This is a genomic window from Thiorhodococcus drewsii AZ1 (assembly GCF_000224065.1).
GTDB classification, from domain to species: domain Bacteria; phylum Pseudomonadota; class Gammaproteobacteria; order Chromatiales; family Chromatiaceae; genus Imhoffiella; species Imhoffiella drewsii.
The window spans coordinates 56,042-112,763 of record NZ_AFWT01000016.1 but is presented as its reverse complement, the minus strand read 5'-3'; the positions used below and the strand labels follow the sequence as shown (position 1 = coordinate 112,763).

The window sequence follows — 56,722 nt, the reverse complement described above, 5'->3', positions numbered from 1 at the left end:
TGCCTTTCGGCATGCGCGCGACCTCGATGCCATCCTCGACCTGCTTGCCGATCACGCTGACGGTTGTGGGTTCGACTACCTCGAATCCGACCCGGACGTCACCGATCTGGGGGCTCTGGGGCGTACCTCGGTAATAGCCGTTCCCGTAGGGCTCGAACCCCGTGGGCAGGTCGGATGCGTCGGTCGGGCGGTAGGTGCTGTAAGGGCCGATTTGCGCGACGAAGGACGGACCCAGTCGGAAATCTCCGAGCCTGACATTGGATGCCTGGTAGCTCTCCGAATTGAAGGGCATCTGTGCTGGGTTTTGGTGGCCGGCGGCGTATTGGAAGTGCCCCGAATCGATCCAGTGGTCAGACCAGCCCATGTCATATCGGTAGGTGGTCTCGGTCGTCTCGCTGCCGCCGGATCCGCGACTGGTGGAGCTGTGTTTCTCCTCTTTCCACTGATACATCTCGACCCTGCGCTGCAACCGGAGCGCATTGACGGAGACGCCGAAGGTTGGATCCCTGAGCATCTCATCGGTCGTCGCCAGTCCGCCGGTATGGACCAACTGCCCGTCGTTGGCTGGATCCCGGTGATCGGCGTCGATGGACACTACGGCGCGTTGCCCGGCCTCCAGCGTATGGGTGCGATCGATCGCCCGTCCCTCGTTCCACCACAGCAGCGGAACGGATGCGACGACCAGGATGATGCCGAACAGAATGCCCTTGAATGCGCCTCCCAGGCGTCCGAACCAGGAGGTCGTTGTCGTTTGTGTGTAGACGTCGCTCATCGTGTTGTCCTTGATTGAATGGCCGTTTTGACTGATTGAGTGTTTTCGACAGTGCGGCGGCTCGGGATGGCCTGCCGGGGGCCGCCGGTACGTCAGCGGTTGCGCTCGCTATACTGGGGCGCACACGGGGTCCGGGGGGGCGGATGGCATGGTAAAGCAAGAGTTGGGGTGCTTCGATGAGTGATAAGGGCGCGGGTTCAGGGTCGAGCGAGCGGAGTTCCGAGGGGTTTGGTCTGGATGAGTTGCAGCGACTGGACCGGGGTTCGCTGGAGGCCCAGTTCGATGCATTGGTGTCCGCACTGGGCGCCGCGCGCGAGGCCCATGACGCCCAACGCTGCATGATGCTGGATCTGCAGAGCCATCAGATCGAACTCGAAATCCAGGGTCGGGAATTGCGCGAGACCCAGAAGGCGCTCGAGCTTTCGCGCAATCACTATGCGCGTCTGTTCGAAGAGGCCCCGGTCGGTTATGTGGTCTTCGATCGGGAGGGGCGGATCCGTGCCGTCAATCTTGCGGCATCCTGTCTGATCGGCCGCCCTGCGTCCGAGCTGGAAGGTGCCTCGTTGCTGGATTTCGTCGTCGATTCGGAACCGCTCGATCTTCTCGCGCATCTCGGAGAGGTCTTCGATGCGTCGGATGGTTTGGGTGAATCCTGCGATCTGACCCTGCATTTCGCCGATTCGGATGGCGTTCGCGTGGTGCGGCTGTGCTCGGTGAGACGCGAGGCCGTATCTGGACCCGAATGCATGGCCGTCCTGCTCGACATTACCGCAGAGCATCGGGTCGAGGCCGAGCGCCAAGCGAACGAGCGATTGCGTCAGGCGGTCTTGGATGCCTTGCCGTCTCAGATCGCGGTGCTGGATCGTGCCGGAAACATCATCGCGGCGAATCGCGCCTGGCGCGAGTTTGCGGAGGAAAGCGGTGTTTCGGAGGATCTGCGCAACGCGGTTCGCTCCGACCACTTGATCGCCTGTTGTTCGGGGGAGGCCGATCGGATTCGGGGCGAGGGCGAATCCTCCAGCGGGATTCTTCAGGTGCTCAATCGCGAGCGTACTGCCTTCAGTGCCGAATACCCCTGCCATACCGCTCAATGCAAGCGTTGGTTCGTGATGCGGGCCGTTGCGCTCGAAGGCGAGCAGGAGGGCGCGGTGGTGTCCTATGTCGACGTCACCGAGCGTCGTCTGGCCGAGGAGGACGCGCGTCGCGCCCGCGATGCGCTGGCTCAGGTCGCCCGGCTCAACGCGGTCGGAATCCTGGCTTCATCCTTGATTCACGAACTGCTCCAACCGCTGAGTTCGGCGAGTTTCTTCTGCAGCGCGGCCTCGCAGTTGGCCGAGGGACCGGCGGCCGACCCGGCGCGTCTGGTCGATGTCATCGGGCGCGTCAGCGGGCAGATCCAGCGGGCGGGAGATATCATGGAGCGTCTGCGGGTGTTTCTGCGCGGTCGCAAGATGCACAAGGTGACTGCCTCTCTGGATCAGGTAGTGCGGGGCGCTTTCGCCCTCGTGCAATGGTTCGCCTCGGACCGCAAGGTGTTGCTCCGACTGGCGGTCCCGGATGAACTCCCGGAACTCTTGATCGATCCGGTCCAGATCGAGCAGATTTTGGTGAATCTCATCTGCAACGCGGTCCAGGCGATCGATGCGATCGATCCGCCGCGACGTGAGGTGAGCATCGAGGTTGTGCCGGGGGACACGGAGATCCTCATGGTGGTGCGTGATAGCGGGCCGGGTCTGCCGAACGGTCGGCACGAAACGGTGTTCGATATCTTCGAGTCCACCAACGACTCCAGCCTCGGGCTGGGGCTGGCGATCAGCCGTTCGATCGCCGAGGCGCACGGAGGTCGTCTCTGGGCCGACCCCGGAAATGCCGAGGGCGCGGTGTTTTGTCTGACGCTGCCGCTGCCCGAGGCCGACCCGACGGCTGTCGGTCAGGAGCGGTTAGATCAAGGGGTTGGCGGATTGGACGCATGACAGCCCTTCCATTGGCCAGCGCGCCTTAGGCCTGAAGTTGAGCGGCTCATGCTGACCGGCCTGCAGTCGATGCCAGCCGGCGTAGGCGATCATGGCGCCGTTGTCGGTGCAGAAATTGGGGCGCGGGTAATAGGTCTCTCCGCCCTCGGCCGCGATGGCCGCGTTCATCCGCTCGCGTAGTCGACGGTTGGCGCTGACGCCACCCGCGAGTACGAGTCGGCGTCTGCCGGCGGTTTTCAGTGCACGGCGACATTTGATGACCAGCGTGTCGACGACGGCCTCCTCGAAGGCGCGGGCGATGTCGGCGCGCGTCTGTTCGGGGTCTTCCGCTTTCGGCAGTTCGGTGCGCAGACAGTTGAGCGCGAACGTCTTGAGTCCGCTGAAGCTGAACTCGAGTCCCGGACGATCGGTCATGGGTCGCGGGAAGCGGAATCGCGCCGGATCGCCGTGCTCGGCAAGTTTGGCCAATTCGGGGCCGCCAGGGTAGGGGAGTCCGAGGATCTTGGCGGTCTTGTCGAAGGCCTCGCCAGCGGCATCGTCGAGCGATTCGCCGAGGACGCGGTACTCGCCGATCCCGGCCACGTCGACCAGTTGGGTGTGCCCGCCCGAGACCAACAGCGCGACGAATGGGAATTCCGGTGCCGGCGTCTCGATGAGCGGTGCGAGCAGATGCCCCTCCATGTGATGCACGCCGATGGCCGGACGTCCCCAGGCCCAGGCCAGGCTGCGACCGAGCGCCGAGCCTACCAGCAGGGCGCCGATCAGTCCGGGGCCAGCGGTATAGGCGACGCCATCGATGGAGGAGGGCGCGGTCTCGGATTCCTCCAGCACCTGATGGATCAGCGGCAAGGCCTTGCGCACATGGTCGCGGGACGCGAGTTCGGGCACCACGCCGCCATACTGGGCGTGGATCTCTATCTGGCTGTAGATCGCATGTGCGATCAACCCCCGATCTCCGTCATAGATGGCGACACCCGTTTCGTCACAGGATGTCTCGATACCCAATACACGCATGCGTTCAAACTCCGCCCAGCCGGCTCTCGTACGATCTAGCTCGGCATCATATTCTTTTTTGCATTCAAGGTTAATTGGTCGTTATACTTGGCGATCTTTTTACCGTTGATCCATCAATCATCGATCCTAACAACCCGGAGAAGCGAAGGACTCCTATGCCCAGCGTTCGCGTCAAAGAAAACGAGCCATTCGAAGTCGCTATGCGGCGTTTTAAGCGTTCCTGCGAGAAGGCAGGTGTGCTTGCAGAAGTTCGCCGTCGTGAGTTCTACGAGAAGCCCACTTCCGAGCGGAAGCGCAAGAAGGCAGCGGCCGTCAAGCGTCACCAGAAGAAGCTGCAGCGCGAATCCCGTCGCTGGGAACGTCCGTACTGATCGGGCGCCCGAGGCGCGTCCTCGGGGTCATGGAGGACAGCCGCCGCCAGACGGCTGCCCATGTGGGCCTCATCGGTGGGTGCGCGATCCAGCCAGCCACATCGCGCGTTCGTCGAGGTCGAGCCTGAGTTCTTCGGGCCTGTCGACGATCCATCATCCAGTCCACGCGTTGATTTACCAGCTCAAGGCTTCAGTTGTCACTCATGCTCAAGCAGCAAATCCAGGATGCCATGAAGGCCGCCATGAAGGCGGGCGAGAAAGATAAGCTCGGCGTGATTCGCCTCATCATGGCTGCGATCAAGCAGCGCGAGGTCGACGAGCGTATCGAGCTCGATGACGCTCAGGTGCTCGCCGTGCTCGATAAGATGGTCAAGCAGCGCCGCGACTCCATCTCGCAATACGAATCCGCTGGCCGTGAAGACCTGGCCGAGGTCGAGCGCTTCGAGGTCGGCATCATCCAGGCCTATCTGCCAACGCCTCTGACCGAGGCCGAGATCGCCCAGATGGTCGAGTCCGCCGTCTCCGAGACGGGTGCCGCCGCCATGAGCGACATGGGTAAGGTCATGGGTGTTCTGCGTCCCCAGATTCAGGGGCGCGCGGACATGGGTGCTGTCAGTGCACTCGTGAAACAGCGACTCGGGAGCTGATTCCCGCTGTCCGGCGATCATGGCTGGCAGGATTCCATCAGAATTCATTGACGATCTCCTGGCGCGGACAGACATCGTCGACCTTATCGGGTCGCGCGTCCAGCTCCGCAAGGCGGGTAAGGACTACCAAGCCCGCTGCCCCTTCCACGACGAGAAGACGCCGTCCTTCACCGTCAGTCCGGACAAGCAGTTCTATCACTGCTTCGGTTGTGGAGCCCATGGCTCTGCGATCGGCTTCCTCATGGAATACGACCGCCTCCCGTTCCGCGAGGCGGTCGAGGAACTGGCTCAGCGCGCCGGAGTTCCTATTCCCGACGCTGGCGATACCTTGCCTGCCGGGCCGGATCACGGGCCGCTCTATGCACTGCTCGAGCAGGCGGCAACGCTCTATCGAGAGCAATTGCGTGATGTCCAGCACGCAGGTCGCGCCGTTGAGTATCTCAAGTCCCGTGGGTTGAGCGGCGAGATCGCCGGTGCTTTCAATCTGGGGTACGCGCCGCCGGGGCACGACTTTCTCCTGTCGCGATTAGGGGCGACCGCCGAGCAGCGCGAGCGGTTGATGTCGGTTGGCCTGCTCGCTGAGTCGGATGGGCGGCGCTACGACCGCTTCCGCGACCGTGTCATGTTTCCGATCCGGGATCGGCGTGGGCGTGTCATCGGCTTCGGTGGACGCCTGCTGGGTGACGGCAAGCCCAAATATCTGAATTCGCCGGAGACCCCGCTGTTCCACAAAGGGCGGGAACTCTATGGCCTGTTCGAGGCTCAAAAGGCAGATCGCAAGCTCGGTTCGCTCTTGATCGTCGAGGGATATCTGGATGTCATTGCGCTGGCCCAGTTCGGGATCACCAACGCGGTGGCGACTCTGGGTACGGCGACGACGGCCGATCATTTGCAGCAGTTGCTGCGTACCGTGCCCGAAGTCGTCTTCTGCTTCGACGGAGATCGCGCTGGACGCTCTGCCGCCTGGAAGGCTCTGGAAACGGCGCTGCCGCTGGTGACTGGGCATCAATCGATCCGTTTCCTGTTTCTGCCCGAGGGTGAGGATCCCGATACCCTGGTGCGCGCTCAGGGCGCCGAGGGCATGAGTCGCTTGGTGAATGGCGCCACTCCGCTGTCCGAATTCCTGTTCGATCATCTGACCGATCAGGTCGACATGACCAGCATCGATGGGCGCGCCAGGCTTGGCAATCTCGCCAAGCCTTTGCTCGATCGGATGCCGGTCGGGCTCTATCGGGATCTGGTCTCGAATCGCATCGCCAATCTGACGGGGCTCACGACGACGCCGAAGTCGCGTTCGGCTGGCCGTCGTGGTCCGGTTGTCTCTCAGCGACCGATGCGGTTGAGTCTGGTCGCCCAGGCGATCGCGCTACTGCTCGATCATCCCGAGCTGGTGACGCGGGTCGTCGAGCAGGCCGACGATCGCTGGAGGCGCTCCAGCAATCCTGGCATCGATGTGCTTGCGGAGCTGCTGGATATGCTCGCGGCCGCGCCAGGGCTGAGCAAGGCCGCCCTCTTGGAGCGTTGGCGCGAGCATCGGCATTTCGCGTATCTGCAGCGTTTGAGTGTCGACTCTTTCCTGCGGGATATCGCCGAGGAAGACGTTGGCGCCGAGCTGATCGGTGCTCTGGAGCGATTGAGCGAGGAGGCCGTCAAGGCAGAGCACAGTCGACGCTTCAATCTGCGCAGTACGACCGATTGGTCCCCCGAGGAGCGCGCCCGGCTGGTATGTGAGGCACGGAGCGCGCGGCGTCGAAGTGATGATCCCGATGAGTGAGTTGGTGTCTGTCAACTGGTTTTTTCATCGGTTTCTACTATCTATTGTTTGGCCGATAAAGGATTGGGTTGCCCCAATAATCGGCGCTTGACTTGCAATCTGACAATCCAGCCTTTATTTCGTTGGCTGGATAATCAAAAACTATGCTAGACTGCGGAGTTCGCTTTTCGAGCCGCCTTCCGCCGCCGCACCGAGTCTAAGGTATCCCATGGATCAAGAACAGCAACAGTCTCAGCTGAAGCAACTGATCGCCAAGGGCAAAGAGCAGGGTTATCTGACCTATACCGAGGTCAACGACCATTTGCCACCTGGTATCGTCGAGACTGATCAAATCGAAGATATCGTTCGTATGATCAATGACATGGGGATTATGGTCCAGGAGACCGCCCCCGATGTCGTCGATCAAACCCTGAGCGATTCAGCGGTGTCCGACGATGAGGCCGCCGAGGCTGCGGCCGCTGCGCTGGCCACCGTCGACAGCGAGTTTGGTCGGACGACCGACCCCGTACGCATGTATATGCGCGAGATGGGCACCGTCGAACTGCTGACCCGCGAAGGCGAGTTGACGATCGCCAAACGGATCGAAGACGGCCTTACCCAGGTTCTGACCGCGCTTTCCGTCTATCCGCGTTCCATCGAGAAGCTGATCGAGATCTTCGATCGCGTCGAACGCGAAGAGACGCGTCTTACCGACGTCATCTCCGGTTTCAACGACCTCGAAGAAGAGCCCGAAACGCCTGTTCCGTCCTCGCCCGCCGCTGCAAGTGTCCACTCCGACAAATCGGACGAGGATACCGACGGCGATGAGGACTCCGACGACGATGATGACGATGATGCAGCCGTCGTGGATACGGGGCCAGACCCGGAGGAAGCCGCGCGTCGTGCGGCCCTGCTGCGCGATGGCTTCGAGGTTCTGCGGGTCTCCTTGGAGCAGCACGGTCGCGACGACGAGCGCTCCCGCGCGGCCATGGCTGCCGTCTCCGAGATCTTCCTGCAGTTCAAGCTGGTAGCGCCCGTCTTCCAGGAACTCGCCGAAATCCTGCGTGGCACGATCGAGCGTATCCGCAGTCAGGAACGTCTCATCATGAGTATGTGCGTCGACCAGGCCGGAATGCCGCGCAAGCAGTTCATCGAGACCTTCCCGCGCAACGAGACCAACTCCGAATGGTTGGATCAGCTGCTGGCTAGCGGGCATTCCTACGCCACCCGTCTCGAGGAAAACGCCTCCGAGATCCGGCGCGCCCAGCGCAAGCTGCAAGAGGTCGAACGCGAGAACTACCTCACCATCGGCGAGATCAAGGAAGTCAACCGCAAGATGTCGATCGGCGAGGCCAAGGCTCGTCGCGCCAAGAAAGAGATGGTCGAGGCCAACCTGCGCCTGGTCATCTCGATCGCCAAGAAATACACCAATCGCGGCCTGCAATTCCTGGATCTCATCCAGGAGGGCAACATCGGTCTCATGAAAGCGGTCGATAAATTCGAATATCGCCGTGGCTACAAGTTCTCGACCTACGCGACCTGGTGGATCCGTCAAGCCATCACGCGCTCGATCGCCGACCAGGCGCGCACCATCCGTATCCCGGTGCACATGATCGAGACCATCAACAAGCTCAACCGCATCTCCCGCCAGATGATCCAGGAAATGGGTCGCGAGGCCACGCCGGAAGAGCTTGCCGAGCGCATGGAAATGCCGGAAGACAAGGTCCGCAAGGTCCTCAAGATCGCCAAAGAGCCAATCTCCATGGAGACGCCGATCGGTGACGACGAAGACTCGCATCTTGGCGATTTCATTGAGGACAGCGGTGTCATCTCGCCGGTCGATTCAGCCACGGCTGAAGGTCTGCGTGAAGCCACACAGAACATGCTCTCCAGCCTGACATCGCGCGAGGCCAAGGTGCTGCGCATGCGTTTCGGCATCGACATGAACACCGACCACACCCTCGAAGAGGTCGGCAAGCAGTTCGACGTTACCCGTGAGCGCATCCGTCAGATCGAAGCCAAAGCGCTGCGCAAGCTGCGCCATCCGACCCGATCGGATAAACTTCGCAGTTTCCTCGACACGGACTGACCCCTCGGCGCCAGGGACGGCGTCAAACCCCACCTCTACGGGCCGTTAGCACAGCGGTTAGTGCAGGGGACTCATAATCCCTTGGTCGTAGGTTCGAATCCTACACGGCCCACCATTTAATCAAGCACTTACAATCCGTGCGATACCTGATCTGACCGGATTTGGTAAAATCTCCTGAAAATTATCGGGTCGCGGGAGCCTTTGACGGCAGCACATCGTAGACCTTGAGCATGGCTGCGGAGCGGTGTCCGGAGGCGGCTAGCTTGTCTCCCTCGGCATCGCTAACGCCCTTGCGCTTGAGGTCGTGAATCGAATAGCGCTCATGACCTTGCTTCGCCCACTCGACCATGGCGCGTTGCCAGGCGGTCTGTACCGTGGTTTCGGACAGTCGCCCCCGAGCGGGTCCCGGTATCAGATACAGGCTGGCGATGTTGCCGTGCAGGTTCAACGCAATGTCGACGGCCGCGCGTAAGCGCGGGGTCCATCCGGTCAGCGCATCCTTGCTTCCTTTGCGGCGGGCGGCGAAGAGTCCGTCCTCGCGCACATTCTCACGGCGCAGATCCAGTACCTCAGAGAGCCTCAAACGACTGAGATAGGCCAGCTCGGACACCGGGACCAAGTAGGCATAGCGTGCGCCCGCGAAGGTGAGAAAGGCGGCATATTCCTCATCCGAGACATAACGCTGACGTGGTGGCTCCTTGAGTGCCTTGACCCCGCGTGCGGGATTGCTGGGCATCAGATCGCGCTCAACCGCCCAGCTGAAGAGACGTCGCAGATAACGCAGCTCGTGGTTGGCACGGCTACGCGCCTCCTCGCCACGCTTGTCGACGTAAGCGCGCACCGCGCCCGGCGTCCAGTCGGTTAAGCGGCTCTCTGCTACCTGCAGACCGGATTTGGTCTTGGCCGCCTGAATCATCTCAGCGCAGCGGTGGTAATCGTGCTGTGTGGCCGGAGCTAGATCCTTCCAGGCTGGGGATGCCTCGAAGAGCTCCACCAACGCCTTCAGCGTTTGTGTCGGCGGCTCTCGACTCAGACGCTCATAGGCATCCCAGATCTCGCGCAGGGTTGCTGCGGGGCCAGCCAAGCGAATGGCCTTGCACTTCTTCGTTGAGGCGTCGTAAGGCTTCCAGATCCAGCGACCGTGTCCGGTCGGATCCCAGTAGACATAGGTCGGTAGTGCGTCCGGTTTGATCCCGTTTGGGAGAACCCGGCGTTGGCGTGGGCGTGGTGACATGGTCAGAAGTCTAAGCGCTGGCGTTGGGGTGTGTCGGCCTCTGGGTGTAATCCCATGGCTGCCTCCACAGCCGAGACGGTTGTGCAAAGCCCTTTCTTGACACGAAGATAGCGCACGCCATTGCGTTGGCACCACGCCTCGATGGCGGCGACCTGCTTCAGCCCCGTCAGGTCTTCGAGGTCTTCTTGCGTAAGGGTTGCCGGGTGTTTCATTGTGACCGCTCAAAGCTATGGTGCGCCCCCGAATCAGTGCTGGCGCTCTTGGCGGGGCGATACATGCCAACGAGGTGGATCCTGTCCTTGCGCTGCTGTCATGTGATGTGTCTGTGTCATCGTCATCCCCGTCGAGAAGCCTTGCAGAGCGAGTGAGGTGTCAGATCCAGGGGCGTGCTCCGTGCGTAGTCTCCGATCCTCTCCAACTGGTCATGGGCTGATGTTGATGCTGGGCCATGTCGGTTGGCAGCGGGGTGTCGGCGTCCCTATGTTGCGATCGTCATCGCTCCGCGATGAGTGAGGCTGAACAAAGGTCGTTGAGACGCGCTGCAGAACTTGGATCGATAAAAGTAAAGTTAGCTTCACTCTTGATGTCAAGTTCCATTGCGTTGCGGTGGTGCGGAGGCGGCTCCTCATCGTATGAGGTGCTTAGCTTCGCTGCCCGGTCAGGAGTGGGCGCGCCGTTTTCTAACGGTTCTCTGGCAGGATGGTTGACTCAGAAGCGTCTCAGAGTGGCGTCGGTGGATCCTCATCCTGCCCGAGGAGGAGTTCGATCGCCTTGGCGATCCGCGCCCCCGCCGGTGGGTTCTCCAGATAGCGCAGGACCAGGCGGGTCACATCTTCACGCACGCCCGGATCCGCTGTCGCCAAGCGGCGCGACAGATCATCGAGCAGCTCGGCGAGGGGGCGTTTCTCCGAAGTAAGGGCGTGGATGGATTCCTCTGCTGCTGCAGCAGTGGTCGGAGGGGGGTCTAAGTCAAGCATGGGCTCTGTGCCATGCAGCAGCCAGTCCGGATTCACCCCGCGCGAGCGCTTCAGCGCATTCAGCGCCTCCCACTGCGGCTCCGTGATCCCTCGCTCCCATTGTGAGACCGCCTGCTTGGAGATCCCGCCGGCACAGTGGCCGAGTGCCGACTGGGTCAGCTTGAGTTGTTTGCGGAGGGTTTTGACGCGATCGGCGACAGTGCTCATGGGGGCAAGTTTACTTGACCTGACCGCCAGGTCAATTGACTTATCGGGTCGATTGAACTTTACTTTTTGCCATGATCACCTCATCCGATCGGATCACCGCCCTGGGAACGCTGTCCGCTGTGGATCACGCGGGCGGCGAGTGCATCAGGCCCAGGGGGCCGCTGGGGGTGGTGCGCGCGCGGTTGATCGGCCTGGATCGCGGGTGATTGCAGGCCGTGGCCATCCGACTCGAAGACGCGGAACTGGCCGCGCTCAGCGGACAACGCCCTGAGCTCTGGCAACTCTACATCGTGCTGAGAACCCTCATGGACTATCACAGCGGTTTTGTCGGCCATACCCGTCGCATCTCCTGGCGCGCCTTGCAGGAGGCACTCTACATCGAGCCCGGGCAGGGGCTCGAAGGCACCGGCACTCCCACCAAGGCCAAGGTCCGGCGCCTCGCCGAAGGGCTTGAGCGCGCCGGTTTGGTGCGCAATCGCAGCGCCTTGAAACAGCTTATTTTTTTCCTTCCTTTAGCCATCACGGATCAGTCTGCGCCAAATAAACCCGGCACAAACCCGGCACAAACCCGGCATACCCATCCCGGCACCTCAGACTCCAGCAACGATGCGGTCTGCGGGCCAGATCCACCCATAACCCGGCAGGTTCCGATTTCGAAAGGGACCGTCAAAGCCGGCACACCTCCGGTATCCGGTATCCGGAAAGAAAAGACGGTGCTTACGCACATGTCGCGTGACGGGCCGTTTTCGGCTTCCGATGGCGGCGTTGGACCAACCCCTGCGCCGAGCGCCCCCGACGCCCGACCTGACGGCCCTGTGGCCGTCCGCGCCGATGTCGTGCAGCCGATCTTCGCCTACTGGCAGCAGGTCATGGCCAAGCCCAAGGCCAAGCTGGACGCCAAGCGCCGATCCGCCATCGCCGCTCGGCTCAAGGACGGCTACACGCCAGCCGAACTGCAGCGCGCCATCGACGGCTGTCGCGCCTCCGCCTGGCACCAGGGCCGCAACGACCGTGGGCGCGCCTTCGACGACATCGCGCTCATCTGCCGCGACGCGGTCCATGTCGAGCAGTTCCTCGCACTCGCCGCTGACCAGCACGCCGAGCAAGCCGCGCTGGAGGCCTTTCTCAACCCAGACCCCGGTCCGCTGGAGGGGGAGTTCCATGTTGTGCGATCACGACCGTAAAGCCTTCTCGGACCTGCTCGACGCGCTCGGCGAGACCTACGGGCAGAGCGTGTCGGTCGGGCTCAAGCAGACCTGGTGGCGCCTGCTCGCCGACCGCCTGGATCTTGCGACCCTGCGCCAGGTCCTGGATTGCCACCTGCTGGACGCCGAGCGCGGGCGCTACTTCCCGCGCCCGAGCGACGTCATCGCCGTGCTGGAGCGCGCCGGCGGTGGACGCCCGAGTTCGGACGAGGCCTGGGCCTTGGCGGTGGACACCTTCGACGAGGCGGCGAGTGTGTGCGTCACCGAGGAGATCCTACGCGCCGCGACGGCCGCCGCATCGGTGTGGGAGTGCGGTGACCACGTTGGCGCACGCATGGCCTTCAAAGGCGCCTACGAGCGCCTGGTGGCCGAACGGCGTCGGCAAGGGCAATCGCCCCAGTGGCGGCTCTCGCTTGGCTGGGATCCCGCACGGCGGGTGGAGGCGGCGCAGCAGGCGGTGGCCGCCGGCAGGTTACCGGCCGAGGCGGTGCGGCACCTGCTGCCGGCGCCGGACGATGCGAGCACCCCGAAGCGATTGACCGCGACCGTGGTGGCCCTGCCGCAGACCGAGGAGGCCGTCACCCGCCAGCAGCTGAGGACACTCCGCGAGCTGATCCTGCGGGCGGTCCCACCCACGCCGGCACCACCCGCCGAGCGTGCGCAGGCCCGGCGTGAGCACATCGCGCAACGCAAGCGGACCGCTGCCAGGGACGTCGATCGCCTTCGTACCAGCCGAGGCGCCCCATGAGCCTTGTGGAAGACGCTTCCTCAAGCCGAGCGCTCGCCCAAGTGGGCATAGGGCGGCTCGGTACGCAGTCGAGGATCTTCGATGGGGCCACCGACGGTGAAGTGATAGAGCGACTGCCAGCGTCTGTCTTGGATGCCGAGCAGGTCGTGAACGGCGTCGTCGAAAAAGCAGCCGATCCCGGTCCCGCGCAGCCCGGCCGCCTCGGCCTCAAGATAGAGGATTTGGCCGAGGAGTCCGCACTCCCAGAACAATTCCCGGTAGCACCAGGGGCCGTGCTCAAGCGCCGCATCGAAGTCGGCCAGCATGGCGACCGCAAAGCTGCCGTCACTGGCGATGTCCTGATGACAGGAGAGGGCGCGAGCGGCGTTGCGCGCATCGCCCTCGACCAGGCGATAGAGCCCGAGGTGCGCGGGTGCGCCGTCCAGCGGCACCCAGGTCCACTCGGACCGGAGACCCCGGTGGAGCCGATCGCGATGCGCGGGCGCTCTCACCAGCACATAAAGCCCAGGTGTCACCCCCGCGACGCGATGCACGAAGAGGAGGAGGCTCACGCACGGCGCGCGTCGCCAGGCGTCGAAGGGAGGCGTCCCTGGCCTGGGTAAGAGCGCATCGAGCATGGAGATCCAGGCCTCGCGGGGCATCTGCGTCTGCCCATCGAAGTCGACGGCACTGCGGCGCTGACGAATCAGTGCCCCGGCCCCCAGGTCGCCGTCCAGTTGCGTGAGCGGTGACAGCGGCGCTGGGTCTGCGGGCGCTGTCTGCTGTGCCTTGTCACGCCAGCAGGCCCGATGCACCTGCTCGATCCCGCTCCAGCTCACATGGCCCGCGCTCAGGCGGTTCGCCTTGCCCAAGTAGGATCGGGGGCGGTCCAGCCAGGCGTCGATCATCTCGGCGTGCGCCGGCTCCGGCCCCACCCAGACCGCGAGATCGGGCGCCTCCGGCTCATCCGGGTCGAAGTCCGTCTCGCGGTCGATGCCGAGCAGGGCTGCGAGTCTCTGGTCGGACCATCCGAGCGGCTCGACGCGCCAGCCGAGTGTCGCGGCCGCATAGGCGATGGCGGCCAGCGCGTGCCCGACATCGTGCTGACAATAGCGATAGGCACGCAGCCCGTACTTCCAGGCTTCACGCCAATGAACGCTGGTCATGGCGAGGATGACGCCGCGCGGGTCGCCTGTGTCGCCGGATCCTTCGACGTCGATGCCGCGCCGTTCCAGACAATGATCGTGGCTGTGGTAGTGGTAGATTCCACCAGCCAGTCCCGGACAGCCCGCTGTGATGAGATAGCCTTCGGTCGGATGCAGATTGCCGCTGGAGGGATTGCAACGCAACGCCCAACGGGCATCGCCATAAACCTTCCAGGCAGAGAGTCCAAAAGAGCACCCGAGGAGGGTACCTAGGTGCTGGAGATCGACACTCGCCGGTGCCGGCCGTTCACCCGCTCGGATGGCTGCGAACGCAGGTCCGCCGTTGCTGGCGAGCGGCAACGGAATGCGTGGCGCGCCCTCAAAAGAGCGAAAGGGATGAGGTTGAGTCGCCCAGTCCAGGCCTCCGGGTCCGGGCGCATAGCGCTCGGGGCGGTGCTTGCTGTCGAAATGATAGGCATAGACCTGTCTCAGCCGTGCGTCTGTCATCGCGTTCTACCTGCCTGGCGTGCCAATTCGAGGGTGTAAGCATCAGATCTCGGGCCGAGACACTCAGATATCGACCTGCTCGCGCTGTCGCGCGGCTCGGTGCATCCTGAGGGGAGAAATCGCACGCCCGGTGTGAGCGAAGGGAATCGCGTTGCGACGGTACGCCAGGTTGTCAGCATGACCGATAGGATCGCCAAGTCAGGCAAGTCGATTGCTGGCTTCTAAAGCGGCCACCGGTCGATTGCAGGTCGGTGACTTTTCGATCCTGGAAGCGGAAAATCGGCCTGCTCGGCTCAGAGGTCGTTCTGTCCCATGAGCGGTCATCAACCCCCTAGCCAAGAGTGGCTGCTCCGAGCTGAGCTGCAGTCCCTCCGCATAAGGAGACATCTTCTAGCGAGCGGCCATACGCCAAACGGTCGTTTAGCTTCTTTAGATTTGTTCGATCACAGGGTGCGCCCGATCGTCATCGGATCACCCGATCAGTTCTGCCGAGGGGAGATGCTCCTAACCGTCTCTCGAATCTTGACTGAGAAACCGAATCTAGAAGTTCTTAGAGCCGAACAATCAATGGTCTATCGATAATCCGGATAGGCCGCCAAGGTATACATTGTCGGCACCGTCCCTGCGCCGAAAGCCTGACCCTGAGACGTAGCGACCCCTATCGCTTCATGTTAGAGTGTTAGCAGGGTCTATAGTCAGAATTTGTGCCATGTCATCGTGGTACGTGAAAGCCAATGTGCGGGGCTATGCTGGCACCGCCGTCCTTGTTGCTGAGGCATGATGCTAAGCTCCTTGTTTACGCAAAAGAGTGTCTATAGACCCTCCCCTTTCTCCACGTAGTCTGCGACTGTTCTTTTCTTCATCTCTAAAGCATTGCCCGCGACTACAGCTTACGAACACTCACTGTCGCGGGCATATTTTCAAGGACTGCGATCCAGTGTCCAAACTTTCGAGATTACGAGCCTGCAAGGATCTACGTGACCTAGCCAAACTACTTGGCTTTAGGCCTTCTGCCGTCTCTTACATTCTGTATATGGAATCAGACTCTGCCAAATATAGGGAGTTTGAGATTCCTAAAACAACAGGGGGCACACGCCAAATCTCAGCGCCACACCCAAAGCTCAAGCTGCTTCAGACCCGCCTATCTAACTTGCTTCAGGATTGCCTCGGTGAATTAGATAAGCTGAATGCAGACGCTCATCGGCTAGACTCGCTGGCGCACGGATTCAAGCGCGGCCGGTCAATCGTCACTAACGCCCAGAGACATCGGAATCGTCGCTGGGTTTTCAATCTTGATTTGGACGGATTCTTTAACGACATCAATTTTGGACGCGTACGAGGGTATTTCATCAAAGATAGGAACTTCTTACTTCAGCCAAAGGTGGCCACAGTGATCGCTCAAATAGCCTGCCACAAAGGCAGCCTACCTCAGGGGAGCCCATCGTCGCCGGTTATTTCCAACATGGTGGGCCGCATCATCGATCTACGGCTTTGTCGATTAGCTGCGCGGGCAGGCTGTAGATACACTCGGTACGCCGATGATCTCACATTCTCAACCAATAAGCGTAGCTTCCCTGAAGCCATTGCCGCCCGAGATTCGCAAAATGACAGCAGCTGGAGTCCTGGAGACGAATTAATAAAAATCATCAAAGAGTCCGGCTTTTCAATTAATTCGAAAAAAACACGCATGCAGTATCGCGAGTCTCGGCAGGAAGTTACAGGCTTGGTTGTTAACGATCGGGTAAATGTTCCTGCGACTTATAGACACACTGTCCGAGCGATGGTGCATCGACTATGCATGACAGGAACATTCGATATACAGAAAGCAACAATCTCAAGCACTAAACAATCAAATCAATCCGATCCAGGCAACCTGAGACAACTTCACGGGATGCTGGGTTTCATTGATGCGGTCGATAGATTCCACCAAAAAAACAAACCCAATGACGCTCATGATAAGCAGAAGCCGAGAGCCTCTGAACTTATATATCGAAGATTCTTGATTTATCAAAATTTCTACGCCGCAGAAAAACCTGTACTTATTTGCGAAGGGAAAACGGACAATATCTATATAACCTGTGCCATTAGAAGTCTAGCGCAACAATTTCCTGACCTAGCAAGAATAGATAAATCAGGAAAGATTTCCTTAGAAATTAGAAGATTCCGATACGCAAAGACGAGCACCGGGCGTATACTAGGGCTCAATGACGGAGGTGCCCCGGTGCTCAAAAATTTCATATGGGAATATAAAAAGGAGATTTCAAAATTTCGAGCGACTATTTCGAAACACCCGATTATTATTCTTATCGATAATGACAGTGCCTCAAAGCAGATTTTTGCCTCTCTCGGAAAGATCACAACAAGCAAAGTCTGCGGTAATGAACCTTTTATTCATGCCTTCGCAAACTTATACGTCGTGGCAACACCTATCCCAGAGGGAAAAGATTCTTCTGATATTGAGGATCTCTTTGATCAAGAAACACTGGGCGCGACTATTGACGGCAAGCGTTTCAGTCGCATAGTGGAGGATGAATCCCGTCACTATGGGAAGGCAGTGTTCGCCTACAAGGTCGTCAAGCCACGCGCGGACAAGATAGACTTTTCTGGATTTAGGGAACTTTTAGCTCGGTTCGTCCGAGCGATAGAGGACTACCAAGCGAAAATCCATTAGCAGCGCCCCATCCAGCCTCTCCTCGATATATCTCTCGAGGCATCGCATTCCAAATTAGCTTGTAATCGACGGTGAACGACTGCTTCCCGGCTTTCTCCAGACACCATCGGCAGGAGCTGGTCTGGCCGCAATCCGCGTGCAGAAGTCACTCGCACCAATGAGACGAGCGTCAACTTCTGGGGCAACAGCGTCGCTGAGCCGACTCGGCTTGGTGACTGCTCTACGGGCACGCGGTCCATCACGTCGAGCGCTATTTCCCAGTTCAGGTGGCTCGGTCAAAGGCCAGGGGCGGTGGTGCGGATCGGGCGCATTGGCGGCGGGCGGCTAACCTGTTGATAAATAGCGGTCTGCTCGCGCGGATCGAGCCGTCTGCGCCGATTGTCTCAAGAGGGTTCTTCGGTCTCTGCAGGCCAGCGCTCGCGGAGGCTTTCAATGGTGTCCTGGTGGGCGATCAGGATGACCTCGTCTCCGGGCTTCAATTTGGACGTTTTCTCGGGCAGCAGAAAGGTTTCGTCTCGATAGAGACAGATGATGCGGCAACGGTCCGGCAACTCCAGCTCGTCGATGGGGCCGGAACCGTCGTCGCCGACGATGAAATCGAACACCGCCGCGTCGCCTCGGATCAGCGAGGACAGCTCCAGCGATTTCTCGCCGCTCAGCAGTCCCATCAGATGCGAGGCCACCGCGCGGTTGGGCATCACGCTGTCCTCAAGGCCCAGTTCGTGACAGATGCGCTGGAACTGGGGGTTGTTGACACGCGTCACGACGCGTTTGAAACCCAGCGAGCGTCCGATCAGGCTCGCCAGGATGTTGGTCTGGTCGCTTTCGTCCAGACAGAAGAGCACCTCGGTGTTCTCGGGTTCGGCATCGCTCAGTACATCCGGCGAGGTGCCGTCGCCATGGACGAAACCGGCGTCGAGCTGATCCGAGAGGGTCTCGATACGAGCGCGGTCGCGCTCGATGATGATGACCTCGTGTCCGGCCTCGAGCAGCGTCTCGGCGGTCGACAGGGTCAGTGAGCTGGTGCCGATGAATGCCGTTCTCATGGGGATGTGCGCCTCCTTCCGATCCAGGTGGGGAGATAGAACACGACCAGCAGGGCCAGGATCTCGACGCGTCCGAACAGCATGTCGACCGTCAGCACGAGTTTCAGCAATGGGGCCATGTCAGGTCCGGTGAGTCCGGCCGAGAGACCGGCGTTGGATGTGGCCGAGACCACCTCGAAGAGGCTGGCCATGGGTGGCTGACCCTGCACCAGGAAGACCAACCAGGACAGGAGCAGCACCAGCGCCCAGAGACCGAGCAACTGCAGTGCGCTGGCGATCATGTCGGGCTCGACCCGGTCGCCGCCGACACGCACCTCCAGGACCGCCCGCTCCGAGGTGGCGGTGCGTTGCAGCGCGACCTGGATCAGCCGGAGCAGGATCAGCAGCCGGATCAGCTTGATGCCGCCTGCGGTCGAGCCGGTGCAGCCACCGATCGCCATCGAGACCATCAGCACCAACTGTGCCGCTGGGGGTAGGGCGGCCACGTCGGTGGTGCTGAATCCGGTATCGGTCTGTGCCGAGACGCCGAGCACCAGGCCATCGGCGACGGCGGACCGCCAGGCGAGATCGCCATGCGTCGCGTTGATCGCCGCGAGCAGGGCGGAGGTGGTCAGGATCGCGATGAAGAGTGCGCGCACCTCGGGCTCGCCGAGCAGGGCGCGCGGGCCATGTCGCGGCAACCGGGCATAGAGCGGCAGACTGATGGCGGCGACGACGCAGACGAGACTGAGCACCGCGACCGCTGCAGGGGGCAGCGGTGCGATGTTCTGGTCGGAGGTCGCGAATCCCCCCGTTCCCACGGCCGCGAGACCATGGGTCAGCGCGGAGAAGGGCGCGAGACCGCTTGCCCAGGCTGCGGCGACCGCGATCAGCGTGATCACCGCATAGACCACGAAGACGCTTCGTGCATGCGCGCGGGCCCCCGCTTCGGTGAGCGATTCGCCGGTGGTCTCCAGCAGACGCCGCGCGCCGGCGTGGTGGCGCATGATCAGCGCCACCGTGAATGCGGCAATGCCGAGACCGCCATACCATTGCATCCAGGCCCGCAGGAACAGGAAATCGGTCGGTCGTTCCGCCATGTCCCGCAGGGTGGTGAGACCGGTCGTGGTTACGCCCGACACGCTCTCGAACCAGGCGTCGACCGGTGCGATGGCGATGCCGATGAGCGGCCAGACCATGACCAGCGGCGCCAGGACGAAGGCCAGCCCGGTGATGGTGAGTGCCTCGTTCCATTGAATGTCTGCCCCTCGGTGCAGCCTGGCGAGCGGCCAACCCACTCCACCTAAGAGAGCGCTCGTCGCGGCCAGACGCCACATCAATGGGGAATGGTCGGTGACGAGCGACACCAGCACCGGAACGACCCCGAGCGCCGCCAGTGTCATCAGCAGACGCCCGATCAGGCCGAGCAGGATTCGCGGGCGCACGGCGCGCATGAGATAGGCTGCGGCCTGTTTCATTCAGCGTGTCTCGTTTGGCCTCGGGCGTGGCGATGTGATTGGTCGGCTGCTGACAGCCTTTTGCGATCCAAATTCAACGATTCCAGATGCAAATAGCCTGTCCAAATGCAAATAGCCTGCCGTCGCCTGAAGCCCGTGCACTCCACTCGTCATGAGCGCGGTCCAGCGGTGCAATTGAACCTGGATCGGGTGATATGCCCCGATCGGTTGCGTTGTCGCTGGTCCTCTCCACCGTCTCAATCCCATTGATGAATGCCCTTTCGGGTACGTATCGACGCCTAGCCAACCGCACGGGGAATCCTGGCACCCAGGGTGCTTAAGCCAAAAGGCAGTCGCTCTTTTGGGGTTCGCTGGCCTTACTCACTCGCCTGCAGCCTGATCGCGGCCGGGCCGGCCAACGTGCTGCTGATTCGCTTGGGCGTGAAATCCGGCATGCACGACCCCGTGAAATGGCCGCGCACATGCACGGGCAGACCGCAGCGAACGCCTGAATCGCGTCCCCGTGGATCGATTCGCTTCGAGTGATCCACCCTAAAGCATTGAGAGGAAACATGATCCAGAAAGACCTGTTCGGACGGTTGCGTAAGTGGTTTTTGCAGGGGCTGGCGCTGCTCGCGCCCCTCGTCATCACCATCGCCTTCCTGGTGTGGCTCGGCCGCTCCGTGGAGCTCTTCATGGGCGATCTGATGCGCGTCCTGATTCCCGCTGGCTGGTACCTGCCCGGTATGGGGCTCGCCGCTGGTGTCGCCTTGACGCTTGTGGCCGGACTGCTCGCCAACCTCTTTCTGGTGCGCTGGCTGCTGGAACGCGCAGAGCGCGTGCTCGATCGCATCCCGCTGGTGAAGAGTCTCTTTCAAGGGCTCAAGGATGTCTCCAGATTCCTCGCCAACGATCGCGACGAGGAGGTGGGTCGTCCTGTGGTCGTCGATATTCAAGGTGCCAGGCTGGTCGGCTTTGTGATGCAGGAGCACGCCGGCTTGCCGGGCATCGCATCCGATGGAGACCTGGTCGCCGTGTATTTGCCGATGAGCTACCAGCTGGGCGGCTTCACGCTCTACCTGGATCGCGACCGGATCACCGAGCTCGATGTCGGCGCCGACCGAGCGATGCGCGCGGTGCTCACCGGCGGTTCGCTCGGCAATGGCACCGATTCGGGTGGTGCGGATCGCCGGGGCTTGGCGGAGAAGGCGGCATGAGACGGGCCATGGAGCGCTGGAGCGGTCGGGACCCCGTCCGGGATGGCCCGGCGATCCGCGCTGGAATCGCTCTCCAACCATGATCGCAATTGCCCCGCCGCTCGCCGCGATCCTGCTGTCTCCGCTGCTCGGTGCTCTCCTGGCGCCGCTGGCGGAACGTCGCTGGAAGCGTGCCCCATCGGTCGTGGCTGCCGTCGCCAGCACCCTGGCGCTGATCGTCCTCTTGCTGCAGGTGCCGGCGATCGTCGAGGGCGCGATTCCGCTGCAGCAGTGGGCGTGGCTGCCAGCGATGGGGCTCGATCTGGCGCTGCGTTGCGATGGGCTGAGCCTGCTGTTCGCGCTGCTGATCCTCGGTATGGGGCTTTTGGTCGACCTCTACGCCCGCTATTACCTGCCGACCGATGCCCCGCGCGGGCGGTTCTATGCGCTGCTGCTGACCTTTCAGTGTGCGATGCTCGGCATCGTGCTCTCGGACAACCTGCTGTTGCTGGTGCTGTTCTGGGAGCTCACCAGCCTCGTTTCCTTCTTGCTGATCGGTTTCGATCCCTCCACCGCCGGCGCCCGGCGCGGCGCACGCATGGCCTTGCTGGTGACCGGGGCCGGGGGGCTGGCGCTCCTGGCCGGGGTACTCCTGCTCGGCAGCGTCGTCGGCAGCCTGTCGCTGACCGAGGTGCTGGCCGCCGGCGATCAGGTCCGCAACCATGCGCTCTACCTGCCGATCCTGCTGCTCATCCTGCTCGGCGCCTTCACCAAATCCGCTCAGGTGCCCTTCCATTTCTGGCTGCCTGGGGCGATGTCCGCACCGACTCCGGTGTCGGCCTATCTGCACTCGGCCACCATGGTCAAGGCCGGTGTCTTTCTGCTCGCGCGGCTGTTTCCGGTCCTGGCCGACGGCGGGCTTTGGTTCGCGTTGGTCGGCGGCGTCGGGCTCGCGACCTTTCTGTTCGGCGCCTATGTCGCCCTCTTCAAGCACGACATGAAGGGGCTGCTGGCCTATTCGACCATCAGTCATCTCGGGCTGATGGTGTTCCTGATCGGTCTCGGGACGCCCCTGGGTGTGGTCGCCGGGCTGTTTCACGCCATCAACCATGCGGTATTCAAAGCGTCGCTCTTCATGGCGGTCGGTATCATCGGCCACGAGACGGGTACCCGCGACATGCGACGTCTGAGCGGGCTGTTCGTCTTCCTGCCGATCACGGGCACGCTCGCCATGGTCGCGGCAGCCTCGATGGCCGGCGTACCGCTGCTCAACGGCTTTCTCAGCAAGGAGATGTTCTTCGTCGAGACCCTGGATTCCCCGCGCATCGCGGGTTGGCCGCTACTGCAATGGCTGATGCCGGCGGCGGCGATCCTGGGCGGGGCCTTTTCGGCGGCCTATTCGCTGCGTCTGATCCGCGATGTCTTTTTCAATGGCCGCTTCGATGGCCAGAGCCTGGGTCTGTCCAAGCCCCCTGGGGAGCCGAGGCGTCTGATGCGCCTACCGATCGAGGTCTTGGTCGCGGTCTGTCTCCTGGTCGGGATCTTCCCGGAGCAGGTCGTGCGGCCTGTGCTCAGCCTCGGCGCTCGCGGGGTGCTCGGCTTCGTTCCCGACTATCACCTAGCGCTCTGGCAGGGATGGTCGCCCGCCTTCCAGATGAGTCTGGCAGCGCTCGGTGGCGCGCTGCTGCTTCATCTCGTCCGGCGCCCTCTGTTCGCCGCGCATGCGCGCTGGTTTCCACCAGCGCGTGGTGCACGGAGCTTTCAGCGACTGAGCGCGCGTCTGCTTGGCCTGGCCTATCGTGCCCGTCAGCGGATCGAATCCCTGTCGTTGCCCACGAACCTGAGGTGGTTGGTGGCGACGGCGATCCTGCTGGCGACCCTGGGATGGCTCATGGCGCGGCCGTCGGATGGGGTGCCGATCCGCTGGATTGCGGTGACGCCGATGCCGCTCGACGGCCCGAGCCTCGCCGCCGCCGCGATCCTGACCCTGTCCACACTGGGCGTCGTGCTGCGGCGCGGCGATCGGCTGTGGGCACTCTTGCTGACGGGCGCGGTCGGCCTGGTGGTCAGCCTCGCCTTCGTGCATTTCTCGGCGCCGGATCTGGCCCTGACCCAAGTGTCGGTGGAGATCGTGACGACCTTGCTGCTGCTGTTGGTCCTGACTCTGCTGCCCAGCAGTCTCGACCTCAGGCCCCCGCGCTGGCGACAGCGTCGCGACCTTCTGCTGGCCGTCAGTGGCGGCATCGGTAGCGCGGTACTCGCGGCCCTCATGATGCTGCGTCCGGCCAAGCCGATCTCGGAGGGGTACCTGCAGTCCTCTGAGCCCCTGGCGGGCGCCGGTAACGTCGTCAACGCCATTCTGGTGGATTTCCGCGCCTTGGATACGCTCGGCGAGATCAGCGTGCTGGCCATCGCCGCCGTGGGCATTGCCGCCATGACACGGGGGTTGACGTTGCGCCTGCCCACGCGGGGTGACACGGCCGGCTCCAGGGCGCGTCCCGAGGACGACGGCGCGCCCGATCGCGACGTGCGCCATCCCTTGATGCTGGGCGCCGTCGCGCGACCGGTGCTGCCGGCGGCGCTCATGCTCGCGGCCTTCCTGCTGCTGCGCGGTCACGAGGCCCCCGGCGGCGGATTCGTCGCCGGACTGGTGGTCGGAGCGGCACTGATCCTGCTGCAGGTCGCGAACGGCTTCGGCTGGACCGCTGCGCGCTTTCACCCCGATTATCTGCGTCTGATCGGCGTCGGCCTCTTGCTTGCGCTCCTGACCGGGCTCGGCGCGCTGCTGTTCGATCGACCCTTGCTGACCAGTGCGATGCTGCACTGGCCCCTGCCGCTGCTCGGCGAGCTTCACTTGACCAGCACCCTGATCTTCGATGTCGGCGTGTTGCTGGTCGTGACCGGGACGCTGCTGCTGATCCTGGAGTCGCTCGGGCGACTGGGGAACAGCGGGCGCGATACCCTGACGATCGGCACATCGCGGGAGGCCGGCTGATGGAATGGCTGGTCGCCACCATGATCGGTCTGCTGATCGGCTGCGGCATCTATCTGTTGCTGCGCTCGCGCAGCTTCCCTGTCGTGCTGGGTCTGCTGCTGCTGTCCTACGGCGTCAATCTGTTCGTCTTCGCCGCCGGGGGACTGCGCGTCAATCAGCCACCCTTGATCGCCTCCGGCCAGCCCTATGCCGACCCGCTGCCCCAGGCCCTGGTGCTGACGGCGATCGTGATCGGCTTCGCCATGACCGCCTTCGTTCTCATGCTCGCACTCCGCGCCTTGAGCGAATTGGGTTCGGATCGGGTCGACGAGCGCCAAGGGGATGAAGAGTCATGAGCGTGCCCTCAATGCCGCTCCCGCTGCTCTTGCCGCTGGCACTCGGCGCGCTGCTGCTGGTCGGCGCGCGCCTGCCGCTTTCGGTGCAGCGGTTCATCGGTCTGCTGGGCACGCTCTGCGTGCTCGCGGCGGCGCTCGACCTGTTGGCGCTGACCGCTCAGGGCGACGTCCTCGCGACCGCCATCGGCGGCTGGCCGCCGCCCTTTGGCATCGTGCTGGTGTGCGACCGGCTCTCCGCATTGATGCTGACCCTAACGGGACTGCTCGGGACCGCCGCACTGTTCTACGCGTCCTCCGGCGGCGCCGATGCCTCCGGACGTCACTTCCATGCGCTCTTCCAGTTTCAGTTGTTCGGGTTGGTCGGTGCCTTCCTCACCGGCGATCTGTTCAATCTGTTCGTCTTTTTCGAGGTGCTGCTGATCGCCTCCTACGGTCTGCTGATGCACGGCGGCGGTCCGGCGCGCACCCGTGCGGCGCTGCATTACGTGGTGCTGAATCTGGTCGGGTCATCCCTGTTCCTGCTCGGTGCGGCCCTGATCTATGCGGCCACGGGCACCCTGAATCTGGCCGATCTGGCGGTCCGACTGGGGCAACTGACACCGGCCGATGCGAGGCTCGCCGGGGCCGGCGGGCTGCTGCTGTTCACCGTCTTTGCGCTCAAGGCCGCGCTGCCGCCGCTGCATGCCTGGATGGTGCCCGCCTATGCGGCCGCGTCGGCGCCGGTGGCGGCGCTGTTCGCCATTCTGACCAAGGTGGGGCTCTATGCCATGCTGCGGCTGCTCAGTTTGGTGCCGGACACCGGCTCGGGATCGGCCTTCGTAGGATCCGCGACCTGGCTGCTGACGGGGGCTGCGGTCCTGACCATCACCGCCGGCACTTTGGGCGCCCTGGCCAGCACGCGACTCGGGACCATGATCGGCTATCTGGTCATGCTCTCGATGGGCACCCTGTTGGCCGGCATCGCGCCGGGCACGGCCCAAGGGCTGGCGGCGGCCCTCTATTACCTCGTCCATACCACGCTCATCACCGCCGGGCTGTTCTTGCTCGCGGACCTGATCGCCAGTGGACGCGCTCAAGGCGATCGGTTGGTCATCGGCGACCCGCCGCGCGACGCGCGGATCCTGGCGCCGCTCTTTCTGCTCGGGGCGATCGCCATCGCCGGACTGCCGCCGCTGAGCGGTTTTCTCGGCAAGGCATGGATCCTGATCGCGGTCCAGGACTCGGCCGCGACCGGTCCAGCGGTCTGGCCCTGGATCTGGGTGGCGGTGCTCGGATCCAGCTTCGTGGTGCTGCTGGGGCTCTCGCGAGCCGGCACGCTCTTGCTCTGGCGTCGCCGTGGCGCGGTGTCGCCGGGCGCCAGGGCGAACCCAGATGGAGGGCGGTCCGGATTGGCGCGACCCGCGCTCGTCGGCACCTCGGCACTGCTCGCGGCCAGCCCGCTTCTGATGCTGTTCGCCGGACCCCTGACCGGCTTCACGCTGGCGACCGCGCGCCAGATCCTCGACAACGGCGAGTATGTCGCGGCCGTCGCGGGACTCGCGCCCCAGTCCCACGCCTCGGACGCGCGCGAGGAGGGTACCGATCGATGATGACCTGGCTGCGTTTTCCACTGACCACTCTCGCGCTGCTCGCGCTCTGGCTGCTGCTGGTCGGCAGCGTCGAGCCGGGGCAGGTGCTGCTCGGAGCCCTGTTGGCGGCACTCATCACCGGGGGCACGGCGGGGTTCTGGCCGAGACGCCGACGACCCGGTCGTCCGTGGCTGATCCTGCGCTATCTGTGGCGGCTCGCCCTGGATATCCTGACGGCCAACGTTCGCGTTGCCGTGCTGGTGCTCGATCGGCGACGGCGTCCACGACCCTTCTTCGTCGAGCTGCCGCTCGCGCTCGAGGATCCCTTCGCGATCTATCTGTTCGCGAGCACCGTCTCGCTGACGCCGGGCACCGTCTCGGCGGATCTACGCCGTCCGGCGGACGACGGCCGCACCCTCCTGCTGGTCCATTCACTCGACGGCGGCGATGCGGAGGGGGCCTCGGAGCGGCTGTGCCGGGACCTGAAGCAGCGTTATGAACAACCGCTGATGGAGATCTTCCGATGATCCTAGCGCTCGTGATGCCGGTCGCTCTGGCCATGATCACTCTAGCCCTATTGCTGAATCTCTGGGGGCTGCTGCGAGGACCGGACATGCCCGACCGTGTGCTGGCGCTCGATACCCTCTACATCGACAGCATCGCGCTCCTGGTGCTGCTCGGTATCCAGTTCGACAGCCAGCTCTATTTCGAATCGGCCCTGGTGCTGGCGCTGCTGGGGTTCCTCGCCACCGTCGCGTTTTGCCGCTATCTGGTGCGCGGGCGCGTGATCGAATAGGGAATGATTCAGAAGCAAGTGGTGCAACTCGAACGGCTATGTCGGGTTACGCTGCGCTAACCCGACCTACAGGTGCGCCGGTTATTTTTGAACCGTTACTAGGGGACAGACATGCTCATCGATCTTCTGGTCTCTGCACTGGTGCTGCTCGGTGCCGCCTTCGCGCTCATTGGCTCCATCGGTCTCGTCCGGCTGCCGGACTTCTTCACCCGGCTGCATGGGCCGACCAAGGCGACCACCCTGGGTATCGGCGCCATGCTCGTCGCATCGAGCCTGTACTTCAGCACCCAGAGCGAGGGGCTGGCGCTGCATGAGCTGCTGATCACCGTCTTTCTCTTCATGACCGCCCCGGTCAGCGCCAACCTGCTCGCCAAGGCGGCGCTGCATCTGCGGGTCCGCTCGATCGCGGCGATCCCACGGGCGTTTCGCGACAGCTAAACCGCGTCCGAATTGGATTGTCCGCCATACCGCATCTTGCGAGAATTCGGGCAACTAAAGTGGACTCCATGTCTAGGACAGTTTTCCCTCGAATTTAAGTTGTGCTTGCCACTTCGGTCGCAGCGGTTTGGCGCTGCCCCAGTTCCGCTACAGGTTTGCGGATCGCCGCTGCCAATCCCTGGCTTTTGCAGCGCTGGCGGCATCCATGAAATCAGCCACTTAAATTCGGACACGACATGGCACCTTAAAAGGGCTGGGCTTACAGCTTAAACTTCGAAACCTCATCATTCAGTTTGGTTGCAATTTCCGACAGTTCTTCTGTCGCCTGAGCGATCTGGTTTGCCGCAGTACCCGTCTGCTCGGATTGGTTACGGATTTCGTTGGCTCTCTCGCTGACTTCGGTAGACGTCGCACTTTGTTGCTCAGCTGCACTTGCGATCTGGGTGATCATGTCGGTGATATTCTGGACGGCAGACTGAACATCGGCCAAATCCTGTTCGGCCTCTTTGGTCTGTTCAGCGATTCCCTCAGATTGTTTCTTCCCGGCGCCCATACTCTGGACAGATGTTTTTGTTTTTTCTTGAACAGCCACGATCATTTCGGCTATATCCGAGGTCGAGCGCTGGGTGTTCTGGGCGAGCGACCTTACCTCATCGGCAACAACAGCAAAGCCCCGGCCATGCTCACCGGCACGCGCTGCTTCAATAGCTGCATTCAGAGCCAGAAGGTTTGTCTGCTCAGCGATACCTTTAATAACATCCAGAATCTGGGAAATACTGTCGGCGCTTGATACAAGCCCCTGAATCTCGGTGGAGGTTTCTTCCAGCGTTTTAGACAGGTTTTGCATCTCGGATGCCACAGCCTGCATTCTTTGATTGCCCCTATCCACGATTGCGTTTGCCTGTGTGGCGGATTCGGCGGCAGCTCCGGTGTTTTGGGCTACTTCGGCGGCTGTTGCCTGCATTTCGTCAATTGCAACGGCAACCTGATTGGTCGACTGTTGCTGTTCCTGGACACTTTGGCTGGTCTGTTCCGCAATGGCAGCGAGTTCCTCTGCTGCGGCGGACTGGGTTTTTGAGAAATCCCCGATTTTCACCAGAATGATTTTCAAACGCTCCGACATGTCACGCATAGCCGCGTAGATGCCGGTCTCTTTACCGGTATTCGAAAGCTCGAGGGTCAAGTCTCCGTTGGCAATTTGTCGGGAGATTCTCTCAAGATCTGAGGGCTCCCCACCTACCTGGCGAAAGATGTTCCGGACAATCAGAAAGCCAACGATTGCTACGACGAGCACAGACAGAGCTGTGCCACCGAGAGTAATGGCTATGGTCTGTGAGGCGAGGCTGGATGCCTCCTGGCGGCGAACATTGATGAGTTTGCCTTCTTCGCCAATAAACTCGTCGATCCCTGCACGGATGGCATCCATGGTGCGTCTACCGGTGCCTTCTTCAATTAATGCCGTGACATCGTCCATGGTGGCTGCGACCTGGTTCATCTCACGACGAGATTCGATCTCTGGAATGGCGGCCTCTGTTCTCCAGCCTTTCGCGTTACTAAGCGCCACTGAAAGGGTTTTGTTAATTGACGAGGTGTCGTAGGCGGCCTGCTTCAGGTGATTGCGAAGTTCTTGCACTGTACGTTCAAAAGCCTCTTTTCCCGCATTGAAAGGCTCTAAGGAAGCTTCCTGCCCGGACAGAAGAAATCCTCTTTGTCCCGTCTCCTGATTGACCATGGCCAGAAGCAGGTCCTGGACCATTGAAAGCGCTGTCTGGTCATTGACGGAAAACAGTCTGTCTTCAAGATCTGAGATATTTGCACGGAAGCTGTCAAACATATCCTTACCGACCGTTCTCGAGGATAGTTCTTTGAACTTTCTGGTGGTTGCTTCATTTGCCGCAACCTTCCTGCGCATATTGATTTGCGGTTTGGCTACTTCGCTGTGCCATTTCTGTTCCAGACGACCGATACTCTCAAGTCGCTTAACTTGCGAAGGATTGTCGCTAACGGTTTTCTTTAGGTTGGTAAGGGTCTCATTGAATTTCTTCTGGCCATGGATATAGGGAGGCAGAAACTCCTCAGTTCCGGCAATCAGAAATCCGCGCATTCCGGTTTCCATGTCTGTCATGCTGCTGCGCAACGATTCGCCCTCTGCAATGACATCATTGGTATGGTCAACCCAGCGGTTGGCCTCCATAAGTGCTGTCATGCTGGCATAAATGGTTCCTGCGATAATGACGAGTACGAGTAACGGTATTGCAAAACCAGCTGCCAGTTTCGTGCTCAACTTTGCTTCGTTGGATGCCATTTTCAGATTCCTTTGGGACGATGAAACCTATTCTTGAAATGGTCAGAAAGATTATTAGGGTTGTACCGGTACTCGACTTTGGCCATTTTTGCAGCGCTCCAGCGGGGTAAGGGCCTGAAAAATCGTGAGGGCAGAAAATTAGGGCTCTCCCGGATCTTCTGGGATTACGATATCTTTAAAATCAGCGGGTTACGAGTCGCGCCCTCATGAAATCTCATTCGAGATCTGAGATCTGAGATCTGAGATCCGAGATCCGAGATCCGAGGACAGTTTACTTATCTTTCTGAGCGGAGCACGTGTCGCCGGATAGAATGAGGAAGTGCACTCTATTTGTCGAGGGACTGATGCATGGCGACGCTTCCAAGGGTGCTTGTTCCATAGAGGAAAAGGGGACCGTAGTAGAGGAAAGGGGATGGATTGATTTATATGCGTAAACGCTTCTCGGATATCGGAGGTATCGAAAACAAATCGGTTCCCTGTTCCGACGATTCTTGAGCCGAAGCCATCGCGCGCGACAGCGTTGGCGCCGATCGCATTGGGTCGTGGTTCGATGCCGCGCTGTCCTGTCTGTCGTCATCTTTTCGTGACATCGATCAGACAGACTTGGGATCCATGGGCTCAGGACGTTCGGCGTTGGCGGTTCGTGCGCGCCGTCGCAGGAAGGAAAGCGCCAGGTAGGCGAGGAGCGCGAGGAAGGCGCCGACCAAGGCCCATTTGGCATTGCCCTCAAAGATCGACTTGCCGAGCAGGATGACGCAGAGACCGACGACGGCCTGCACCGGCAGGCCGAAGCGCATGTAGGGCCAGAAGCGGGCTCCGCCCGCGACCAGGAGATAGCTCTGCATGAGCCAGGGGAGCGGCGAGGCGCGTGTGAGGACGATAATCTTCCAGTCGTCCGGCGGGCGAATGCGCGGGATCCGATAGCCGCGCCGCTCGGCCAGGCGGTGCAGCGGCCGCGACAGCCAGTGCGCGACCGCGTATGACACCGCCATATTCCCCGCCATGCCGATCAGGGAGATCAGCAGGGCCTGAGTCAGGTTGTCGGTCACGGCACCCGCCATCGCGTAGAAGCCGAGCAGCGGAAAACCGACAGCGGGGAGCAGGATGAATGCCGCCATGAAGGCCCAGAGCGGGATCCGTGAAAGCCAGGTGGCGAATGCACTCGGCCAGTCCGCCAGCGGCGGGAGCAGGTCGGTCGTTTGGGTGAGGGCGATGGCCGTCACCAGGAGCAGACCCAGGACGACCCACAGCCGCCAGCGCGGGGGTTCGGTGTTCCGCCGGGGGATGCCGACAAGGTCTTGAGAATGATCGGATGTCTTGCCCATGAATTCGATGCTTCAACATTGGGGCCGCGATGCCCGCCGTCTGGTCGCCATGGTTCGGCGTACTCGGGGGCGATTCGCGGCCATCGTTGGACCCACCTATCGTGGTGTCCAGTATCTGTGGCACCTGCTCGTCTGGTCGCGGATCTCGGCCGGGCGCGCCGGTCTGCTGCCGATCGAGCTGCCAGCCGAGATGCTCGCGCGCAAAGGGCTTCATCGCGCGCCGCCCAGACTGACCGTCCAAGGCACGGTGGAGGCATCCGTTTTCTCGCGCGGGTTTGCGGAAGTCTACGCCTTGCTCTTTGCCAATCTTCAACGCGCGGATCTCTTGTCGTCGTATCGTCATGCAATCCCTGGTCCCGCGTTCAGGGGGGTCTACCTTTGGGATTCCGCCTTCATCGCCCAGGTCTGGAGGTGGTGGGATCGGCGCGTTGCGCAAGAGGTCCTGCTGGCCGTCCTGGAGTTGCGCGACGGCGATCGGCTCCAGCATGTCGTCACCGAGTTCACCCGCTCGATCTATACCCAGCCTCCGCTCGTTGCCTGGTCGGCGATGGAGATTGCCCGCTGTCTGCCACGTGACGCTGCAGTGGCGTTTATCCAAGACGTCTATCCCGTACTGAAGGACTTTCAGTCGTGGCTCGAAACGCACCGTCGATTGGACAATGGTCTCTATGCCTGGGCGCACCCCTATGAGTCGGGCGTGGAGAACGCCCCGCGCTTCAGCAACCGGGATGAGAGCGTCATGCGCAATGTCGAGACCATGGCGGCCCCGGATTTTTCCAGCTATGTGGTCCTGCAGCTCGACGCCCTGAGCGAGATGGCCGGCCGGCTCGGTCTCGACGCGGAGGAGGGGGCCTTCGCCGCGAAGGCCGAGCGAGTGCGCGGACAGATGAACGCCTTGCTGTGGGACGAGCGGGACGGTCTCTATTACGATCTGGACGCCGCCGGGATCCATGTCCGTGTGTCCACCGTCGCCTCGCTGCTGCCGCTGTGGGCGGGCGTGCCTGGGCCGGAGCGGGCACGGCGACTGGTTGCGCGCATCCTGGCGCCGAGACACTACGGCAGTTTGATCCCGCTGCCCTCGGTCGACCGCGCGGAGCGCTGCTTCGAGAAGGATATGTGGCGCGGACCGGTGTGGGTGAATACTGCCTTTGGCGTCATTCAGGGGCTCTTGCGATATGGATACGAGCGTGAGGCTGGCGAGCTGGCCTTTCGTCTCTGTCGCGGGGTCTACGGGGTGTTCGCCGAGGAGCGCCAGATCTACGAGTTCTATGACCCGGATGCCCTGCATACCAAGGACTTGCGGCGTAAGCAGGGGAATTGGTGGAAGGCCCTCACGCTGGGCCGGGGGCCTCAGCGCGACTTCGTCGGCTGGTCTGGCCTGGTGAACACACTGCTCATCGAGGTGCTCCTTGGGCTGCGTGTCGAGCAGGGGCGGGTGACACTGCGGCCGCGCTTGCCGGCCGAGGCCCAGGGGATGACCTGGGTCCTGAGCCTGGCTGACGGCGGTCGTTTGTCTCTGAGGTCGATCTCGCCAGACCGATTCGAGGGGTCTTGGACGGTCGACGGACAGGAATTTTCATTCGTCACCGCTCTTGCCGAGACGGTCGATCTCGGCGACGGCTGGTGCTGACGGAGCTGCGACATGCGCTATTGCGATTTGACGCTTGCCTACACCGAGACCAGCGGCGGTATTCGGACCTACATCGACCAGAAGCGACGCTACATCGACGAACAGACGGACGACGAGCATCTGCTCATCGTGCCGGGCGAGCGTGACCACTGCGAGCGGCAGGGGCGGTTGTGCAAGATCGAGATCGAGAGCCCCTTGATCCCCGGCTGCGAGCCCTATCGTTTCTTCTGGCGACCCGACAAGATCCGCCGGGCGCTTGCAGATCAGCAGCCAGACGTGGTGGAGCTCGGTAGCTATTTCCTCTCGCCCTGGGCCGCCTTTCGTTATCGCGACGAACGCCGCGCCGAGGGATTGCCCACCTTGGTCTCCGTCTATTTCCATACGGACGTCGCCCATGCCTATGTCGGCGCGCCGGTCAGGCGGTTTTTCGGCGAGGGGATGGAATCGGTCAGCGACACCCTGGCGCTGTGGGGCCACAAGCTCGGCGAGATCCTGGAGGACGGCGCCGAGTCCGCGTTCGGCCAGATGTTTCGCAAGTGCGACCTGACCCTGGCCGCCACCCAGGCGCAGGCCGCGCGGGTTGCGGACTATGGCGTGCAAGGGACCGAGATCGTCCCGCTTGGGGTGGATCTCAGCCTCTTTTCGCCTGAGCGACGCTCTGCGGCCGCCCGCGAGCGTCTGGGCGTTGCGGAGGACGACATCCTGCTCATCTATTGCGGTCGCCTCGACAGCGAGAAGGCGGTCACCCTCCTGGTCGACGTCTTCGAGCGACTTCCGGCCATGTCCCGATTCCATCTGGTCCTGGTTGGCGAGGGACCACTGCGCGCCGAGCTGGAGGCTCGGGCCGGGCGGTTCGGCCGTGTGCATGTCTTGCCCTACGAGAAAGACAAATCCGCCTACGCGACCTTGCTGGCGTCGGCCGATCTCTATGTGACTGCGGGGCCGCACGAGACCTTCGGACTCGCGGTCGTCGAGGCCGAGGCATCCGGTCTGCCGGTGGTCGGTGTCGATGCCGGGGCTTTGCGCGAGCGCGTTCGTTCCGACTGGGGCCGGCTCGGGCCTGTGGGGGATGCTGGGGCGATGGTGGGCAATATTCTGGAGATCCTGCCGCGGTGTCGCGACATGGGGCGGGCCGCACGCCGACATGTTTTGGAGGCTGGCTATGGGTGGGATCGCAGCTTCGAGAGGCTCTTTGAGCTCTATCGAAAGGGGTTGAGTCAGAGCGCGGACTCCGATCCTGCTGGATCCTCTAAGCGGACAGATCCGCTTCTTTCAAGGCATCAATGACGATTGCTGCGGACAAGCTGTCCAGCACCTCTTCGACGAGAGCTGACGGTATTCACCCAGTCTCGACAGGTTCAAGGAGCTCGACAGCTTCTCAAAAACCTTAACTTGCGAGCAATGATCTCAGATGATTGTCAGTGTGTACCGCTACACCTTGCTGACAATCAGTGCGGCGTTCACCCCACCGAATCCGAAGCCATTGCACAGCACGTGTTGGCTGCGGTGCTCGCGCGCTCCACCCGAGACGACGTCCAGGTCTTGGATGTCCTCATCGACGTTTTCCAAGTTCAGGGTCGGAGGCAGTCGGTCGTGCATTGTCGCCAGTGCGGAGAAGATGCTCTCCACGCCGCCGGCGGCACCCAGCAGGTGACCGGTGGCCGACTTGGTCGCGGAGATCGGGATGCTGGCAAGGGCGTCACCAAAGGCGTTGCGCAGGGATGCAATCTCGGCGCGGTCGCCTACGGGCGTTGAGGTGGCATGAGCATTGATATGGCTGATCTCCTCGGGAGATAGCCCCGCCATCTTCAGCGCCGCCCGGATGGCCGCCGCAGCACCGGCGCCGTCTTCCGGGCCAGCGGTGATGTGATGGGCATCGGCACTGGTGCCATAACCACTGAGAATGGCCAGTGGTGTCGCCCCGCGTGCCTCGGCATGAGCCAGACTTTCAATCACCAGCAGCCCCGCGCCCTCGCCCATGACGAAGCCGTTGCGTGCCCGGTCGAAGGGTCGCGATGCCTTGGCGGGGTCGTTCTGCTCGGTGGAAAGCGCCTTCAGGGCGTGAAAGCTGGCCAGTGCGAGCGGATCGATACAGGCTTCGGCACCGCCCACCAGGGCCACATCGGCCTCGCCGCTGCGGATCATGCGCATGCCATCGCCGATGGCCTGCACGCCCGCCGCACAGGCGGTAACCGGGCAGCCCAAAGGCCCCCGCAAGCCATAGCGGATCGACACATTGCCTGCCGCCAGGTTGGCCAGGAAGGCCGGCACAGTGAAGGGAGAAAGGCGGCGATGACCGCGCGTCGACAGCGTCGTCTGCGCCTGAGTGATGGTGGGAAAGCCGCCGATTCCAGAGCCCACGATGGTGGCGGTGGCCAAACGGTCCACATCGCTGGTCGGTAACCAGTTAGCCTGGGTCAGCGCCTCTTCGGCGGCAGCCATGGCGTAGAGGCTGAACAACTCCATCTTGCGACGCTCCTTGGCGTCGGCCACGCGGTCAGAGTCGAGGCCTGCTTCCGGGTCATCGGTGATGCCAGGTACCGAACCCGCGATTTTGATCGGCAGATCGCCGGTATCGAAGCGCGTGATCAGGGATATGCCGGAGCGGCCGTCCAGAAGGCGCTCCCAGCTTGACTTGACGCCGCAACCGAGGGGGCTAACCATGCCCATGCCGGTGATGACGAGTGGTGATGGCATAATATTTTCTGTATCAGATTTGGGGTCGTACCACGCTAGCACCGGGCTTGATATGATCAAGATAATATTCAGCGTGCAGTGTGAGGTTGCCATGTCCGACTCGATGAACCGCAAGGCCAGATCGCGCGAGCGTATTCTCCAATCGGCCATCGAGCTGTTCAGCCGCCAAGGCTTCGAGAAGGTCTCCATTGGCCAGATCATGAAACTGGCCAAGATGACTCACGGCGCTTTCTACGCCCACTTTGCCTCGAAGGAAGCGCTCTACCACGCGTCGGTGCAGGAAACCCTGGAAAACAGCCGTGCGGCCAGGTTGGTCAAAGGCCCATTGTCGGTGACGCATCTCACGGAGCTCGTGTCCAACTGCTTGAATCTTCAGGAGTTGGAGCACAAGCACAAGCCTGGACCCGAGACTGTGCTGTTCAACGAGATCGGCAACGAGAACGCCGAGATCCGCACCTTGTTCGAAGCCTCCTACCTGCGCATGAAGAAAATGCTGGAAACCCGTCTCATCGCCCTGAGCCGCCTCAAGAAGCTCCCTTTCGAGCCCGACCGCGACGTCATCGTCGATAAAGCTCGCGTCATCCTCGCCGCTCTTGTCGGTGCTGTCGCCCTCGCCAAGAGCCTGCCCGGCGAGCAGGAACGCCAGCACATCCTCAACGCCGTCCAGCGCAATATTCTTCAGATGCTCGGCGTCAATGACAGTGAGCTGGATAATATGCTGGGAAAGACGCTCGACTTGAAGTAGGCGGTCACGTTGATCTGGACATCCTGGACATCATCGTTGGCAGCCTACGGAATAGGAATCGGTATTTAACGGGGTGCTAACCAGTCTGGACGAGGTACTCCAGGCGATCTATGCGCGACGCGGACGCCCTCGATCCCTCCGGTGTGTCTGCTGCGGGCGCTGCTGATTCAGATCCTCTACTCGAGCAGGACAAATTCACCTACGCGACGCTGCTGGCGTCGGCCGATCTCTATGTGACCGCAGGGCCTCACGAGACCTTCGGACTCGCGCTCGTCGAGGCCGAGGCATTCGGCCTGCCGGTGGTCGGTGTCGGGGCGCTATGCGAGCGCGTTCGTCCCGACCGGGGCCGGCCCGGACGCATCGAATGCGACGGATGGATCGCTCCGACAGGCATCGCCTCGTGTTCGACAGAAGGCACCAGCTCGCGGCGCAATGCCTTGCGAGTGACCCGATCAACCGGGCGCCTGAAAAGGTCCTCGAGATAGCCCAACCAAGCCTACGATTTCAGATACTTGCATCCAGTCGTCACGGTGGTGCCTAAGCCACTATCTCTGGCGATCGATCAGGGTATAAGATCGCGTCGGGCAGGGCCGTCGGTTCGATTTCCAGAGGTGGAAGACGACTGTGCGAGCGTCGCCTGGCGTGCGGCACGATGAGTCGAAGACGTGCGCACGACACGCGCGATCGCCGGGGCGTCATGCCATGTTCGATCGCCCTTCACCACGAGAGAGTCCATCACTGATCATCGCGTACCTCACTGCACTGCGCGGCCATCGAAAGACAGGGTGCCGGTGCCGAAGATCCGCAGGTTTACAACGAGGAGCTGCGCTCCACCAATGAGGGCTTGGAAACCGCGATGGAGAAGCCACCCGTGCTCAACGAAGAGCTGATTGCCATGAATGTCCAGCTCACGGAAAGGCTCCGTGAGCTGGAAGAGATCAACGACGATCTCAACAATCTCTTGGTGAGCAGCGAGGTGCCCACCCTGTTTCTCGATCCGTGCTTGCGCATCCGTCGCTGGACCCCGGCGACCGATGCTTTGCTGCGGCTCATCCCGATCGATGTCGGTCGCCCGCTGAAGGATCTCGGCTGGTGTTTCGAGGATCCGGATCTGCTCGATGACGCGGCGCTGGTGTTGGCGGGAATATCGGTCGAACCGCGCGAGGTCCACACCGAGCAGGGACATTGGTATCTGCGCCGCATCCTGCCCTATTGCACCAAGACCACGCCAATCAACGGGGTCGTCATCACCTTTGCCGAGATGACCGCGCGCAAGCACGCCGAGCTGGCGCTCGCCGATAGCGAACGCACCTTGCGTCGAGTCACCGATGCGCTGCCGGCGCTGATCTCGCGCGTCGATGCGTCGCTGCGCTACCGCTTCAACAATGCCGCCTACGAGCGTTGGTTCGGCCTCGATCGGGCGGACATTCTCGGCAAACCGGTCGTCGAGATCATCGGGGAGCAGTCCTTCGCGCGAGCTCGCCCGCGCATGGAGCGGGCGCTGGCGGGCGAGGGGAGCGTCTTCGACGCCTGGTTGCCCTTCCAAGGGGACGGTGTCCGCTGCTGCCAGGTCGAGTACATTCCGGACCGGCGGGCGGACGGACGCGTCACCGGTTTCTTTGTGCTGGTCATCGACATCACCGACCGACGCCGCAGCGAGGAGACCATCAAGCGTCTCAACGCCGAGAACCGGGCGCGGGCGGCCGAGCTGCGTGCGGTTTTCGATGCCGCGCCCGTGGGGATCTATCTCGGGCGCGACAGCGATTGCCGCGATATGGAGATGAATCGAGCCGGTGCCGAGATTCTGCGCCTGTCCGAGCACGCCAACCCGTCCCTGTCCGGCTCCGATGCCGCCGCGTTGGCGTTTCGCATTTTCCACGGGGGTGATGAGCTCGCCTCCGAGGATTTGCCCATGCAGAGAGCGGCGCGCATCGGCGAGTCCGTGCAGGGTTTCGCGGAGGACATCGTCTTCGCGGATGGCGAGATCAAGCACCTCATGGCTTCCGCCGCACCCTTGCGCAACGAGGCCGGCGACGTCTATGGCTGCGTCGGGATTCTTGCCGACGTTACGCGCACCACGCAGGCCGAGCGGCGCTACCGCGAGGCCCTTGAGCGGCTCAAGCTGCATATCGACCGGTCTCCGGTCGCGTCCCTGGAGTGGGCCGCAGATACCGGCATCCTGCGCTGGTCGTCCGCAGCGGAGCGGGTGTTCGGCTGGAGCGAGGCCGAGGCCCTGCAAGGCTCGCTGCACAACCTGGGGCTGTTTCCGGAAGACGTGCGCGAATCGTTCGCGGACATGGTCGGTGGCCTGGTCGGCGGTCTGGTCGAGCACAATCACTGTCTGCACCTCAACCAGCGCAAGGACGGCGAGACCGTCTGGTGCGAATGGCACAATTCGGTCTTGCGCGATGGCGATGGCCGGTTGGTCTCGATCCTTTCGCTCGCGCTCGACGTGAGCGAGCAGCAGGCCCTGCAAAGGAGTCTGCGCGAACAGACCGAGCAGCTCGCCGAGGCCGACCGACGCAAGAACGCCTTTCTGGCGATGCTCGGTCACGAGCTGCGCAACCCCTTGGCGCCGGTGCGCAATGCGCTGGATCTGCTCGCCCTGGGCAATCAGGACCGGGCCAAGCACGATTGGGCCTATGCGGTCATCGACCGCCAGACGCACCACCTGGAGCGTCTGGTGCACGACTTGCTGGATGTCGCCCGCATCACCCGAGGCTCCATCACGTTGCGTGTGGCGCGGCAGGATCTGGGGCAACTCCTTCATCAGGCGTTGGAGGTGGTGGATTGCGAGGTGCGTGCGCGCGGGCATGAGGTCGTGCTGGAGGTGCCAGCGGATCCGGTGCCGGTGCGGGGCGATGCGACACGGCTCGTCCAGGTGTTGAGCAACGTGCTGCACAATGCGGCCAAATACACGGACGAGGGTGGGCGCATCGGTGTCACCCTAGCGCATCACGCCGAGGGTGCCAGGGTCACGGTCGAGGACAATGGCCAAGGCATTGCAGCGGAGGCGATGCCATCGCTGTTCGAGGCATTTACGCAGGGACCGCGCTCGTTGGCACGCGCGGAGGGCGGCCTGGGGTTGGGGCTGACTCTGGTGAAGAGCCTGGTCGATCTGCATGGCGGGCGTGTCGAGATCGACAGCGCCGGTGTCGGTCTGGGCAGTCGCGTCACGCTGACCTTTCCGCTCGATGCCGAGCCTGCTCCCGACCTGTCTGCAGGCTCGGCGGTCGAGAGAGCCTCCAGCCGTGCGGCCACGCCCCGCAAACGGGTGCTGGTCGTCGATGACAGCGCCGAGGTGGTCGAGGCGATGAGCGAGCTGCTGAGCGCACTCGGTCATGAGGTTTCGGGCGTTCCGACTGGAGAAGCGGCGTTGGATCTGGTGACCAGGATGAGACCGGATCTGATCCTGCTCGACATCGGGCTGCCCGATATCGACGGCATCGAGGTCGCGCGTCGCCTGATAAAACTGCCGGAACGCAAGGCGATCAGGCTGGTCGCGGTGTCCGGTTATGGCGCGAGTCACCTTGGTTCAGATGCGGACCTGTTCGATGCGCACCTCCTCAAACCCGCCGGTCTCGCGGATCTCCAGCAGGTTCTGGACTAGATCGTTGCGCGTGTTTCTTACCCCGTCCGGGCGCTAGGCCGCCCGCCGTAGCCAGATCTCGACTTGCTCGGGCGGCAATGGCCGGCTGAGCAAGTCGGTATGCTTCTGCAAGGTTCCTATGAAAACGGATTATTTTAACATAATCATAGTCTTAGACGCCAAATTCATGGCGTTGGGACTGTCCCTGCACCCCTTCCTGTCATTCGGTGTAGGCGATCGGGTTTCCTGTTCTTATTTGCCCTCCAATTTGGCATCGTAGGGTTGAATATCCCCCGACTTGTCTATGAGGGAAGCTTCCGAGTCACCCACCATTACGGCAAACCCAGTGCCGCAGTCGTGCTGGTAGTACGGTGAAGGAGTGGAACTGAGGTCCAACACTTCGCTCCTCAAACCGTACACATAAGATTTCAGAACGCCGCGCGAGTCGTATCCCGATAGAAAAACGGCTGAAACAGCATCGCTGAATACGGCTTTTTGTTCTTGGCAGGCACCAAAAAATACTCTAAACCAGCTGCATGGTTTTCGGTACAGAACGGGTAGCACGCTTGCCTTTAATACTACGCTATCGGTTGTAGACGTCAGCATTGCTTTATAAGTTCGTTGGTCGCCAATAGCGTATATTTCTCCATTGGCAGCAAGTCGAAGGCTAGTGATATGACCATAATCGGGCTGTTTGACGGATGCCTCAACACGCACGCCATCACGGTCAAAGACAAGAAAATTTCCATTCACAACCCTTAGCATGCCATTCATGATTGCGATTTCTTGGGGGTTTTTTATCATTGCCCCCTTTGTGACTACAGCGCAGTCATTCTTCGACACTACTTTTTCCGACGAAGCAACTGTGCCAGAAGAGATCAGATTGACCCCAAGGGAGAGTAGAAGCACTAGCCTTTTGCTGAAGGTGCGTCTATTTGACAAAGAGGGATTCCAATGGCATTCGATGTTGATCAATTGGATATTACCACTCGCCTCGTTCTCGGTCCGACCCGAACACTCATATTCGCCCGGACTCGACGGCTTCGAGCCCTCTGGTGCTCTCGATTTCGATGGTCGCTGTGATTCTTTGGAATGTCGCGTATGAACGACTTTTCGATCTTAGCCTTGGTGATCCTTTCGGCCACCCGGCTGCTCAACCGCCAAAGGTCCGCGCAGCGGACCCTACGCTACGGATCGCGGTTTCGAGTAGGGTCCGCTGTGCGGACCAAGCGCCGCTGGCCGGAAGGACGATCGAGGCTTCGATCTTCAATCGCAGTGCGTTCAGCTGAGTGATGCTGTTGGCCGCGTCCTGGGCCTCGATCAATTCGATAGGTGTTACGTCGCGCGTGGTTCTCAACCCTTTCCGGGTGCTCTGGTGGTTATGCGCCGGTGATGGTTCAAATACACCGGCATTCCGGTGCTTCCCTTCGTCTCTCATCTCTCCTGGGGGGGCCGGAAACTCCGTTTCGCCAGCTGCCGACATCGCTCGCAGAGGACCGCAACCACTTCGGGCGCTCCCGATGCAGCGCGACGACGGCCGCGTGCCCAAGGTATGACGACGAGCGCTAACCTATCTGTCTACGGGTAAGCTCTTTTCCAGAATATCCCTTGGTTCCGGGTTGGTGCGGCATTTGCTGTATGCCCAGTTGTCGCGGCGGCCGAATACCCTTCTCCAAATCGGTTTTGATGTCGTGACGACACCTCGCTGACGAGATCTCGATTCTGGTAGATGGGCTGTTCATATGACCGAATTCCTGCACGCCTTGAAACGCGCTGTCGTTCCGTTGCTGGCCTTGCTGGCGAGCATCGTGGCGGCTTTGGTGGCGCCGGATTCCACATTCGCACTGATGGTCTATGGCCTCAGCGCATGTTTGGTGTCGTTCGGGCTCATCGACCTATTCCAGCGCGGCAATGCGGTGATCCGCAATTACCCGGTCGCCGGCCATCTGCGCTTTTTGGCCTATCGGCTGCGGCCCTTTCTGCGCCAGTACATCGTCGAAGACGACTTGGAGGGAACGCCGCTGAGCTTCGAGGCGCGCAACTTGGTCAAGGCGCGCGCCAGCGGGGAAACGGATACGCAGCCATTCGGCTCCGAGCGTGCGATGGACGCGGGCGGTTATATCTGGATATCGCACTCGATCGCACCGTCCGAGGAGTCCGACACCGATCCCCGGGTGCGCGTCGGCAACGATCAGTGCCGGCAGCCTTATGAGGCATCGGTGCTGAACATCTCGGCGATGAGCTTTGGGGCCTTGTCGGCCCGCGCGATCGAGGCCCTGAACCTCGGCGCTGCCAAAGGCGGCTTCTACCACGATACTGGCGAAGGCGGTCTCTCCGACTATCACCTCAAGCACGGCGGGGATCTGGTCTGGGAGCTCGGCTCGGGATACTTCGGCGCTCGGGATCGGCAAGGACACTTCGATCCCGAGTCGTTCCGCGACAAGGCCCAGGAGGAGGCGGTCAGGATGACCGAGATCAAGCTCTCCCAGGGCGCGAAGCCCGGACACGGCGGTCTGTTGCCGGCGGCCAAGGTCACGGCAGAGGTCGCCTCGGTCCGCCAGGTCGCGGCGCATCGCGACTGTCTGTCGCCGCGCGGTCACTCGGCCTTTTCCACCCCGATCGGGCTGCTGGAGTTCGCCGCCCGCATGCGGGAGCTTTCCGGTGGCAAGCCGGTGGGCATCAAGCTCTGCGTCGGCCAGCCGCATGAGGTGATGGCGTTGATGAAGGCGATGTTGAAGACCGGCATCCTGCTCGATTTCATCGTCGTCGACGGCGCCGAAGGCGGTACGGGTGCCGCGCCGCTGGAACTCTCGGACTGGGTCGGTATGCCGCTGAACGAGGGGCTTGCGGTGGTGCGTAATGCATTGGCGGGCAGCGGTCTGCGCCGCCACGTCCGGCTTGCGGCCAGCGGCAAGGTCTATTCCGGCATGGGCATTGCCCACAACCTCGCCATGGGAGCCGACTGGTGCAATGCGGCCCGTGCCTTCATGTTCTCGATCGGCTGTATCCAATCCAAGCGCTGCCATTTGGGAACCTGTCCGACCGGGGTCGCGACCCAGGATCGCTGGCGCCAGCACGGCCTGGTGCCGAGTGTTCAGGGGGAGCGTGCGGCCCGGTTTCATCGCAAGACGATCGAGGCACTGGTCGACATCACGGCCGCCTGTGGCCTGACGCATCCCGCCGATCTGCAACCCCACCACCTGGCGATACGGACCGGCGCTGCGGAGGCCAAGCCGTTGGATGAGCTGCAGCACTTTTTGCCGGAAGGGATTCTGCTCGAGGATCCGCAGAGCACGCAGTATGCCGAATTCTGGGAGGCGGCCGACCCAGACACCTTCGCGCCCCGGATCGATCTGACCGAGCGGCGCGTCTCCATCGACACGCGCAACACGGGGCTGTTCACATGAGCACGAGCGTATCCGAAGTCATCGTCGACACCTTGGTCCAAGCCGGCACGCGGCGTTGTTACGGCATCGTCGGCGACACCATCAATCATTTCACCGACGCGATACGCCGCTCCGAGCTGGACTGGGTGCATGTGCGTCACGAGGAGGTCGGCGGTCTGGCCGCCGGGGGCGAGGCCTACATGACAGGAGAGCTGGCCGCCTGCGCCGGCACCTGCGGTCCGGGCAGTCTGCACTTTCTGAACGGCATCTTCGAGAGCCACCGCAACGGTGCACCGGTCGTGCTGATCGCCTCGAACGTTGATCGGCACGAGGAGGGGCTGGGCTTTCCCCAGGAGGTCGATCAGAAGAGGCTCTACGAACAATGTTCGGTGTTCTGCGAGCGGATCTCCCATCCGGATCAGGCGCGCCGCATCACCGCTCAGGCGGCCCAGGCCGCGCTGGCCAGGCGGGGTGTCGCGGTGGTGATCGTCAACGGCGACATACTGCAGGAAAGCTGTGCCGACAGTCTGCGCTGGACGGTGAATCGCGCGACCCCGGTGACCATCCCGTCAACGGATGAGCTGGAGGCGATCGCCGAGGCCATCAATGGCGCCGCCCGCATCACGCTATATGTCGGTATCGGTGCGCGCGGCGCGCGCGAGCGACTGATCGCGTTCGCCGAACGGATCAAGGCCCCGATCGTCCATACGACGCGCTCGAAGGAATTCGTCGAGCCGGACAACCCGTACAACGTCGGGATGACCGGTATCCTCGGCAATCGGGCGGGCATGGAGGCGGTCGCCGATTGCGACCTGCTGCTGACGCTCGGCACCGATTTCGCCTACACGCAGTTCTATCCGGATGAGGCGCGCATCATCCAGGTCGACATCGACCCGACGCGGCTGGGACGGCGCACTCCGGTCGAGATCGGTGTGGTCGGCGATGTGGGGGCGACGCTCGACGCCCTGAGCGAGAGGGTCGCCCCGCGCGACAGCGAAAAACATCTGCAAAAGGCGCTGAATCAGTGGCGGCGGGACCAGGACGACTACCGCGCGCGCGGTGCCGAGCAGGATCCGGATCTCATCCATCCGCAGCAGTTGACCCAGGTACTGGATCGGCTGGCCGCGCAGGACGCGATCTTCACGGCCGATGGCGGATCGCCGATGGTCTGGCTGCTGCGCCATCTGAGCGCCAACGGTCACCGACGCTTTCTGACCAGTCTGTTGCACGGCACCATGGCCAACGCCTACCCGCAAGCCATCGGCATTCAGCAGGCGTACCCGGACCGGCAGGTGATCGCCTTGTGCGGCGACGGCGGCATGACCATGCTGATGGGCGACCTGCTGACCCTGGTGCAGGAGCGCCTGCCGGTGAAACTGCTGGTGTTCAACAACGGCTCGCTGGGTTTCGTCGAGATGGAGCAGCGCGTCGAGGGCCTGCTCGATGCCTACACCGAGCTGAAGAATCCGGACTTCGGCAAGGTGGCTGAGGCGTGCGGACTCTACGGTGCGCGTGTGGACCGGGCTGATCGTCTGGAGGAGGCGCTGGCGTCATGGCTGGCGCACGACGGGCCGGCCCTGCTTGATGTGGCGGTGAACCGCTTCGAGCTGGTCATGCCGCCCAAAATCGAGGTCGGTCAGGTCGCCTCGACCGCGTTGTTCGGGCTCAAGGCAGTGCTCAACGGTCGCACCGACGAGGTGGTGGACCTGCTGAAAAACAACTTCGTGAAATAGGCCGTCGCGCCGTCCGTGCGTTCTGGTGCTCGCCGCTCTTGCGGGATTCGAGTTCCGCGATGGACCGCTGCGAGCACCGAGCTTTGCCAGCACAGCGAAGAGGCTCAAGTCCAGCGACGAAGACCAGGCATCATTCCGATGCGGTTGGGGGTTATGAGCCGGCTTGTGGCTCAAATGCCCCCTTTTCGATGCGAGCATTGGTGCCTATTTGGTCCGGGCTGCCGCCTGCTGCGGCGGTGCGCAATTTGCTAGGGTGGTTCCATTCGAGACCGCTGCAGCGAAGGCCTTCGCATTTCCCTGGTGGGATTTTCGCGAGACTTGTGCGGCTTCCATCCTGCATCACTAAAAGGAGCCCAGATGGGCCAATCATTGCTGATCATCGAAGACGACGAGGCCCTCGGCCAAGAGTTGAGCCGGTACTTCACTGGCAAAAGCTGGGATTGCGAGCACGCGACGACCCTGGGCGAGGCCCGTGGGCGGCTACTCGACGAGCGGGTCGAACCGACGGTCATCCTGGCCGACATGAGTCTCCCGGACGGCAACGTGCTGGATCTGCTGGAAGAGGTGCGGCAGGCGAAGATCAGCGGCGAGTGGATTCTGCTGACCGGGTACGGAGGCGTCTCCGATTCGGTCAGAGCCTTGCGTCTGGGCGCCTACGATTTTCTGGAGAAGCCTTGTGCGCTGGCGCGATTGGAGTTGGTGGTCTCCGGGGCCCGTCGCGCGGCTTCGGCGCAGCGGCGTCTGAGCAACGAGAGCCGCGATCGCGGTCGCCGCTATGGCATCGAGTCCTATATCGGCTCCAGCGAGATCACGCGCACCACGCGCGAAATGATCGGGCGGCTCGCCGAGGTTCCATTCAGCGCCTTGGTCATTGGCGGCGAGACCGGTGTCGGCAAGGGGCTGGTCGCGCGCATTCTGCATCATGCAGGGCCCCGGGCCGACGGCCCCATGATCGAGGTCAACTGCGCCGCGCTGCCGCGCGAGCTGCTGGAGTCCGAGCTGTTCGGGCATGAGTCCGGGGCCTTCACTGGCGCCAAGGGCCGCCATCGTGGCTATCTGGAGCAGGCCCACGAGGGAACCCTGTTCCTCGACGAGATCGCTGAGATGGATCTTGACCTGCAAACCAAGCTGCTGACGGTGCTGGAAGACCGCCATGTTCGTCGGCTGGGCTCCGAGAAGGCGGTCGCCGTGGATGTGCAGGTCATCGCCGCGAGCAACCGCAATCTGGAGCAGCGCGTGCTTGACGGCGACTTCCGCAGCGATCTCTACCATCGTCTCAGCGTCTTTCGTCTCGACCTGCCACCGTTGCGTGAGCGGCTCGACGATCTGCGCCAGATCGTGCCGGTGCTGGTCGAGGAGTACAACGCGCGTTCTGGCAGTCAAGTTCGCGAGATCCCAGAGGCGGTCTACGAGCGGATGCGCGATTACAGCTGGCCCGGCAACGTGCGCGAACTGCGCAACGTCGTCGAGCGTGCCGTGCTCCTGGCCCGTGGCGAGCGGTTTCCGATCGAGTGGATGCAGCTTGGCAGCGGTCTGGCACCTCCCGAGGATACGTCAGGGCCAGGCGTGGACGGTGACCGGCTGAGCATTCCGCTGGATGGCAGCATGGCCCTCGATGAAATGGATCGCTACATCATCCGCACGGCGCTGGAGCGCAGCGGCCACAACGTCACCGCAGCTGCGCGCGCCCTGGGCACGACCCGCGAGACCCTGCGCTACCGGATCCAAAAATACGGGCTCAAGGACCAGGAGCCAAACCAAAGGCCCGCCCCTGGTCGTCAAACAGACCGCTCTGACGAGCCTAAACCGCAGTGATGTGAGCCACGCAGCGCGCGGTATCGCGGTATGGCGAGCGGTGTAGCATCCCGTCTCGAAGACGGCGCATCTGTTAGTTGTTGCCCGTCGTGGACCAGGTGTATGCCAATCGTTGATGCTGCGCGCCGACAGTGACGGTTCTGACCTTGGAGTCGCCCGCGAAGCTCGCCTGAATCTTATAGGTTCCGTCGGGGAGATCGATCAGCAGGATCGGCCCCGAGACCAGGTCCAGGACTGGAGCGCCCTGTTGGTCGGAGATCGACACCTGGACGTCTGAAACAAAGGCCCCGTCATTTCTGGCGAAGGTCATCATGAGGTCGTACTGGCTCGCGGCCGATTCCATCGCTGTGGATTCGGGCTGGCCGATACCGCCAGTGACGTAAGTGACGCCGTTTTGTGTCTGCGCCGGTGGCAAGGCGCTTAGGTCGGCGGCGATGGCCGCCGTGGTGGGCGAGAGCAATGCGGCCATGACGAGTGTGGCCGCGAACCCATATCGTTGCTTCATAAACAGGTCAGTCATCGGTGCGTCTCCCGTGCTGGTCGTGGTCTCTTCTGTGTGAGCGATCGGTGTGCGACATGAGTCGCGCGACCTCCAGAGTGGTTCACCAACATTCCTGTGTCGGTCGACGAGGGCTCTGCGGAATTCGTGCCAGATGCGTTCGCGGTCTGCGAGACGGCGTCGTGAGCGACGAATCCGCACCGCAGGTTAGCGGTACAAGCGTTTGGTTCCTGATCGCGGATCGTGTCAGTGGTTGTATAGAGCCGCTGGCGGGTCTTTTGAGCCGATGCGATGGGCCTATGGCGTCCAGCGATTCCGCTATCCGTGACGATTCCCGTCATCCGAGGGCGCGGTTTCTAAACAGGCCGCCCGGCGGACGAGGCCTCGTGGGGCGTCGTCGTAGCGTGCTCCAGTGGCGATGAGGATACCAATCGAGACGTTGGCGTTCGTGACCGGAAAACGCGTTCCCCGGAGGATCGACCCTGCGCTGGCATTCACTTTGCTCAACGCTGGTGTCAGGTTATCTCCGTCGTGCGAACACGACGTGCTATCGCAATCACATAGAGAAGGACACGCCCATGTTTCATCCCTTGCTTCAGCCGATTATTGCCTTGATCGCCGGGATCCTGATCCTGGTGCGTCCCGCGCTGCTCAGTTACATCGTTGCCGTCTATTTGATCCTTCTCGGAGTCCTAGGATTGGCGACCATGCTTTGAGGAACGGGTGCACGAAGCTCGACGCTGATCCGGCACGTCGTGCTCAGTGTCTTGCGCGCCAGCTCGCTGTCGCTGAGAAGGAGACCATCATGAACAGCACGCAGCACTCAATGCTTACACTATTGGCAATCGCGGTTGCCGTACCGGCGTCGAGTCAAGCGGCCGAATCGGCCGCCCAGCGGTTCGCGACACAGTTCCCTGGCCCTGGCCAGGTCATCGTCGCACCGCCCGGCAAGCTCGATGCGCGGGACCGGGCCTTCATCGAACAGGCCGCCGCCTATCATCGTGATCAGGTCCGAGCCGCCAAGCGCGTGTTCGCCCGCGCCGATACGCAGGCGACCCACGACTATGCCACGCGAGTGGATCACGACCAGTCCAGCGCCTACGCCAAACTGAGCGAGGTCGCGGCCATGCAGGGGATCACATTACCCGAACTGGGCCAAGCGTCGGGCGATAGTGGCGCTGGGCCGGACTCCAGCGCGACGGACAAGACGTCTCTGCTGCGAGAGACCATCGATCGTCACCGGGCCGAGCTTGCACGCTTCGAGCGGGAGCGCAAACAGAGCAAGGCGCCCAACCTCAACGCCTATATCGATGCGACGACGCCAGTCATCGAGGAGCATCTCAAGCTCGCGCGCCGGCTCCTCTCTGCGATGACCTCTGCGGACGCCGACCAAACGCAGGTCGAGCGCGGCCGGTATCTCGCGCGTGTCGGCGACTGCGAATCCTGCCACACACGCGATGGCGGCGAGCCCTATGCCGGCGGCCGTGCGATCAAGACGCCCTACGGCGGGGTGATCTACAGCGCCAACATCACACCCTCGCCCGAGGGGATCGGTGGCTTCACCGACAAGGACTTCCTGACCGCGCTGCACGAGGGGCTGTCCCCGGATGGCGAGCCCTATTATCCGGCCTTTCCCTATCCCTCCTTTACCAAGGTGAGCGACGAAGATGCGCTCGCCATCAAGGCGTATCTGGACACCGTCAAGCCATCCGGCTACGTGCCGCCGAAGCCCGATTTGCCCTGGCCGCTCGGTCTTCGCGATGTGCTGTATGCCTGGCAGGAGCTCTATTTCAAGCCTGGGCGCTTCAAGCCCGATTCCAGTAAATCGGACGCATGGAACCGAGGCGCCTATCTGGTCGAGGGGCTCGGTCACTGCGGCGCCTGCCATACGCCGCGCAATCTCGCCTCCGCAAAGATCGGAGCCGAGGCCTTGACCGGTGCGATGCGTCAGGGTTGGCATGCCCCCGACTTGAGGGGATTGGGGGAGGGAATCTCGGACTTCAGTGTCGACGATCTCGCTGAGTTCTTGCAGTCGGGTCATGCCAAGCCCGCCAAAATCGGTGCAGGACCTCAGACGGCGGCCATGGGGCCGATGGCCGAGGTGATACATGACAGTCTCTCGTATCTGAGCGACGACGATTTGCGCGCCATGGCCCTCTATCTGAAGGATCTCCCGCCGGTGCAGGAGCAACCGCCGGCCACCGCCCGGCAGCGGGCGCTGGACCCGAAGATGTATGCGCTGGGTGAGTCGCTCTATCAGGGGTGGTGCGTTGCCTGTCACCGCGACAGCGGTCAAGGTCGGCCGCCCTATGTGCCTGGATTGCGCAACAATCCGGTCGTCAAGGATGCCAAGGCGAACAATGTCGTGATGTCGCTCCTTATCGGCTCACCGGCGGATGTGACCCAGGCCTATTCGCCCTATGTGCGCATGCCCAGCTTTGCTGAGACCTTGGACGATACCGAGATCGCCGCAGTGGCTACTTATCTGCGCGCGCGCTGGGGCGGCGATTCGAGCGCGCAGGTGCCGGTCTCGCTGCCCGCGCGACTGCGCGCGCAGTTGGAGCAAGGCGAGTACCTGAAATAGCCGTCCTCGAAACAGGTGGTCCGTGGCCTCTGCCGCCGCCGCGAATCGGAGACTCGGCGGCGGCGTGCCGGACCACCCTATGCGAATGGGTCGTGGAGTGCTAGACATGCGTGTCTGACACCCTCGATTGGGACGGGCAACCGATTGTCCATCAGCGCTCATGGCAAGAGTCTGCGCGTCCTGGTCAAGCTTAATCGATGGGGTCGGCGATGCGGACATCGAGCCGCTCGAAATTCCGGTCGGGGTGCCTCGGGTCTATCCGTTCGACGCGGGTCTGAGGCCCGTGCGACACCCGTCGCTGTAAGGCTTTTGGGTGCCCGTGTTTGCTGGCGGTCCGGAGTTGTTTCGGGGCGTCGGGGTGAGAAACAGCGCTTAGCCTGTTAGTCTGTATATTAATTGCAACAGGCGACAGGCTGCCGTTAGCCGAGCTAAACCACCGATTCGAATCAGGTACGAAACCATGCACGACACCGAAACAGACACCGCCGAGGAAGGCCAAACGGGCCTGTTTAAGCTCGACGTCCACCCCTGGGTGTTCTTCAGTTCCGCAGCGATCATTGTGCTCTTTGTCGGCCTGACCATCTTTTTTGAGAGTACCGTCGACAACCTGTTCAACGTCGTGCAGGGGGCGGTGTCGACCTACGCAGGCTGGTTCTTCGTCGGCACCATGAACCTGATCCTGATCTACGTGATTTCCTTGCTGTTCGGGCGCTTCGGCGACATCCGTCTCGGCGGTGAGGGTGCCAAGCCGGAATTCTCGACGCTAGGCTGGTTCGCGATGCTCTTCAGCGCCGGCATGGGTATCGGTCTGCTGTTCTACGGTGTCGCCGAGCCGATGTTCCACTATGTCGCCTCGCCATTGGCCGAGCCGGGCACGCCTGCGGCGGCGCGTGTCGCGATGGACTTCACCTTTTTGCACTGGGGCCTGCACCCCTGGTCGATCTACGCCCTGGTCGGGCTCGCGCTCGGGTTCTTCGCCTTCAACAAGGGGCTGCCGCTGTCGATCCGCTCGGTGTTCTATCCGTTGCTCGGTGAGCGGATCTATGGGCCGATCGGCAATGTGATCGACATCATGGCCACGGTCGCGACCATGTTCGGCGTGGCGACCTCGCTGGGGCTCGGGGTGCAGCAGGTCAACGCCGGCTTGAGCCATCTGCTCGACTTCATTCCTCAGAATGCCAGCGTGCAACTGGCTCTTATCGCCGGAATCACCATGATCGCGACCTGGTCGGTGGTGCGCGGACTGGATTCCGGTATCAAGTTCTTGAGTCAGCTCAATGTCGTGGTTGCTGCGGCGCTGATGTTGTTCGTGCTCTTGCTCGGGCCGACGCTGTTCATCCTCAATGCCTTCATCGAGAACCTCGGCGTCTACGTCCAGAACTTCCCATCCCTGAGCACCTGGAACGAGACCTACAACGATACCGATTGGCAAAACGGCTGGACCGTCTTTTACTGGGGATGGTGGATCGCCTGGTCCCCGTTCGTGGGGATGTTCATCGCTCGGGTCTCTTACGGGCGCACCATCCGCGAGTTCATCAAGGGGGTGTTGCTGGTGCCGACCCTGGTGACCTTCCTGTGGGTCACCGTCTTTGGCGATACCGCGCTGCATATCGAGATGTTCGGCGACGGCGGCCTGGCCAAGGCGGTGCAGGAGAACATCCCGGTCTCGCTGTTCGTGATGCTTGAGAGCCTGCCGCTGAGCGAGATCTCATCGGTGGTCGCGATCATCGTGATCATCACCTTCTTCGTCACCTCGTCCGACTCCGGTTCGCTGGTGATCGACATCATCACCGCCGGCGGCAATACCGAGCCCCCCGTGATTCAGCGCGTGTTCTGGGCGCTCCTAGAGGGTGCCGTCGCCGCCGCGCTGCTGCTGGGCGGTGGTTTGGTCGCATTGCAGACCGCTGCGATTTCGACCGGGCTTCCGTTCGCCATCATCCTAATTGGCATGTGCTGGTCTCTCCATCTGGGTCTCGTCCACTACAAGACGGGGCAGGGCTTCGAGCTCGGCGTTCAGGGCTACGAGGGTCCCGAGTTCAAGACCCATGCGACGCGCAAAATGCCGACCTTCGGCCGGCGTCAGTTCTGGCTGACCGAGTCGCTCCAGCGTCGCACCGGGGCGGCGATGCGTCCTCGCCCCACCCCCAGTCCCGCCTTCCAGATCGAGGGGGCCAGCATTCGAAGCGAATCGAGCAAATCCACCGAGCCGCCGACGGGAGGCAAGACATGATCGTCAAAAGGATTCAAATGCTCGGCGACACCCTGAGCCGCTGGAGACGCGCCGGCCTGCTCGCGGTCCTGATGTCGGCCGCCGCCTGCGCGCCTGCTGCAGATGGACCGACACTGCGCATCGCCTATGTGGACTGGTCCTCGTCCGTGGCGAGCGCCAATGTGGTCTGTGCGGTCCTTCGCGAACGACTCGGGCATCCGTGCGAACTCATCCAAACGACCGCCGATGCCATGTGGCGGATGGTGGCCGACGGCGAGGCCGATGCGCTGCTGTCCGCCTGGTTGCCCGATACGCACGCCGATTACTACGCCAAATACGGAGATCAGCTGACGGATCTCGGTCCCAATCTCGTCGGCACGCGCACCGGGCTCGTCATCCCCGCCGTCGGCGTTGGGCGTCAGACCGGTGGTCGCGGCGAGCGCACCCAGCCGGCGCTGGACATCGACAGCATTGCGCAATTGGCCGAACACCGGCAGGCGCTCGGCGGTCGGATCGTCGGTATCGATCCAGCCGCCGGGATCATGTCCGCGACCGAGCGCGCGCTCGATGCCTACGACCTCGAAGGCTTCCGCCTGGTCAAGGGCTCGGAGGCGGCGATGACCCAGTCGCTTGCGGATGCCATCGCGCGCAATACCCCCATCGTCGTCACCGGCTGGGAGCCGCATTGGATGCTCGGACGCTGGTCGCTGAAATTCCTGGACGACCCAAAGAACGTCTATGGCGGGCGCGGGAGCATCCATACGCTGGTCCGCCCGGGCCTGGCGGTGGATGACCCTAAGGCCCAAGGCGTCTTGGATCGCTTCGCATGGGGCTCGCGGGACATGGAGCAGTTGTTGGTCTGGATTCATCAGGACGGCGGACGAGACCCTTATGCACAGGCGTTGCGGTGGACGCAGGCCAATCCTCGGCGCGTGCAAGCCTGGATTGGCACCAACGGGGCCGATTGACGTCCGAATTTGAATTCAGGAGTAACTTAATGCTGCAAGGCACAAGCCAGAAATTTCGCGGGGGCTGTCTCATGCTGGTCCGCGACACCGAGGGAGCCGTAGGCTTTCTCGGAACCGCGTTTCTCGTCCATGGAAGTGGTTACCTACTGACCGCCGCTCACCTGGTGTCCAAGCCCGAGGGGCTGCTGGTGGTTGCGACCGCGAGCGGCGACGAGTATCAGCCTATGACCTTCGATCGGGTCTCGGCTATCCCGGTCTCGGTCGTCCAGCAGGACATCGCGCACGACGTGGCGCTGCTCAAGATGGAGCAGGATATCTCGATCGGGGTTCCAGACGATTTCCTGGGCAGTGGCGCCAATGTGCGGTCCGGCGCCTCGCTGATGAGCCTCGGCTACTCCTTCGGGCACGAGCAATTGCATACGGCGCTCAGCGTCAGCAGCTTCGCGTCGGCTAAGATCCGTTCCCCGAACGACACGCAGCTCATTCTGTTCGACACCATGGTGCAGGACGGCGATACCGGAGGCCCGCTGATTCACGTCACCGACGGCCACATCGTCGGCATCGTCAGCGGCCGCTTCGAGCCCGCCGAGGTCGTTCGCGGCAGCGCGGATTGGGAGCGCCGCCCAGCCCGCGACACCAATATCTCGTACGCGGTCGATATCGACTATGGCGTTGCGCTGATGCGCGCGGAGGGGCTGTTCGAGAACGCCTAAAACCGCTCCACGTGCAGCGGGTTCGCCCGGGCTTTATCGATCCTTCCAGGGACCAGGGAGGCGGAAAGGATGTGGATTTTCGGTTGGGAAGCTGCGCGGGGCGGCTGGGTGGTCGAAAACAACCAGTGGCCTGGCGTCCTTTGCACCAAATGGATGGCGGTGGCTCGGTAGACTCGGTGCGTCTATTGCTGTGGCAGCGCAGGTTCGTTCCAGGAAAACATGGAGTGGTACCTAACTTTATCCTTGAGCGATCTTAGCCATGTCGAGAAACGAGAAAAACGTGGGTCTTACCCGCGATGAAGAGAACGAAGTCTCGGAGCGCCAGGGTCTGCGGTCGCTGCAGGTTTTCGAGGTCGTGCGGCAGGAGGGCGTGGAGGAATTGTCGCGCCCGATCCAATCCTTGTTCTGGTCCGGCATCGCTGCTGGTCTTGCACTCAGTCTTTCGATCTACTGCACGGCGTTCCTGCACCATGCCTTGGCGGAGAGTCCGCTGCGCTCGATGCTGGAGAGCTTCGGGTACAGCGTCGGTTTCGTCATCGTGATTCTGGGACGCCTTCAGCTGTTTACCGAAAACACGATTACGGTGGTGCTGCCTGTCCTGACCGACTGCAGCCGGTTCAGAATGCAACGGACCGCGCGGCTCAGGGCGATCGTCTTCGCGGCCAACATGATCGGCACGCTGATCTCCGCATTGGTCGCGACACTCGGCGCGATTCTGCCACCGGAGCAACTGGAGGCGGCGCTTGCGGTGTCGCAACACTTGCTCGAATACTCGGCGCTTCAAACCCTGCTTTACGGGATACCGGCCGGATTCATAGTGGCGTCCATCGTTTGGTTGATGCCGAGTTCCAAAGGCAGCGAATTCTGGATCATCGTCACGCTGACCTACATGATCGCGCTCGGTGGACTGACCCATGTCGTGGCAGGATCGACCGAATGGTTCCTGCTCGCGCTCGCGGGGGAGATGTCTTGGGTGCGCGCGGTTTTGGCAGGAGTCCTTCCGGCCTTGGTTGGGAACGTGATCGGAGGGACCGGGCTCTTCGCGCTGATCACCTATGCGCAGGTCAAGAATGAGATTTAAAGCTGTGTTGCGCCGACGGTGATTTGGCGGACTTTTATTTCTGTCCGCCAGGTTGGCGCGCGCTGTGCTTGTCTTTTTAGGTATGCATTCCGGTTCGTGCGGGGTCGAGGGCCGACGTTGATTCGGGCTGCGGATGCTATCTGAACGGGGCAGGACGCGCGCGGACAGATCCGAAAGCGCGATCCCGCGCTTAAGCATGAAGGGTCAAAGCATGATGAATCGTATCTATTTGAAGGCGCGGGCTGTGGAGAAGGTTCGCCTACTTGTCGACGAACTCTTGGGCGATGGGCTTGAGCCGGCGCGCCTCAGTGCGCATGCCGCACGGAAGCTACGGGGTGATGATCTTCCAATCGAGCTGATCATCCATCGGACATGGGAGCAAGCGCTGATTCACGGCGGCGTTCTTGGCGCCTTGTTGGCAATTCCGATTACCGCTGCGCTCTGGTTGATCGGCGATGGCCTATTGGGTGTGCTGGTGCTCTTCCTTGGGGCGGGCGTCGGCGGCGTTTTCGCCGCCCTGCGCGCTCGAATTGCCAACCGTGACATTGCGCCTCAGTTCGCTGCCTTGCGCCGGGGTGAGCTGCTGATCGTCGCCACTGTCGATCACGCCGCCATCGGGGTCATTGAGGACCGGGTCAAGGAACGTCATCCCGAGGTTGTCGTGTTGGGAACGGATCCTGCCGGAACGCCTCCATTTCCCTGATTCCAGCCATGAAATTGTGCGCGGCAGCATCGCGGAGTCAGTGCGGAAAAGCGGCCATGCGTGCCTTGGTGCGCGTGCCGGCCCTTCGGATGTCCGAACGCCTGTGTGGTTGCTGATGTACGCGGGTGCCTTCAGGCATCATCTGTCGTCGGTTTTCTTCACCCCCGCGCGATCTCTTCATCGCGGTAGTGTGCGTCAGTCCAGCAGCGCGGGAGCGGTTCACCGGACGGGAAGATCAGGTCGGCTTTCGGGTAGTCCTCAGGCTCCTGCGCTTCTTCGCCCTGGTGGAACCGTCCGGTTACCTCTGCGTGTAGTGGGTTGATCAGGTCGGTCAGCGCAAGGATCTCAATGAGTTTTCCGGTCGTTTTGTGCTGGACAAACATGTTTCCTCCGGTGATTTCAGAGCGATCCCGTCGAATCTGGACTCGGGTCAAGCCTTTTGGTCGTCGTCGACACGACGCCTGCACGCTTGGAAAAGATCAGTAGTCCTTCTTGCTTTCGGCGGACTTCTCGATGCCGCCGCCGGCAGCCTGGAGGTCTTCGCCGACGCCAGCCATGGTGTTGCAGCCGGTCATGGTGAGCGTCAGTGGCAACAGCAGGAAGAGCAGCCAGATCAGTTTGGATGGGGCCTGTTTCATCATCTCTGTCCTTTAATCAGTGAATATTCGTGTGTCGTGGGGGGCGGCGTCTCTGCTCGATCCCAAGCGTTGCACGCAGAGCGTGCGGCTGACGGCGGTCTGGGAATTCGCGAGCCGTGCCCTCGAACGTTGAGCCGCATTCTACGCTTTTCGAGTCATACCAGACTCCGGTGACGGCGAACTGATGCAGCATGGTGGAACAGCACGCATGCCAACGCCGATCATCTCTGTGGCCGACACCGGGAACCCTCGTGAGGCCGTCAACAGTCAGGGGCGCATTCCCGGCGCATGATTGTAATCCCATGCCTGAGACCGCTCCAGCCCAGGCGTTTTGTCGGGTGCGTCGCTTGGACGCACCCCGGTGCTGGAGGGGGCTATTCTGAATCAAAGGCCTGCACGGCGTTGTCCCAAGACTCTGCCAGTGCCTGGTATGCCTTCGAGAAGCCGTCCTTCATTTCATCCCAGGCGCTGTCGGAGCTGGTTTTCATGCTGCCGTACCATTCGGCGACCTGAGTGCGCTGTTTGCGCAGGGCCTTCATGCTGGCCTGTGCCTTCTCGCGGGCGGCCTGGCTCATGCTATCCCAGTTGTCGTCAAGGCGAGTCTGCAGTGCATCGATGCGCTTGTCAGCCGCATCCAGCGCCGCCTTGGTGGCTGCGACGGCTTCGTCTTTCTGATCGGCGCCGTACGCCTTGAGCGATTTGAGCAGATCTTTGGTGTTTTGCTTGACTGCCTCAGCCGATGGGGTCTGTGCGTCGTTCGCTGCTGCATCATCGGTCGTGGCGGCCTGACTCATCGCGGTCAGCGTGGACAGCGCGAGGAAGAGCGCGAAGCTTGTGTTGGGAATCGATTTCATATGGCATTCCTCGTGGTGCAAGTGATCGGGAGTGGTGAGTTTTCGTTCGGATGGGGACTGTCGGGATAGACAGTGGCCCTTGGGATGGTCGCGATAGACGATGCGAGCCATTCGCAAGTGGTCAAGCAAACTCAATGCCAAATGCT

46 protein-coding genes and 1 tRNA gene (1 of these 47 only partly in view) are annotated in these 56,722 nt (G+C 62.2%); 31 read left to right on the top strand and 16 right to left on the bottom strand.

Features of this window, described 5'->3' with window-relative positions:
- Window positions 1-772, bottom strand: the 5' portion of a protein-coding gene (locus tag THIDRDRAFT_RS12455) for a TMEM43 family protein (protein WP_007041209.1). Its footprint begins 383 nt before the window's first position; the window shows 772 of its 1,155 coding nt (coding positions 1-772); its start codon is at window positions 770-772; its stop codon lies off the left edge, out of view.
- Window positions 773-948: 176 nt separating this feature from the next.
- Between THIDRDRAFT_RS12455 and THIDRDRAFT_RS12450 the strand changes: the two genes are divergently transcribed.
- Complete coding sequence (locus THIDRDRAFT_RS12450) at window positions 949-2,745, top strand: PAS domain-containing sensor histidine kinase (protein WP_007041208.1); 1,797 nt, start codon at window positions 949-951, stop codon at window positions 2,743-2,745.
- On the opposite strand, the gene tsaD is transcribed toward THIDRDRAFT_RS12450, so the two are convergent.
- Window positions 2,713-3,759: a tRNA (adenosine(37)-N6)-threonylcarbamoyltransferase complex transferase subunit TsaD gene (tsaD, locus tag THIDRDRAFT_RS12445; RefSeq protein ID WP_007041207.1), complete on the bottom strand. Its 1,047-nt coding sequence runs from the start codon at window positions 3,757-3,759 to the stop codon at window positions 2,713-2,715. The genes THIDRDRAFT_RS12450 and tsaD overlap by 33 nt on opposite strands.
- Before the next feature lie 155 nt (window positions 3,760-3,914).
- Between tsaD and rpsU the strand changes: the two genes are divergently transcribed.
- The 5 genes from rpsU (at window position 3,915) to THIDRDRAFT_RS12420 (ending at window position 8,734) form a co-directional block, all read left to right on the top strand.
- Window positions 3,915-4,130, top strand: coding sequence for a 30S ribosomal protein S21 (gene rpsU / locus THIDRDRAFT_RS12440; RefSeq protein WP_007041206.1), 216 nt, complete (start codon window positions 3,915-3,917; stop codon window positions 4,128-4,130).
- Between the two features lie 203 nt (window positions 4,131-4,333).
- The gene (locus THIDRDRAFT_RS12435) at window positions 4,334-4,777 is read left to right on the top strand and encodes a GatB/YqeY domain-containing protein (RefSeq protein ID WP_007041205.1); all 444 of its coding nucleotides are present in this window, start codon (window positions 4,334-4,336) and stop codon (window positions 4,775-4,777) included.
- A 19-nt stretch (window positions 4,778-4,796) separates the two neighbouring features.
- A complete protein-coding gene (gene dnaG, locus THIDRDRAFT_RS12430; protein ID WP_007041204.1) occupies window positions 4,797-6,551 on the top strand; it encodes a DNA primase in 1,755 nt (584 codons plus the stop codon).
- 208 nt (window positions 6,552-6,759) lie between these two features.
- The gene (rpoD, locus tag THIDRDRAFT_RS12425) at window positions 6,760-8,619 is read left to right on the top strand and encodes an RNA polymerase sigma factor RpoD (RefSeq protein ID WP_007041203.1); all 1,860 of its coding nucleotides are present in this window, start codon (window positions 6,760-6,762) and stop codon (window positions 8,617-8,619) included.
- 39 nt (window positions 8,620-8,658) lie between these two features.
- Window positions 8,659-8,734: transfer RNA gene (locus THIDRDRAFT_RS12420), tRNA-Ile, on the top strand.
- Window positions 8,735-8,800: 66 nt separating this feature from the next.
- On the opposite strand, the gene THIDRDRAFT_RS12415 is transcribed toward THIDRDRAFT_RS12420, so the two are convergent.
- The 3 genes from THIDRDRAFT_RS12415 to THIDRDRAFT_RS12405 all read right to left on the bottom strand — a co-directional run bounded on the left by THIDRDRAFT_RS12415 (window position 8,801) and on the right by THIDRDRAFT_RS12405 (window position 11,037).
- On the bottom strand, window positions 8,801-9,853 hold the full coding sequence (locus THIDRDRAFT_RS12415; RefSeq protein WP_007041202.1) for a site-specific integrase: 1,053 nt from the start codon (window positions 9,851-9,853) through the stop codon (window positions 8,801-8,803).
- A gap of 2 nt (window positions 9,854-9,855) precedes the next feature.
- The gene (locus THIDRDRAFT_RS12410; RefSeq protein WP_007041201.1) at window positions 9,856-10,065 is read right to left on the bottom strand and encodes a DUF4224 domain-containing protein; all 210 of its coding nucleotides are present in this window, start codon (window positions 10,063-10,065) and stop codon (window positions 9,856-9,858) included.
- Window positions 10,066-10,572: 507 nt separating this feature from the next.
- Complete coding sequence (locus THIDRDRAFT_RS12405; RefSeq protein WP_007041200.1) at window positions 10,573-11,037, bottom strand: helix-turn-helix domain-containing protein; 465 nt, start codon at window positions 11,035-11,037, stop codon at window positions 10,573-10,575.
- Between the two features lie 215 nt (window positions 11,038-11,252).
- On the opposite strand from THIDRDRAFT_RS12405, the gene THIDRDRAFT_RS23840 reads away from it, so the two are divergent.
- Window positions 11,253-12,221, top strand: coding sequence for a hypothetical protein (locus THIDRDRAFT_RS23840; protein WP_139058718.1), 969 nt, complete (start codon window positions 11,253-11,255; stop codon window positions 12,219-12,221).
- Window positions 12,199-12,990 (top strand): hypothetical protein, encoded by a 792-nt coding sequence (locus THIDRDRAFT_RS12395; RefSeq protein ID WP_007041198.1) that lies wholly within the window; start codon window positions 12,199-12,201, stop codon window positions 12,988-12,990. Before THIDRDRAFT_RS23840 ends, THIDRDRAFT_RS12395 begins: the two co-directional genes overlap by 23 nt.
- Window positions 12,991-13,010: 20 nt before the next feature.
- On the opposite strand, the gene THIDRDRAFT_RS12390 is transcribed toward THIDRDRAFT_RS12395, so the two are convergent.
- On the bottom strand, window positions 13,011-14,621 hold the full coding sequence (locus THIDRDRAFT_RS12390; protein WP_007041197.1) for a SagB/ThcOx family dehydrogenase: 1,611 nt from the start codon (window positions 14,619-14,621) through the stop codon (window positions 13,011-13,013).
- Between the two features lie 808 nt (window positions 14,622-15,429).
- Between THIDRDRAFT_RS12390 and THIDRDRAFT_RS12385 the strand changes: the two genes are divergently transcribed.
- Window positions 15,430-17,292 (top strand): retron Ec67 family RNA-directed DNA polymerase/endonuclease, encoded by a 1,863-nt coding sequence (locus tag THIDRDRAFT_RS12385; protein WP_342610869.1) that lies wholly within the window; start codon window positions 15,430-15,432, stop codon window positions 17,290-17,292.
- Window positions 17,293-17,675: 383 nt separating this feature from the next.
- Here THIDRDRAFT_RS12385 and THIDRDRAFT_RS12380 read toward each other — a convergent pair whose 3' ends face one another.
- A complete protein-coding gene (locus tag THIDRDRAFT_RS12380) occupies window positions 17,676-18,338 on the bottom strand; it encodes a potassium channel family protein (RefSeq protein ID WP_007041195.1) in 663 nt (220 codons plus the stop codon).
- Window positions 18,335-19,795: a TrkH family potassium uptake protein gene (locus tag THIDRDRAFT_RS12375; RefSeq protein WP_007041194.1), complete on the bottom strand. Its 1,461-nt coding sequence runs from the start codon at window positions 19,793-19,795 to the stop codon at window positions 18,335-18,337. Before THIDRDRAFT_RS12375 ends, THIDRDRAFT_RS12380 begins: the two co-directional genes overlap by 4 nt.
- A gap of 551 nt (window positions 19,796-20,346) precedes the next feature.
- Between THIDRDRAFT_RS12375 and THIDRDRAFT_RS12370 the strand changes: the two genes are divergently transcribed.
- The 7 genes from THIDRDRAFT_RS12370 to THIDRDRAFT_RS12340 all read left to right on the top strand — a co-directional run bounded on the left by THIDRDRAFT_RS12370 (window position 20,347) and on the right by THIDRDRAFT_RS12340 (window position 27,102).
- Window positions 20,347-20,991: a DUF502 domain-containing protein gene (locus tag THIDRDRAFT_RS12370; RefSeq protein ID WP_007041193.1), complete on the top strand. Its 645-nt coding sequence runs from the start codon at window positions 20,347-20,349 to the stop codon at window positions 20,989-20,991.
- A 79-nt stretch (window positions 20,992-21,070) separates the two neighbouring features.
- Window positions 21,071-23,965 (top strand): monovalent cation/H+ antiporter subunit A, encoded by a 2,895-nt coding sequence (locus THIDRDRAFT_RS12365; RefSeq protein ID WP_007041192.1) that lies wholly within the window; start codon window positions 21,071-21,073, stop codon window positions 23,963-23,965.
- On the top strand, window positions 23,965-24,300 hold the full coding sequence (locus THIDRDRAFT_RS12360; RefSeq protein WP_007041191.1) for a Na+/H+ antiporter subunit C: 336 nt from the start codon (window positions 23,965-23,967) through the stop codon (window positions 24,298-24,300). Before THIDRDRAFT_RS12365 ends, THIDRDRAFT_RS12360 begins: the two co-directional genes overlap by 1 nt.
- Complete coding sequence (locus tag THIDRDRAFT_RS12355) at window positions 24,297-25,889, top strand: monovalent cation/H+ antiporter subunit D (protein ID WP_007041190.1); 1,593 nt, start codon at window positions 24,297-24,299, stop codon at window positions 25,887-25,889. Before THIDRDRAFT_RS12360 ends, THIDRDRAFT_RS12355 begins: the two co-directional genes overlap by 4 nt.
- Window positions 25,886-26,395, top strand: coding sequence for a Na+/H+ antiporter subunit E (locus THIDRDRAFT_RS12350; RefSeq protein ID WP_007041189.1), 510 nt, complete (start codon window positions 25,886-25,888; stop codon window positions 26,393-26,395). The genes THIDRDRAFT_RS12355 and THIDRDRAFT_RS12350 overlap by 4 nt, the downstream gene beginning before the upstream one ends.
- Entirely contained in the window at window positions 26,392-26,664 is a 273-nt protein-coding gene (locus THIDRDRAFT_RS12345; protein ID WP_007041188.1) for a K+/H+ antiporter subunit F, read from the top strand. Before THIDRDRAFT_RS12350 ends, THIDRDRAFT_RS12345 begins: the two co-directional genes overlap by 4 nt.
- A gap of 111 nt (window positions 26,665-26,775) precedes the next feature.
- Window positions 26,776-27,102, top strand: coding sequence for a Na+/H+ antiporter subunit G (locus THIDRDRAFT_RS12340; RefSeq protein ID WP_007041187.1), 327 nt, complete (start codon window positions 26,776-26,778; stop codon window positions 27,100-27,102).
- Between the two features lie 259 nt (window positions 27,103-27,361).
- Here THIDRDRAFT_RS12340 and THIDRDRAFT_RS12335 read toward each other — a convergent pair whose 3' ends face one another.
- Both THIDRDRAFT_RS12335 and THIDRDRAFT_RS12330 read right to left on the bottom strand, forming a co-directional pair.
- On the bottom strand, window positions 27,362-29,407 hold the full coding sequence (locus THIDRDRAFT_RS12335; protein WP_007041186.1) for a CHASE3 domain-containing protein: 2,046 nt from the start codon (window positions 29,405-29,407) through the stop codon (window positions 27,362-27,364).
- A 593-nt stretch (window positions 29,408-30,000) separates the two neighbouring features.
- Window positions 30,001-30,732 (bottom strand): TVP38/TMEM64 family protein, encoded by a 732-nt coding sequence (locus THIDRDRAFT_RS12330; protein ID WP_007041185.1) that lies wholly within the window; start codon window positions 30,730-30,732, stop codon window positions 30,001-30,003.
- On the opposite strand from THIDRDRAFT_RS12330, the gene THIDRDRAFT_RS23835 reads away from it, so the two are divergent.
- Both THIDRDRAFT_RS23835 and THIDRDRAFT_RS12315 read left to right on the top strand, forming a co-directional pair.
- Window positions 30,731-32,362, top strand: a complete 1,632-nt coding sequence (locus THIDRDRAFT_RS23835; protein ID WP_050984714.1) for an amylo-alpha-1,6-glucosidase — start codon at window positions 30,731-30,733, stop codon at window positions 32,360-32,362. The genes THIDRDRAFT_RS12330 and THIDRDRAFT_RS23835 overlap by 2 nt on opposite strands.
- Window positions 32,363-32,374: 12 nt before the next feature.
- On the top strand, window positions 32,375-33,649 hold the full coding sequence (locus tag THIDRDRAFT_RS12315; protein ID WP_007041183.1) for a glycosyltransferase: 1,275 nt from the start codon (window positions 32,375-32,377) through the stop codon (window positions 33,647-33,649).
- A 144-nt stretch (window positions 33,650-33,793) separates the two neighbouring features.
- Here the strand turns inward: THIDRDRAFT_RS12315 and fabF are convergent, their stop codons facing one another.
- The gene (gene fabF, locus THIDRDRAFT_RS12310; protein WP_245535838.1) at window positions 33,794-35,152 is read right to left on the bottom strand and encodes a beta-ketoacyl-ACP synthase II; all 1,359 of its coding nucleotides are present in this window, start codon (window positions 35,150-35,152) and stop codon (window positions 33,794-33,796) included.
- Between fabF and THIDRDRAFT_RS12305 the strand changes: the two genes are divergently transcribed.
- The 3 genes from THIDRDRAFT_RS12305 to THIDRDRAFT_RS23830 all read left to right on the top strand — a co-directional run bounded on the left by THIDRDRAFT_RS12305 (window position 35,151) and on the right by THIDRDRAFT_RS23830 (window position 39,414).
- Window positions 35,151-35,804: a TetR/AcrR family transcriptional regulator gene (locus THIDRDRAFT_RS12305; RefSeq protein WP_007041181.1), complete on the top strand. Its 654-nt coding sequence runs from the start codon at window positions 35,151-35,153 to the stop codon at window positions 35,802-35,804. The two genes, fabF and THIDRDRAFT_RS12305, sit on opposite strands and share 2 nt — an antisense overlap.
- A 110-nt stretch (window positions 35,805-35,914) precedes the next feature.
- Complete coding sequence (locus THIDRDRAFT_RS27320) at window positions 35,915-36,289, top strand: glycosyltransferase (protein ID WP_007041180.1); 375 nt, start codon at window positions 35,915-35,917, stop codon at window positions 36,287-36,289.
- Window positions 36,290-36,660: 371 nt separating this feature from the next.
- Entirely contained in the window at window positions 36,661-39,414 is a 2,754-nt protein-coding gene (locus tag THIDRDRAFT_RS23830) for a PAS domain-containing protein (protein WP_007041179.1), read from the top strand.
- Between the two features lie 231 nt (window positions 39,415-39,645).
- Here the strand turns inward: THIDRDRAFT_RS23830 and THIDRDRAFT_RS12290 are convergent, their stop codons facing one another.
- On the bottom strand, window positions 39,646-40,302 hold the full coding sequence (locus THIDRDRAFT_RS12290; protein ID WP_139058717.1) for a hypothetical protein: 657 nt from the start codon (window positions 40,300-40,302) through the stop codon (window positions 39,646-39,648).
- Window positions 40,303-41,135: 833 nt separating this feature from the next.
- On the opposite strand from THIDRDRAFT_RS12290, the gene THIDRDRAFT_RS12285 reads away from it, so the two are divergent.
- From THIDRDRAFT_RS12285 to THIDRDRAFT_RS12275, 3 genes are all read left to right on the top strand, one after another.
- A complete protein-coding gene (locus THIDRDRAFT_RS12285) occupies window positions 41,136-42,800 on the top strand; it encodes an FMN-binding glutamate synthase family protein (RefSeq protein ID WP_007041178.1) in 1,665 nt (554 codons plus the stop codon).
- A complete protein-coding gene (locus tag THIDRDRAFT_RS12280; RefSeq protein WP_007041177.1) occupies window positions 42,797-44,512 on the top strand; it encodes a ubiquinone-dependent pyruvate dehydrogenase in 1,716 nt (571 codons plus the stop codon). Before THIDRDRAFT_RS12285 ends, THIDRDRAFT_RS12280 begins: the two co-directional genes overlap by 4 nt.
- Window positions 44,513-44,869: 357 nt before the next feature.
- Window positions 44,870-46,327, top strand: coding sequence for a sigma-54-dependent transcriptional regulator (locus tag THIDRDRAFT_RS12275; RefSeq protein ID WP_007041176.1), 1,458 nt, complete (start codon window positions 44,870-44,872; stop codon window positions 46,325-46,327).
- 73 nt (window positions 46,328-46,400) lie between these two features.
- Here the strand turns inward: THIDRDRAFT_RS12275 and THIDRDRAFT_RS12270 are convergent, their stop codons facing one another.
- Window positions 46,401-46,847: a hypothetical protein gene (locus THIDRDRAFT_RS12270; protein WP_007041175.1), complete on the bottom strand. Its 447-nt coding sequence runs from the start codon at window positions 46,845-46,847 to the stop codon at window positions 46,401-46,403.
- A gap of 557 nt (window positions 46,848-47,404) precedes the next feature.
- Between THIDRDRAFT_RS12270 and THIDRDRAFT_RS24595 the strand changes: the two genes are divergently transcribed.
- The 7 genes from THIDRDRAFT_RS24595 (at window position 47,405) to THIDRDRAFT_RS12240 (ending at window position 55,084) form a co-directional block, all read left to right on the top strand.
- Window positions 47,405-47,542 carry a DUF3096 domain-containing protein gene (locus THIDRDRAFT_RS24595; protein ID WP_007041174.1) on the top strand — a complete coding sequence of 46 codons (138 nt, stop codon included), beginning with the start codon at window positions 47,405-47,407 and terminating at the stop codon, window positions 47,540-47,542.
- Between the two features lie 89 nt (window positions 47,543-47,631).
- Window positions 47,632-49,410, top strand: a complete 1,779-nt coding sequence (locus THIDRDRAFT_RS12265; RefSeq protein WP_007041173.1) for a c-type cytochrome — start codon at window positions 47,632-47,634, stop codon at window positions 49,408-49,410.
- A gap of 460 nt (window positions 49,411-49,870) precedes the next feature.
- On the top strand, window positions 49,871-51,640 hold the full coding sequence (locus THIDRDRAFT_RS12260; protein WP_007041172.1) for a BCCT family transporter: 1,770 nt from the start codon (window positions 49,871-49,873) through the stop codon (window positions 51,638-51,640).
- A complete protein-coding gene (locus THIDRDRAFT_RS12255; RefSeq protein ID WP_007041171.1) occupies window positions 51,637-52,587 on the top strand; it encodes a glycine betaine ABC transporter substrate-binding protein in 951 nt (316 codons plus the stop codon). The genes THIDRDRAFT_RS12260 and THIDRDRAFT_RS12255 overlap by 4 nt, the downstream gene beginning before the upstream one ends.
- A gap of 29 nt (window positions 52,588-52,616) precedes the next feature.
- Complete coding sequence (locus THIDRDRAFT_RS12250) at window positions 52,617-53,300, top strand: S1 family peptidase (RefSeq protein ID WP_007041170.1); 684 nt, start codon at window positions 52,617-52,619, stop codon at window positions 53,298-53,300.
- A gap of 280 nt (window positions 53,301-53,580) precedes the next feature.
- A complete protein-coding gene (locus THIDRDRAFT_RS12245) occupies window positions 53,581-54,381 on the top strand; it encodes a formate/nitrite transporter family protein (protein ID WP_245535837.1) in 801 nt (266 codons plus the stop codon).
- Between the two features lie 211 nt (window positions 54,382-54,592).
- The gene (locus tag THIDRDRAFT_RS12240; RefSeq protein WP_007041168.1) at window positions 54,593-55,084 is read left to right on the top strand and encodes a hypothetical protein; all 492 of its coding nucleotides are present in this window, start codon (window positions 54,593-54,595) and stop codon (window positions 55,082-55,084) included.
- Between the two features lie 158 nt (window positions 55,085-55,242).
- Here THIDRDRAFT_RS12240 and THIDRDRAFT_RS12235 read toward each other — a convergent pair whose 3' ends face one another.
- The 3 genes from THIDRDRAFT_RS12235 to THIDRDRAFT_RS12225 form a co-directional block, all read right to left on the bottom strand.
- Window positions 55,243-55,467, bottom strand: coding sequence for a hypothetical protein (locus THIDRDRAFT_RS12235; protein WP_007041167.1), 225 nt, complete (start codon window positions 55,465-55,467; stop codon window positions 55,243-55,245).
- 96 nt (window positions 55,468-55,563) lie between these two features.
- Window positions 55,564-55,722, bottom strand: coding sequence for an entericidin A/B family lipoprotein (locus THIDRDRAFT_RS26510; protein WP_139058716.1), 159 nt, complete (start codon window positions 55,720-55,722; stop codon window positions 55,564-55,566).
- A 374-nt stretch (window positions 55,723-56,096) separates the two neighbouring features.
- On the bottom strand, window positions 56,097-56,576 hold the full coding sequence (locus tag THIDRDRAFT_RS12225) for a sll1863 family stress response protein (protein WP_007041165.1): 480 nt from the start codon (window positions 56,574-56,576) through the stop codon (window positions 56,097-56,099).
- Window positions 56,577-56,722: the final 146 nt, after the last annotated feature.

Bases quoted from the DNA above. Each gene is read 5' to 3' on its own strand.
- THIDRDRAFT_RS12450 (WP_007041208.1), top strand. From the start codon at position 949: ATGAGTGATAAGGGCGCGGGTTCAGGGTCGAGCGAGCGGAGTTCCGAG.
- tsaD (WP_007041207.1), bottom strand. From the start codon at position 3,759: ATGCGTGTATTGGGTATCGAGACATCCTGTGACGAAACGGGTGTCGCC.
- rpsU (WP_007041206.1), top strand. From the start codon at position 3,915: ATGCCCAGCGTTCGCGTCAAAGAAAACGAGCCATTCGAAGTCGCTATG.
- THIDRDRAFT_RS12435 (WP_007041205.1), top strand. From the start codon at position 4,334: ATGCTCAAGCAGCAAATCCAGGATGCCATGAAGGCCGCCATGAAGGCG.
- dnaG (WP_007041204.1), top strand. From the start codon at position 4,797: ATGGCTGGCAGGATTCCATCAGAATTCATTGACGATCTCCTGGCGCGG.
- rpoD (WP_007041203.1), top strand. From the start codon at position 6,760: ATGGATCAAGAACAGCAACAGTCTCAGCTGAAGCAACTGATCGCCAAG.
- THIDRDRAFT_RS12415 (WP_007041202.1), bottom strand. From the start codon at position 9,853: ATGTCACCACGCCCACGCCAACGCCGGGTTCTCCCAAACGGGATCAAA.
- THIDRDRAFT_RS12410 (WP_007041201.1), bottom strand. From the start codon at position 10,065: ATGAAACACCCGGCAACCCTTACGCAAGAAGACCTCGAAGACCTGACG.
- THIDRDRAFT_RS12405 (WP_007041200.1), bottom strand. From the start codon at position 11,037: ATGAGCACTGTCGCCGATCGCGTCAAAACCCTCCGCAAACAACTCAAG.
- THIDRDRAFT_RS12395 (WP_007041198.1), top strand. From the start codon at position 12,199: ATGTTGTGCGATCACGACCGTAAAGCCTTCTCGGACCTGCTCGACGCG.
- THIDRDRAFT_RS12390 (WP_007041197.1), bottom strand. From the start codon at position 14,621: ATGACAGACGCACGGCTGAGACAGGTCTATGCCTATCATTTCGACAGC.
- THIDRDRAFT_RS12380 (WP_007041195.1), bottom strand. From the start codon at position 18,338: ATGAGAACGGCATTCATCGGCACCAGCTCACTGACCCTGTCGACCGCC.
- THIDRDRAFT_RS12375 (WP_007041194.1), bottom strand. From the start codon at position 19,795: ATGAAACAGGCCGCAGCCTATCTCATGCGCGCCGTGCGCCCGCGAATC.
- THIDRDRAFT_RS12370 (WP_007041193.1), top strand. From the start codon at position 20,347: ATGATCCAGAAAGACCTGTTCGGACGGTTGCGTAAGTGGTTTTTGCAG.
- THIDRDRAFT_RS12365 (WP_007041192.1), top strand. From the start codon at position 21,071: ATGATCGCAATTGCCCCGCCGCTCGCCGCGATCCTGCTGTCTCCGCTG.
- THIDRDRAFT_RS12360 (WP_007041191.1), top strand. From the start codon at position 23,965: ATGGAATGGCTGGTCGCCACCATGATCGGTCTGCTGATCGGCTGCGGC.
- THIDRDRAFT_RS12355 (WP_007041190.1), top strand. From the start codon at position 24,297: ATGAGCGTGCCCTCAATGCCGCTCCCGCTGCTCTTGCCGCTGGCACTC.
- THIDRDRAFT_RS12350 (WP_007041189.1), top strand. From the start codon at position 25,886: ATGATGACCTGGCTGCGTTTTCCACTGACCACTCTCGCGCTGCTCGCG.
- THIDRDRAFT_RS12345 (WP_007041188.1), top strand. From the start codon at position 26,392: ATGATCCTAGCGCTCGTGATGCCGGTCGCTCTGGCCATGATCACTCTA.
- THIDRDRAFT_RS12340 (WP_007041187.1), top strand. From the start codon at position 26,776: ATGCTCATCGATCTTCTGGTCTCTGCACTGGTGCTGCTCGGTGCCGCC.
- THIDRDRAFT_RS12335 (WP_007041186.1), bottom strand. From the start codon at position 29,407: ATGGCATCCAACGAAGCAAAGTTGAGCACGAAACTGGCAGCTGGTTTT.
- THIDRDRAFT_RS23835 (WP_050984714.1), top strand. From the start codon at position 30,731: ATGAATTCGATGCTTCAACATTGGGGCCGCGATGCCCGCCGTCTGGTC.
- THIDRDRAFT_RS12330 (WP_007041185.1), bottom strand. From the start codon at position 30,732: ATGGGCAAGACATCCGATCATTCTCAAGACCTTGTCGGCATCCCCCGG.
- THIDRDRAFT_RS12315 (WP_007041183.1), top strand. From the start codon at position 32,375: ATGCGCTATTGCGATTTGACGCTTGCCTACACCGAGACCAGCGGCGGT.
- THIDRDRAFT_RS12305 (WP_007041181.1), top strand. From the start codon at position 35,151: ATGTCCGACTCGATGAACCGCAAGGCCAGATCGCGCGAGCGTATTCTC.
- fabF (WP_245535838.1), bottom strand. From the start codon at position 35,152: ATGGCAACCTCACACTGCACGCTGAATATTATCTTGATCATATCAAGC.
- THIDRDRAFT_RS27320 (WP_007041180.1), top strand. From the start codon at position 35,915: ATGCGCGACGCGGACGCCCTCGATCCCTCCGGTGTGTCTGCTGCGGGC.
- THIDRDRAFT_RS23830 (WP_007041179.1), top strand. From the start codon at position 36,661: ATGGAGAAGCCACCCGTGCTCAACGAAGAGCTGATTGCCATGAATGTC.
- THIDRDRAFT_RS12285 (WP_007041178.1), top strand. From the start codon at position 41,136: ATGACCGAATTCCTGCACGCCTTGAAACGCGCTGTCGTTCCGTTGCTG.
- THIDRDRAFT_RS12280 (WP_007041177.1), top strand. From the start codon at position 42,797: ATGAGCACGAGCGTATCCGAAGTCATCGTCGACACCTTGGTCCAAGCC.
- THIDRDRAFT_RS12275 (WP_007041176.1), top strand. From the start codon at position 44,870: ATGGGCCAATCATTGCTGATCATCGAAGACGACGAGGCCCTCGGCCAA.
- THIDRDRAFT_RS12270 (WP_007041175.1), bottom strand. From the start codon at position 46,847: ATGACTGACCTGTTTATGAAGCAACGATATGGGTTCGCGGCCACACTC.
- THIDRDRAFT_RS24595 (WP_007041174.1), top strand. From the start codon at position 47,405: ATGTTTCATCCCTTGCTTCAGCCGATTATTGCCTTGATCGCCGGGATC.
- THIDRDRAFT_RS12265 (WP_007041173.1), top strand. From the start codon at position 47,632: ATGAACAGCACGCAGCACTCAATGCTTACACTATTGGCAATCGCGGTT.
- THIDRDRAFT_RS12260 (WP_007041172.1), top strand. From the start codon at position 49,871: ATGCACGACACCGAAACAGACACCGCCGAGGAAGGCCAAACGGGCCTG.
- THIDRDRAFT_RS12255 (WP_007041171.1), top strand. From the start codon at position 51,637: ATGATCGTCAAAAGGATTCAAATGCTCGGCGACACCCTGAGCCGCTGG.
- THIDRDRAFT_RS12250 (WP_007041170.1), top strand. From the start codon at position 52,617: ATGCTGCAAGGCACAAGCCAGAAATTTCGCGGGGGCTGTCTCATGCTG.
- THIDRDRAFT_RS12240 (WP_007041168.1), top strand. From the start codon at position 54,593: ATGATGAATCGTATCTATTTGAAGGCGCGGGCTGTGGAGAAGGTTCGC.
- THIDRDRAFT_RS12235 (WP_007041167.1), bottom strand. From the start codon at position 55,467: ATGTTTGTCCAGCACAAAACGACCGGAAAACTCATTGAGATCCTTGCG.
- THIDRDRAFT_RS26510 (WP_139058716.1), bottom strand. From the start codon at position 55,722: ATGAAACAGGCCCCATCCAAACTGATCTGGCTGCTCTTCCTGCTGTTG.
- THIDRDRAFT_RS12225 (WP_007041165.1), bottom strand. From the start codon at position 56,576: ATGAAATCGATTCCCAACACAAGCTTCGCGCTCTTCCTCGCGCTGTCC.